At 62.8% G+C, this 57,671-nt stretch carries 46 protein-coding genes and 5 pseudogenes (1 of these 51 running past the window's edge); 24 read left to right on the forward strand and 27 right to left on the reverse strand.

Annotated elements, in window-relative coordinates; translation table 11 throughout:
• From OR16_RS26520 to OR16_RS26550, 7 genes and pseudogenes are all read right to left on the reverse strand, one after another.
• Window positions 1-320 (reverse strand): annotated as a pseudogene (locus OR16_RS26520) (NAD(P)(+) transhydrogenase (Re/Si-specific) subunit alpha); the annotation flags it as partial.
• Between the two features lie 559 nt (window positions 321-879).
• Window positions 880-1,722, reverse strand: coding sequence for a GntR family transcriptional regulator (locus OR16_RS26525; protein ID WP_006161401.1), 843 nt, complete (start codon window positions 1,720-1,722; stop codon window positions 880-882).
• A 362-nt stretch (window positions 1,723-2,084) separates the two neighbouring features.
• Window positions 2,085-2,926: pseudogene (locus OR16_RS26530) on the reverse strand (TauD/TfdA dioxygenase family protein).
• 153 nt (window positions 2,927-3,079) lie between these two features.
• Entirely contained in the window at window positions 3,080-4,084 is a 1,005-nt protein-coding gene (locus OR16_RS26535; protein ID WP_006161403.1) for an NADP-dependent oxidoreductase, read from the reverse strand.
• Window position 4,085: 1 nt separating this feature from the next.
• The gene (locus OR16_RS26540; RefSeq protein ID WP_006161404.1) at window positions 4,086-5,024 is read right to left on the reverse strand and encodes an amidohydrolase family protein; all 939 of its coding nucleotides are present in this window, start codon (window positions 5,022-5,024) and stop codon (window positions 4,086-4,088) included.
• A gap of 293 nt (window positions 5,025-5,317) precedes the next feature.
• Window positions 5,318-6,103, reverse strand: coding sequence for an SDR family oxidoreductase (locus OR16_RS26545; protein WP_006161405.1), 786 nt, complete (start codon window positions 6,101-6,103; stop codon window positions 5,318-5,320).
• A 204-nt stretch (window positions 6,104-6,307) separates the two neighbouring features.
• On the reverse strand, window positions 6,308-7,234 hold the full coding sequence (locus OR16_RS26550) for a Bug family tripartite tricarboxylate transporter substrate binding protein (protein ID WP_050983121.1): 927 nt from the start codon (window positions 7,232-7,234) through the stop codon (window positions 6,308-6,310).
• A gap of 226 nt (window positions 7,235-7,460) precedes the next feature.
• On the opposite strand from OR16_RS26550, the gene OR16_RS26555 reads away from it, so the two are divergent.
• The 5 genes from OR16_RS26555 (at window position 7,461) to OR16_RS26575 (ending at window position 13,198) form a co-directional block, all read left to right on the forward strand.
• A complete protein-coding gene (locus OR16_RS26555; protein WP_006161407.1) occupies window positions 7,461-8,447 on the forward strand; it encodes a Bug family tripartite tricarboxylate transporter substrate binding protein in 987 nt (328 codons plus the stop codon).
• 155 nt (window positions 8,448-8,602) lie between these two features.
• Window positions 8,603-9,394 (forward strand): quinone oxidoreductase family protein, encoded by a 792-nt coding sequence (locus OR16_RS26560; RefSeq protein WP_006161408.1) that lies wholly within the window; start codon window positions 8,603-8,605, stop codon window positions 9,392-9,394.
• 364 nt (window positions 9,395-9,758) lie between these two features.
• On the forward strand, window positions 9,759-10,157 hold the full coding sequence (locus OR16_RS26565; protein ID WP_006161409.1) for a hypothetical protein: 399 nt from the start codon (window positions 9,759-9,761) through the stop codon (window positions 10,155-10,157).
• 5 nt (window positions 10,158-10,162) lie between these two features.
• Window positions 10,163-11,788, forward strand: coding sequence for a 3-(methylthio)propionyl-CoA ligase (locus OR16_RS26570; protein WP_006161410.1), 1,626 nt, complete (start codon window positions 10,163-10,165; stop codon window positions 11,786-11,788).
• A 252-nt stretch (window positions 11,789-12,040) separates the two neighbouring features.
• Entirely contained in the window at window positions 12,041-13,198 is a 1,158-nt protein-coding gene (locus tag OR16_RS26575) for a porin (RefSeq protein ID WP_043421257.1), read from the forward strand.
• Between the two features lie 208 nt (window positions 13,199-13,406).
• Here OR16_RS26575 and OR16_RS26580 read toward each other — a convergent pair whose 3' ends face one another.
• Both OR16_RS26580 and OR16_RS26585 read right to left on the reverse strand, forming a co-directional pair.
• Window positions 13,407-13,703: a Rieske (2Fe-2S) protein gene (locus OR16_RS26580; protein WP_006161412.1), complete on the reverse strand. Its 297-nt coding sequence runs from the start codon at window positions 13,701-13,703 to the stop codon at window positions 13,407-13,409.
• Window positions 13,704-13,778: 75 nt separating this feature from the next.
• A complete protein-coding gene (locus tag OR16_RS26585) occupies window positions 13,779-15,437 on the reverse strand; it encodes a fatty acid--CoA ligase (protein ID WP_006161413.1) in 1,659 nt (552 codons plus the stop codon).
• A gap of 272 nt (window positions 15,438-15,709) precedes the next feature.
• Between OR16_RS26585 and OR16_RS26590 the strand changes: the two genes are divergently transcribed.
• Window positions 15,710-16,705 (forward strand): Bug family tripartite tricarboxylate transporter substrate binding protein, encoded by a 996-nt coding sequence (locus OR16_RS26590; protein WP_006161414.1) that lies wholly within the window; start codon window positions 15,710-15,712, stop codon window positions 16,703-16,705.
• A 117-nt stretch (window positions 16,706-16,822) separates the two neighbouring features.
• Complete coding sequence (locus tag OR16_RS26595) at window positions 16,823-20,323, forward strand: pyruvate carboxylase (RefSeq protein WP_043421236.1); 3,501 nt, start codon at window positions 16,823-16,825, stop codon at window positions 20,321-20,323.
• Between the two features lie 48 nt (window positions 20,324-20,371).
• On the opposite strand, the gene OR16_RS26600 is transcribed toward OR16_RS26595, so the two are convergent.
• Window positions 20,372-23,071, reverse strand: a complete 2,700-nt coding sequence (locus tag OR16_RS26600) for a LuxR C-terminal-related transcriptional regulator (protein WP_006161416.1) — start codon at window positions 23,069-23,071, stop codon at window positions 20,372-20,374.
• A 317-nt stretch (window positions 23,072-23,388) separates the two neighbouring features.
• Between OR16_RS26600 and OR16_RS26605 the strand changes: the two genes are divergently transcribed.
• From OR16_RS26605 to OR16_RS43085, 5 genes and pseudogenes are all read left to right on the forward strand, one after another.
• Window positions 23,389-24,336, forward strand: coding sequence for a universal stress protein (locus tag OR16_RS26605; RefSeq protein WP_006161417.1), 948 nt, complete (start codon window positions 23,389-23,391; stop codon window positions 24,334-24,336).
• A 46-nt stretch (window positions 24,337-24,382) separates the two neighbouring features.
• Window positions 24,383-25,363 carry a quinone oxidoreductase family protein gene (locus OR16_RS26610; RefSeq protein ID WP_006161418.1) on the forward strand — a complete coding sequence of 327 codons (981 nt, stop codon included), beginning with the start codon at window positions 24,383-24,385 and terminating at the stop codon, window positions 25,361-25,363.
• Window positions 25,364-25,372: 9 nt separating this feature from the next.
• Window positions 25,373-26,221: a TauD/TfdA dioxygenase family protein gene (locus OR16_RS26615; protein WP_006161419.1), complete on the forward strand. Its 849-nt coding sequence runs from the start codon at window positions 25,373-25,375 to the stop codon at window positions 26,219-26,221.
• Between the two features lie 55 nt (window positions 26,222-26,276).
• Complete coding sequence (locus OR16_RS26620) at window positions 26,277-27,332, forward strand: 3-keto-5-aminohexanoate cleavage protein (protein ID WP_006161420.1); 1,056 nt, start codon at window positions 26,277-26,279, stop codon at window positions 27,330-27,332.
• 132 nt (window positions 27,333-27,464) lie between these two features.
• Window positions 27,465-28,621, forward strand: a pseudogene (locus tag OR16_RS43085) (MFS transporter).
• A gap of 44 nt (window positions 28,622-28,665) precedes the next feature.
• Here OR16_RS43085 and OR16_RS26635 read toward each other — a convergent pair.
• Both OR16_RS26635 and OR16_RS26640 read right to left on the reverse strand, forming a co-directional pair.
• On the reverse strand, window positions 28,666-28,905 hold the full coding sequence (locus tag OR16_RS26635; RefSeq protein ID WP_141639916.1) for a hypothetical protein: 240 nt from the start codon (window positions 28,903-28,905) through the stop codon (window positions 28,666-28,668).
• A gap of 117 nt (window positions 28,906-29,022) precedes the next feature.
• On the reverse strand, window positions 29,023-30,033 hold the full coding sequence (locus OR16_RS26640; protein WP_006161424.1) for a CBASS cGAMP-activated phospholipase: 1,011 nt from the start codon (window positions 30,031-30,033) through the stop codon (window positions 29,023-29,025).
• A 615-nt stretch (window positions 30,034-30,648) separates the two neighbouring features.
• Between OR16_RS26640 and OR16_RS26645 the strand changes: the two genes are divergently transcribed.
• The gene (locus OR16_RS26645; RefSeq protein WP_006161425.1) at window positions 30,649-30,960 is read left to right on the forward strand and encodes a helix-turn-helix domain-containing protein; all 312 of its coding nucleotides are present in this window, start codon (window positions 30,649-30,651) and stop codon (window positions 30,958-30,960) included.
• 7 nt (window positions 30,961-30,967) lie between these two features.
• Complete coding sequence (locus tag OR16_RS26650) at window positions 30,968-32,284, forward strand: type II toxin-antitoxin system HipA family toxin (RefSeq protein WP_081488897.1); 1,317 nt, start codon at window positions 30,968-30,970, stop codon at window positions 32,282-32,284.
• Between the two features lie 45 nt (window positions 32,285-32,329).
• On the opposite strand, the gene OR16_RS26655 is transcribed toward OR16_RS26650, so the two are convergent.
• Window positions 32,330-33,622 (reverse strand): MFS transporter, encoded by a 1,293-nt coding sequence (locus tag OR16_RS26655; protein WP_237717242.1) that lies wholly within the window; start codon window positions 33,620-33,622, stop codon window positions 32,330-32,332.
• A gap of 254 nt (window positions 33,623-33,876) precedes the next feature.
• Window positions 33,877-34,399 (reverse strand): annotated as a pseudogene (locus OR16_RS26660) (D-glutamate cyclase family protein).
• 237 nt (window positions 34,400-34,636) lie between these two features.
• Here OR16_RS26660 and OR16_RS26665 point away from each other — a divergent pair.
• On the forward strand, window positions 34,637-35,569 hold the full coding sequence (locus tag OR16_RS26665) for a LysR family transcriptional regulator (protein ID WP_006161429.1): 933 nt from the start codon (window positions 34,637-34,639) through the stop codon (window positions 35,567-35,569).
• A 137-nt stretch (window positions 35,570-35,706) separates the two neighbouring features.
• Here the strand turns inward: OR16_RS26665 and OR16_RS26670 are convergent, their stop codons facing one another.
• From OR16_RS26670 to OR16_RS46420, 5 genes and pseudogenes are all read right to left on the reverse strand, one after another.
• Complete coding sequence (locus OR16_RS26670) at window positions 35,707-37,863, reverse strand: PQQ-dependent dehydrogenase, methanol/ethanol family (RefSeq protein ID WP_006161430.1); 2,157 nt, start codon at window positions 37,861-37,863, stop codon at window positions 35,707-35,709.
• Between the two features lie 24 nt (window positions 37,864-37,887).
• Window positions 37,888-38,793, reverse strand: coding sequence for a transporter (locus OR16_RS26675; RefSeq protein ID WP_043421238.1), 906 nt, complete (start codon window positions 38,791-38,793; stop codon window positions 37,888-37,890).
• An 86-nt stretch (window positions 38,794-38,879) separates the two neighbouring features.
• On the reverse strand, window positions 38,880-40,298 hold the full coding sequence (locus tag OR16_RS26680; RefSeq protein WP_006161432.1) for an aldehyde dehydrogenase family protein: 1,419 nt from the start codon (window positions 40,296-40,298) through the stop codon (window positions 38,880-38,882).
• 294 nt (window positions 40,299-40,592) lie between these two features.
• Window positions 40,593-41,048: a helix-turn-helix domain-containing protein gene (locus OR16_RS46415; protein WP_237717237.1), complete on the reverse strand. Its 456-nt coding sequence runs from the start codon at window positions 41,046-41,048 to the stop codon at window positions 40,593-40,595.
• Between the two features lie 97 nt (window positions 41,049-41,145).
• A pseudogene (locus OR16_RS46420) lies at window positions 41,146-41,475 on the reverse strand (sigma 54-interacting transcriptional regulator); the annotation flags it as partial.
• A 39-nt stretch (window positions 41,476-41,514) separates the two neighbouring features.
• Here OR16_RS46420 and OR16_RS46425 point away from each other — a divergent pair.
• Entirely contained in the window at window positions 41,515-42,594 is a 1,080-nt protein-coding gene (locus OR16_RS46425; protein ID WP_237717238.1) for a hypothetical protein, read from the forward strand.
• Between the two features lie 335 nt (window positions 42,595-42,929).
• Window positions 42,930-43,136, forward strand: a complete 207-nt coding sequence (locus OR16_RS26690) for a DUF6494 family protein (protein ID WP_006161434.1) — start codon at window positions 42,930-42,932, stop codon at window positions 43,134-43,136.
• A 96-nt stretch (window positions 43,137-43,232) separates the two neighbouring features.
• On the opposite strand, the gene OR16_RS26695 is transcribed toward OR16_RS26690, so the two are convergent.
• Window positions 43,233-45,284: a thioredoxin domain-containing protein gene (locus OR16_RS26695; protein ID WP_006161435.1), complete on the reverse strand. Its 2,052-nt coding sequence runs from the start codon at window positions 45,282-45,284 to the stop codon at window positions 43,233-43,235.
• Window positions 45,285-45,710: 426 nt separating this feature from the next.
• Here OR16_RS26695 and OR16_RS26700 point away from each other — a divergent pair, with 426 nt between their 5' ends.
• The 4 genes from OR16_RS26700 (at window position 45,711) to OR16_RS26715 (ending at window position 48,362) form a co-directional block, all read left to right on the forward strand.
• The gene (locus OR16_RS26700; protein WP_006161436.1) at window positions 45,711-45,998 is read left to right on the forward strand and encodes a GYD domain-containing protein; all 288 of its coding nucleotides are present in this window, start codon (window positions 45,711-45,713) and stop codon (window positions 45,996-45,998) included.
• A 493-nt stretch (window positions 45,999-46,491) separates the two neighbouring features.
• Window positions 46,492-46,929, forward strand: coding sequence for a universal stress protein (locus tag OR16_RS26705; RefSeq protein ID WP_006161437.1), 438 nt, complete (start codon window positions 46,492-46,494; stop codon window positions 46,927-46,929).
• Window positions 46,930-47,514: 585 nt separating this feature from the next.
• The gene (locus OR16_RS26710; RefSeq protein WP_043421268.1) at window positions 47,515-47,775 is read left to right on the forward strand and encodes a hypothetical protein; all 261 of its coding nucleotides are present in this window, start codon (window positions 47,515-47,517) and stop codon (window positions 47,773-47,775) included.
• A gap of 149 nt (window positions 47,776-47,924) precedes the next feature.
• Entirely contained in the window at window positions 47,925-48,362 is a 438-nt protein-coding gene (locus tag OR16_RS26715; RefSeq protein ID WP_006161439.1) for a hypothetical protein, read from the forward strand.
• A 265-nt stretch (window positions 48,363-48,627) separates the two neighbouring features.
• Here the strand turns inward: OR16_RS26715 and OR16_RS26720 are convergent, their stop codons facing one another.
• Together OR16_RS26720 and OR16_RS26725 are read right to left on the reverse strand one after the other, a co-directional pair.
• Window positions 48,628-49,008: an Hsp20/alpha crystallin family protein gene (locus OR16_RS26720; protein WP_006161440.1), complete on the reverse strand. Its 381-nt coding sequence runs from the start codon at window positions 49,006-49,008 to the stop codon at window positions 48,628-48,630.
• A gap of 18 nt (window positions 49,009-49,026) precedes the next feature.
• Window positions 49,027-49,461, reverse strand: coding sequence for an Hsp20/alpha crystallin family protein (locus OR16_RS26725; protein WP_006161441.1), 435 nt, complete (start codon window positions 49,459-49,461; stop codon window positions 49,027-49,029).
• A 160-nt stretch (window positions 49,462-49,621) separates the two neighbouring features.
• On the opposite strand from OR16_RS26725, the gene OR16_RS26730 reads away from it, so the two are divergent.
• The gene (locus tag OR16_RS26730; RefSeq protein WP_006161442.1) at window positions 49,622-50,575 is read left to right on the forward strand and encodes a DnaJ C-terminal domain-containing protein; all 954 of its coding nucleotides are present in this window, start codon (window positions 49,622-49,624) and stop codon (window positions 50,573-50,575) included.
• 165 nt (window positions 50,576-50,740) lie between these two features.
• Here OR16_RS26730 and OR16_RS26735 read toward each other — a convergent pair whose 3' ends face one another.
• The gene (locus OR16_RS26735) at window positions 50,741-51,964 is read right to left on the reverse strand and encodes a SagB/ThcOx family dehydrogenase (RefSeq protein ID WP_423739686.1); all 1,224 of its coding nucleotides are present in this window, start codon (window positions 51,962-51,964) and stop codon (window positions 50,741-50,743) included.
• Window positions 51,965-52,547: 583 nt separating this feature from the next.
• Between OR16_RS26735 and OR16_RS43705 the strand changes: the two genes are divergently transcribed.
• Window positions 52,548-53,066 (forward strand): hypothetical protein, encoded by a 519-nt coding sequence (locus OR16_RS43705; RefSeq protein ID WP_141639917.1) that lies wholly within the window; start codon window positions 52,548-52,550, stop codon window positions 53,064-53,066.
• Between the two features lie 432 nt (window positions 53,067-53,498).
• Here OR16_RS43705 and OR16_RS40055 read toward each other — a convergent pair whose 3' ends face one another.
• The 3 genes from OR16_RS40055 to pedF form a co-directional block, all read right to left on the reverse strand.
• Window positions 53,499-53,837 carry a class I SAM-dependent methyltransferase gene (locus OR16_RS40055; RefSeq protein ID WP_081488895.1) on the reverse strand — a complete coding sequence of 113 codons (339 nt, stop codon included), beginning with the start codon at window positions 53,835-53,837 and terminating at the stop codon, window positions 53,499-53,501.
• Window positions 53,815-54,708, reverse strand: coding sequence for a substrate-binding periplasmic protein (locus tag OR16_RS26750; protein ID WP_006161445.1), 894 nt, complete (start codon window positions 54,706-54,708; stop codon window positions 53,815-53,817). Before OR16_RS26750 ends, OR16_RS40055 begins: the two co-directional genes overlap by 23 nt.
• Window positions 54,709-54,778: 70 nt before the next feature.
• Window positions 54,779-55,258 carry a cytochrome c-550 PedF gene (gene pedF, locus OR16_RS26755; protein ID WP_006161446.1) on the reverse strand — a complete coding sequence of 160 codons (480 nt, stop codon included), beginning with the start codon at window positions 55,256-55,258 and terminating at the stop codon, window positions 54,779-54,781.
• Window positions 55,259-55,555: 297 nt separating this feature from the next.
• Here pedF and OR16_RS26760 point away from each other — a divergent pair, with 297 nt between their 5' ends.
• Window positions 55,556-57,601, forward strand: coding sequence for a sigma-54-dependent Fis family transcriptional regulator (locus OR16_RS26760; protein WP_006161447.1), 2,046 nt, complete (start codon window positions 55,556-55,558; stop codon window positions 57,599-57,601).
• A gap of 28 nt (window positions 57,602-57,629) precedes the next feature.
• On the opposite strand, the gene OR16_RS26765 is transcribed toward OR16_RS26760, so the two are convergent.
• Window positions 57,630-57,671, reverse strand: partial view of an MBL fold metallo-hydrolase gene (locus tag OR16_RS26765; RefSeq protein WP_006161448.1) — the 3' portion only. Its footprint extends 894 nt past the window's final position; only the last 42 of its 936 coding nucleotides appear in the window; its start codon lies off the right edge, out of view — the gene reads right to left on this strand; it ends in the stop codon at window positions 57,630-57,632.

Consider the following 57,671-nt stretch of genomic DNA (forward strand, 5'->3'; position numbering starts at 1 on the left):
GCGGCGGACATGCGGGCCTTGTTCTCCGCATCGAAGGGGTTGAGCATGCCGACCAGCACCGCGCCTTCGTTCATCCGGGCCATCTCGGCCGGGGTCGGGGCGCGGACCTTGAGCACCAGCTGTGCGCCCAAGGCGTCGGCGGCGCTGCCGATGCGGGCGCCGACCGCCTCGTAGGCAGCGTCGGGCTGGCTGGCGCGTAAGCCCGCACCGGCTTGCACGATCACCTGATGGCCCTGTGCGACATACTTCTTGACTGTCTCCGGGGTGGCGGCGACGCGTGCCTCACCTGATCGCGTCTCCCGCGGGATGCCGATCTGCATCATTGGTTTCCTTTCACAAAAGACCCTACGTCGCGCAGAGCGCGGGAAGTACGACTCAAGCACGCGTTCTGCCTGCCTGTTCGCATCGGTCGCACACAACACATGTGGCCAGTAAGCTCACGTCCAGACTGTACACCATATATATTATTGTCGACAACAATAAATCGAGGCGAGATGCTCCATTCACTGGCCTATGAATAGACGCGTCGTCGCGCAAGTATGGAGAGAACAGCAGATGAAGAGCGTGGGGCTGCCTCAAGCGGATGAGGCGAGCCGACAGCTATGATGAGGCGCCACCTGGCGTAGATGATTACAGCATTGCGAGGGCGGAAAGAGCCGCAGATGAGTGGACTGCCTTGACTGGCGAAACCATCCGCGATGCCCCGCAGGTAGTAGGTGCGGGATTCAGTACATCAAAAGAGATTGGCGATACGACTACACGCGTCGGATTGCTGCGCGTAGCTACCGCCGTGGCAGCCATCGGCACGAAGTATCATCAACAGAAGGAACTCCGTGCCGCAGGCATCAAACCGGTAGCCCCGATGGTTCGTGGGGGCAACTAGGCAGCCTTGCGCCGCTTAGCAGTCTGCGCTGTCTGCTCTCGCACGACCGAGCCTTTGCCGTCCTTTGAGACGGCGGGAGCAACGGGCTTCACCTTGAGGGCACGCAGCGCGGCATCCCTCGCCTCATCCAACCGCTTCTGGGCAAGGGCGAGCAGCAACTCCTCGTCACGCTTTTGCACCGCGTTATGGAGCGCACGCCAGGTCTTTAACGAAGCAGGAATGGATTGCGGAGCGGCGGATAGCCCAAGACGAACGTAACGCAACGTGCGAAGCGATATGGATTGCAGCATGTCAACCAGCAATTTGTTAGCACACAAATCGACAATCGCAAAATTTAGCAGAAAGCTCTCGACAGCATAGGCGTCGACCGACTCGTCCGCTGCCTTAGCGAGCTTTGGCATGCGTTCGTCGAGGACTTCCTGGAGCCCGCCCGAGTTCTCGCGCACAACCTGCTCCAGCATCGTAACGTAGAGTACGGCTCGAACCTTAAAGATATCGCGAAGCTCCATCTCGCCGGGCGCGGTGACAATAGCACCGCGCCTAGCCTGAAACTCGACCAACCGGTCTCGCTCGAGAATGCGCATAGCCTCCCTGACCGGGGCGCGGCTTACATGCAGCACTTCGCTAATGTCCTTCTCTAGTAAACGCTGACCCGACCGGAAAAGATCTAGCGTGATCACGCCAGCCAGTCGAGCGGCGATCTGTTCGGCAACGGGCGCGGATGCGCGCGCCCAGTCCTGCCCTCTTAGCACAGCGTGCTCAACAGCCAGCATCAGCTGATTTTTGGGCGTGAGGAGGCTAGAGAGATCCGGGAGGTTTTCAGTCTTGCTTCTGCTCATGGTTTCGAATACCGGTGTACTTTCCTGACGCCGCATGGCTACTGCGTAACTTCGGTATTCTATCCTTCCCAATGCTCTCTTTGAGGTTGACAGCACCTATAAACCACCGAGCAAGCCCAATGAATCACTTTTGTCGACAATATTTTCATCCTGGGACAATATCCGAGAGCGTTGTCATCGCCGCCCGTGCTCGGTAAGGGGCGCCACCTCTAGCGTCCCTTACCGAAGGACAGTGCTGCCGCGACCGGCAGTTGCGTGAAGTCAGTGGTATCCCGGGGCTTGCGCACGCATGGCGCTTGCCTTGGTCTCAGCCGTTCGAGAGCGCCACATCGCCGATGTGTGCCCAGTTGAAAACATAAACCTTAGAACGGCTTATCCCCGATGATGGCTGCGCGTTCCATTTTTCGTGGGGCTGGCCAATAGTCGTGCACGGCATAATGCTGAGTGCAACGATTGTCCCATATCGCAACGGTATTTGGCCGCCAGCGGAAACGGACCTGATATTCGGGAATTGCGGCTTGACTCAGCAGGTAGTTCAGCAGATGACTCGCACCCGGCGTCTTGTCCTGGCCATAGCGGACATTCTCGGGGGTGTGGAAATTCGCGAAATGCGTCGTGAAGCTGCCCACATAGAGAATCTTTTCCCCCGTTTCCGGGTGCGTCCGCACTACCGGATGCTCAACCATGGGGTTCTCCGCCGCCAGCTTTGCACGAGCTTCCGGGCTCATAACAGCACCGAATGAATGCTCGATGCTGTGCTTGGCGCGCAAACCTGCGATGCGGGCTTTGATCTCGTCCGGGAGCTTCTTGTAAGCCTCCGCCATATTGACCCAAATGGTGTCTCCGCCTACGTCCGGACATTCGATGCAGTGCAGTACGGCGCCCATCGGCGGACATTCGCGCCACAATCCGTCGGTGTGATAGTTGTTCTCGTAGCTTTCCTTTTTGTCGCTTCGATAGATCCGTACCAGGCGGGATAATCAGGATCGCTGTCGAGGATCGGATGATCCTCGAGGTTGCCGAATTTCCGGGCGACCGCAATATGCTCTGCCCGCGTGATTTTCTGATCCCGGAAAAAGAGTACCTTGTATTTCAACAAGAGCGCCTTGACCTCGGAGAATAGCGAATCGTTGCGCGAAGCATCACCCAGGCTTACTCCGCTAACTTCGGCACCAATACTGCAGGTCGAAGGTTCTATGCGCATGATGGACTCCATTAGATTAGGTATGTCGGGAGACTTAGATCAAACCGCACACGGCAAGGCGAGTGCTGGTAACAACAGCGACATGGTTCACAACCCGCCCTTCATTGAACTTCCCGGAGGCGTGCGGTACGCCCCCGGGATGATCGAGATCGCTCAAGTAGCGAGATGCACCAGTTGCTTGCCGAAGTTGGCGCCGGTAAGCATGCGGATAAACGCGGCAGGCGCGCTGGTCAAGCCTTGCGCAACGTCCTCCTTGAAGCGCAACTTCCCTTCGCGATGCCAGGCCGACAATTCAGCCAGTGCCGTAGGCCAGTAGTCACGATGATCTGCGATGACAAAGGCATAAGTGGTCACGCGGTGCATCAACAGTTCCCGCATGCCCTTGATGCCATAGGGCTCCTTGGCGTTGTACTGGCTGATATTGCCGCACAATGCAATGCGCGCATGGTCGTTGATTCGCTTGAGCACGGCATCCATCACGGGGCCGCCTACGTTCTCGAACAAGACGTCGACATAGTTCGGTGTAGCGGCCGCCAGTTGTGCCTCGAAGTCAGCAGCACGGTAGTCGACACAGGCGTCGAACCCAAGTTCCTCGACAACATACCGGCATTTCTCGGGGCCGCCAGCGATCCCCACCACCCTGCAACCTTTCAGCTTGGCGATCTGACCGGCGATACCGCCAACCGCACCGGAAGCGGCGGTCACCACCACGGTTTCACCCGCCTTGGGCTGCCCCAGCTTGATCATGCCGTAATGCGCCGTCACCCCGGTCATGCCCAGCACGCTGAGCGCTGCGGAAGAATGTCCGAGACCGGGGTCGAGCACGCGCACCGTTGCCTTGGTTACCAGGCCATGCGTTTGCCAGCCGAGCGACGCCGCCACCAGCGTTCCGCGCGGGAGTTCGGGGTCGTTGCTCTCGATGACCTCGCCAACGGTGCCACCGGGCATGAGTTCGCCCGGCTTCAGGGGCTCGACATAGGAGCGCAGCGGATCCATGCGCGGGCGCATATACGGATCCAGCGAAAGATAGAGATTGCGCACCAAAGCCTGTCCGGCCTCGGGGCGCGGCAAAGCCGCCTGTACGATGGAGAAGTCTTCCTCCGTGACCATTCCCGCCGGATGGCGCTTCATCAAGACCTGGGTGTTGTGTGCGGTCATCTCAAACTCCTGCGCGACGCAGCAACGCCTCGGCGTTACGGTACATGTACGCATCGAGCGCATCGTCCTTGATAGGCAGCGTGAGCGTTTGGCGCACGCCTTCCTCCACGCCGCAGAATGAATAGGCCGAAGCGTAGATGAAACGATTCGGCAACCAGTTCAGGCCTTCCACATAGCCGTTGCCACCTGGGGCGAACATGTACACGTCAGGCGAGAGGTAGACGTTCATCAAGCCGGTCACCTCGCTCTTGAATGCCAATGCCACCGCCTCCGTGACATAGGGATAGCAGCCGTGCCCGAGAACCACCGGCATGGTGGAGTACCGGCGTGCAACCCGGTCAAAGCGCACCGGATCGGTGTGGCTGATATCCGGCCCCGCCAGCGGTCCGGTCATGAACAGCAACGGCACCTGCAACTCCGCCACCTTCTCGTAGAACGGGAACAGCTTCTCGTCATCGGCATACATCGGTGTGCGGGCCAGTCCGGGCTCAACGCATACCCCTACCAAGCCAAATTCCTTCACTGCGGTGTCAAGGCCGGCCAGGATTTCTGCCATCGGCTTGTCGAAATCGACGCCTGCCAAGCCCAGCACGCGGTTGTCAGTGCGTTTGCTCAGCGTCGCGAGGTCAGCATCCTCGATGTGCACGGGAACCGGACGGTTAACTGAATGCAGACGGTTAACTGAATGGCGACCGTTCATGACGCCGATGCGCACGCCCACACTGTCCATCTCGTCCAGCAGTGCGCTCAGGGCACGGTCCTCGGCATGGGGATATGGTTCGGTACTGATGGTGTAGGAGCGCGGTACCGGATTTCCAAGGATGCGATTGACGGTACCCACCACGTTGGGGGTGAAGAAGCTGCGATAGGGACCAGTCGGTGGGCGCAGGCGGAAGTCGATGATCTTGCCAGCGAGGCGGTCGAATCGAGGGTCGCTCATGTCTGTCTCCTTTGATCAGTGTTGAGTTGGCAGGGCCAACAAGGCAGGCGGTCCCGCCTGCTTAGGACCAATATACCTGCCAAAATCTTTAATGTCGACATAAATTGCATTGGAAATTTGATCGAGATATTCGGAGCATTACCCAGCTAACCCCTGCCCGCTCGGCAGCACTTGCCGGGCGCCCGGGCGAGCCGCAATCCGCCCACCTGCAGTGCGCATGGAATCAGACAATATGCACGCCCCCCTTGCGGCCCGGCTCCCTATTCCTATAGTTCCACTCGCTTGAACCATCACTACAGGACGGCCGACATCCCGCCGTCGATCGCCAAGACCTGCCCTGTGATATGTTTGCCCGCATCCGACGCAAACAGGAGAGTGGCCCCCTTCAGATCGTCGTCGTCGCCAATGCGGTGCAGCGGTACCCGCTCCAGCAATGAACCAATTTCCTCTCTTCCGAGCAGGTCATTCGTCATCTTTGAAGGAAAGAAGCCCGGCGCGAGGGCGTTGACGGTGATTCCATACTGCCCCCACTCGCCCGCAAGCGTACGGGTGAAGTTCAGCAACGCAGCCTTGGAGGTGTTGTAGGACACGGTTTGCATCACGCCGGGTGCATTGCCCCGCAGCCCCGCAATCGATGCGACGTTAATGATTCGCCCGTACCTGCCTGGGATCATCGCCTGCTTCCCGACTGCCTGCGATAGCAGAAACACGCTGCGCACGTTGAGGTCCATGACTTTGTCCCAAGCCTCAATCGGATGATCCTCGGCGGGCGCGCCCCAGGTTGCACCGGCGTTATTTACCAGAATTTCGATACGTCCTAACCGATTCAGTGTCTCGGAAACGAGCGGTGCAATCTCGCTTTCCTTCGCCAGGTTGGCGGCGATTGCGATTGCCTCGATACCGCGTTCCTGCAGATGCGCCACGGCACCATCAAGGTCCTTTTGCTTTCGTGACGAGATGACAACCGTAGCGCCCTGCTGACCTAGCGCTTCCGCGATCTGGAGGCCGAGCCCCCGCGATCCGCCCGTAACTAGTGCGGTCTTTCCAGCGAGACCAAATAGATTCTTCCCCATACTCATCGCTCCCTCTCCTGACAATCATCAACTCAATCGATCAACCCAACCGAAGCGTTTCCGATAGAAACCTCCGGAGAATTTAAGCGGCCAAGGAGCAAGGCATGCTCAGGCCCAAGCCCATCCCCTGCACCCGTAACGACGGCGACGCGATTCTTCAGGTTGATGCTCATTCTTCAATTCCCGGAACACTTCTGATTGGTGATTGCACTACTGCGACGGAAGTTTCGCGAGCTTGGCCAGACGCCCCCACTTAGCGAATTCGGACCGCACGTATGCGGCAAACTCCTCTGGACTCGTGCTTGCCGTGGCTTGCTGATCCTGACGCGCCATCGCTTCCTTGAACTCGCGCGAATTGACTGCGCGGACGGTCGATTCGAACAGTTTTCGTACGATCGGATCCGGTGTTTTTGCCGGCGCCCAGATTCCGAGCCAACTTTCCTGGATCAAATCCGGATCCTTGAAGAGCTCATACAGCGTCGGCACATTCGGCAACTGCGGCGTTCGCTCACGCGAGGAAACCGCCAGGGCACGCAGCCGGTTTGATTCGATGTAGGGTCGCACGGCGGGTGCGATGAAGAAGGCGAAGTGAGGTACACCGTCTGTCAACTGCGGCAGCATATCCGTCACGAGACGAACTGGTACGTGCACTGTTGCAATGTCTTCCTTGCTGGAGAAGATTGCGCCAAGAAGGTGGGCAGCAGTCCCGACTCCGCCCGAATAGTAGTTCAGCGTTCCCGGATGTATTTTTGCCCACTGAACCAGCTCGCTGACCGACTTGACATTCGACTCCGCGCCAACGGTGAGGACCCCCGCGGACCTGTAAGCCAGCGAAATGGGGGTGAAGTCACTCAACGGGTCGAATGCGACTGAAGGCTGCGCTACCTTGCCTATCAGCTGTGCCACGGACCCCAGCATGATGGTGTATCCATCCGGCGCGGCGTGCGCGCCTGCCACTGCTCCCACCGAGCCACCGGCGCCAGGCTTGTTCTCTACGATGACGGTTGTACCCAGCGTCGGTGCCAGATTGCGGGCGAGCACACGCGCAGCGGTATCGATGCTGCTGCCCGCGGGGAACGTCACAATGAGCCGAACCGGCCTTGACGGATACGCATCGGCGTGAGCGGCAGCGCTCATCAAGGAACCGAGAAATACGGCGAGGAATGCCGCCGTACAACGCCTTGCTCTGAACATCTTGGTACCCCCTTGGTGAGTTGATGATTCGTTGGCCCATCTCCGACACGCCGTTTCCCTCCTTCCATGAACGGCACTCCGGATTCAAGGATACCTAAAAAAAATTTTTTGTCGACATAAATATTGAGCTATGCTTGGACAGCAGCGACAACAGAACAAGGAGACATAGATGCGTAAGTGGATCAAAGGACTTTCGGCCGCCCTGGTTACTTCGGTCGGCTTCTGGGCAACTTTCTGCAGTCAAGCCGTGGCTGCATGGCCAACCAAATCAATTCGCATGGTGGTGCCGGCCTCCGCCGGATCCGGCACTGACACGCTGGCGCGCGCGATGGCGGACCGACTGGGTAGCGCCATCGGGCAAGCCATCATCGTCGACAACAAGCCTGGCGCGAGCGGCGTCATCGGCACGGAGGCCGTAGTCAGGTCGGAGCCCGATGGCTACACGTTGCTTTACACGAATGCCTCGTTCGCGGTAATGGCTCCGGCAATCACGTCGAAAATGCGCTATGACATCGTGCGTGACTTGACGCCAATCGCGCAGGTCGCTGTGGGCGGCGTGATACTTCTGGTAAACCAGAAGCTTCCAGCAAATAATCTCCCGGAACTCATAGCGCTGATCAAAGCCAACCCGGACAAGTACTCCTACGGAAGTTGGGGCATCGGATCGTCCGGGCATCTCATCATGGAATACCTGAAGCAACAGACGGGCATGAAGGTCGCCCATATCCCATACAAGACCGTTCCCCAGTTGCTGACAGAGCTGACTTCCGGCGTCCTTTCGATCGGGTGGGCCGATCCTTCCTCTCCGGTCCCTTTCATCAAGGCGAAGAGCATAAAGGCGCTCGCGATTAGCGGAGATTCGCGAGCGCCGGCGGTGCCCGAACTACTAACCATGCGCGAACAGGGCTTCCCGTTTGAAGCCGTCGGCTGGTTCGGCATGTTTGCCCCAGCGGGAACCCCGCCCGCGATCGTGGCGCGACTGCACGACGAAGTGAACCGCATCCAGGCCACCACCGAAATGCAGACGCTGATGGCCCGGTTGAACTTTGAACCGCCACCGATCGCCTCGATTGATCAGTTCCGAGCCACTATTTCAAAGGATTTGACTGTCTGGCAGGAAATCGCGCGGAAGAACAATATCAAAGCAGAGCAATGAACAACAGCGCGACCCAGCGTTCGTCTTGAGAACTTATTATCCCGCATTAATTAATGTCGACATGATAACTATTTTTGATGCTAAGCTGCACTTGCCGATGACGCCCACGCGAGCAGATTGCCGGAGCATCGAAATGCAACCGTAGAGGAGATGAGATGAAGGCGGTACAGATATTTCCAGGATCGGAAGGTGGCAGGCTGCAGATTGTCGATGTACCGACGCCTGTGCCGGCCGATGGAGAGGTACTGGTACGGGTGCGCGCGTCAGGGCTGAATCGCGGCGAAATCAATATGGTCAGGCGCGCGCGTAGCGGTGTACCAATCACTGCGGGGGTCGAGTTTGCCGGCGAAGTCGCCGCGCTGGGTGCTGGCGTTCAAGACTGGCAACCGGGTGACCGCGTGGTGGGCCATGGCAGCGGCGGACAAGCCGAATACGTGGTTGCCAATCCGCTCGCGCTCATGCGCATTCCCAATGCACTGCCTTGGACAAAGGCTGCGGCGTTTCCCAATGTGTTCATCACAGCGCATGATGCACTCGTAACCAACGGCCAACTGAAGCGCGGCGAAACAGTCTTGGTTAATGCCGCATCCAGTGGCATCGGCCTGGCGGCGATTCAGATTGCGAAGGCCTTGGGCGCCGGTATGGTCATTGCCACCTCGCGCTCCGCCGCCAAAATACAGAAGCTGAAGCAACTCGGAGTCGAGCATGCGATCGATATCTCAAAGCAAGGCCAGGTCGAAGCGGTGATGGCGCTCACCGGCAATCGCGGTGTCGACATCATCATCGATTCAGTTGGCGGAACCGTCTTTGAAGCCAACCTCGATAGCCTTGCGGTTCAGGGCCGCCTGATCAACATTGGGCGGCTTGGATCGAGCACTGCGACCATCAATCTCGAGCAGCTATGGCTTAAGCGCCTCAAGCTTATCGGCGTAACGTTCTACGCGTAGACTGGACCACGCTCACCGCGAGCACCAACGCACTGAATACATGCCTTCATCTGGCAGGACTTACCAGCGATGACCCGGTGTTTTCCACCATTCCCGGTGTGCACATGGTCCAACAGCCAGATGGCACGTACGCCCGCATGCTGCGTGGTCCAGGCGACGTGAGCCACGTCGGGTGGCCTCCCATCGATGGCAATATCCCCTCGGACATTCGTGCCCTCGAGCACGCGCTGGAAACCATCGAGCAATATCGCGATCCTTGCATTCGCAATGGACTTCCCCCCACGGAAGCAATTGTCACGGAGTGCAACGAGGCGTTCGGTGAGATCAGATCCATTCTCAAGGACCGCAGAAAAGGGAGCAGGCCATGATTCCGGAACTCCATCGAGAGATGGCGGAGCGCATCGAGCGTTCCTTGGCGGTCTGCCAGGAGAACGACTGGGAGATGAAGATTGAAGCGGCCATGCTCGCTGGCACGCACTGGGCGAACTATGCCCTGCACTGCCATGGCGTCTGCGCAGATCAGGAGGACATCATTCACACCTCCATGCTGGTGGTGAACACGCTGCGCAAGTACGCCATTGTCGAACCCGAGTTGCTGCGCGCGCTCGGCGAGATCGAAGAGATGCGTCCGTTGTACGTCCGGGGGGATCTCAAGGGCGGTCGCGAGGCCGCGTTGCGCGCGCTTGCACTGCTCGGTGAAATCAACGAGCGAGCATGCCGGATCGCCCGCCCGGCACATCAGGACAGGGGACAACCGTGCTAGGTCAAATGATGCAGCAACCGTTGCTGATCTCGTCGCTACTGCAGCATGGCGAACGGCACCACGGCCGCCAGGAGGTTGTCTCTCGCCGCGTCGAAGGCGACATCCATCGCTACACCTTCACAGACATGGCCGCGCGCTGCCGCCGTTTAGCCAAGGCTATCGCTAGCCTGGATGTGAACTTCGGCGAGCGCGTTGCCACCCTGGCGTGGAATGGCTATCGGCACATGGAGCTCTACTACGCGGCATCCGGTACGGGCGCAGTACTGCACACGCTTAATCCACGCCTGCACCCCGATCAGCTTGCCTGGATCGCCCAGGACGCAGATGACAAGGTACTCTTCTTCGATCTGAGTTTCTTGCCACAAATCGAAGCGCTGGCCAACCGTCTGGGTTCTGTCCGCCATCTGGTTGTCATGACCGACCGGGCCAGGATGCCGGTGTCCAGCCTGAAACTGCTGTGCTACGAAGACCTGATCGAGGCCCACAATGATACCTATGACTGGCCAGCTTTCGACGAGGCGTCGGCGTCGTCGCTGTGCTATACCAGCGGCACTACGGGAAATCCCAAGGGGGTGCTTTACAGCCACCGCTCGACCGTACTCCACGCATACGCTGTCGCACTCCCCGACTCCCTGAGCCTGTCTGCGCGCGACACTGTGCTACCCGTGGTGCCTATGTTCCACGTCAACGCGTGGGGCCTCCCGTACTCTGCATGCATGGTGGGCGCGAAGATCGTCTTTCCCGGCCCTTCCCTTGATGGCAAATCCCTTTTCGACCTGTTCGAGTCGGAACAGGTCACCCTGTCCTCGGGAGTCCCAACGGTATGGCAAGGCTTGCTTGACCATGTCGAGAACAACGGACTGCGGTTCAGCGCCATGAAGCGGACGGTCATTGGGGGGGCCGCCTGCCCGATGGCGATGTTGCGCTCGTTTGAGGAAGCCTATGGCGTGCATGTCGTCCACGGATGGGGCATGACCGAAACCAGTCCATTCGGTACCGCCTCTGTGCTCAAGGGCTCGCAGCTATCGTTGCCGGCAGGGCAGAGGTATGCGATCCAGTCTAAACAGGGGCGCTGCGTCTTCGGCATGGACATCAAGATCATCGATGACGAGGGCGGAGAGCTGCCGTGGGACGGACGATCGGCAGGCCATCTCATGGCCCGCGGTCCGTGGGTGCTCGCGCAGTATTTCCGCCAGGACGATACGAGTCCTCTCGTCGACGGCTGGTTCCCGACCGGAGACATTGCTACCATCGACGGCGATGGCTTCATGCAGATCACCGACAGGACGAAGGACGTCATCAAATCAGGCGGCGAATGGATTAGCTCCATTGATCTGGAGAACGTCGCGATGGGTCACCCCGGCGTCGCCATGGCCGCCTGCATTGGCGTGGCCCACGCCAAGTGGGATGAGCGTCCACTAATGCTCGTTGTGCGCAAGCCCGGGGCCAGCGTGAACCGTGAAGAACTCTTTGACTTCTTCGCGGGGAAGATCGCCAAATGGTGGACTCCGGACGATATCGTTTTCGTTACGGAGATACCACTGGGCGCCACGGGCAAAATGCTCAAGACGCGGCTGCGGGAGCAGTATCACGCCTATCTCATCGATGGCGGGCGCAATGGGAACCACTAGTCAGCGACAAAGCCAATAAGCCTCAAATCGCGTCGCGATGCTGTCCACTGGCACCCCCGGGACCCCGTGCATCGATCCGCTGAAAACGCCGTGCAATCCGGACAATCCCGCCCCCCTGCCATTGGGGGGCACATGGTGCCCGGTTCTGAGCATGATGGCGGCGCGGTAAGAGACGTCAAAAAATAGACACGAGGAGATAAGGCTGTGAAATCATCCAGCAAGCTGAGCAAGCTAAATCTTGCACTCGCCGCTATGGGCGCAATTTGCGCCGGCGGCACACACGCACAGAGCAGCGTGACGCTGTATGGCGTGGCGGACATGAACGTGGAGTATGCCAACCATGTTGGCGCCGTTCCCACGGCCGCCAACAAATTCAATGCTGGCCCATCCAACAACGTCTACCGCATGGACTCCGGCGGCCTGTCCGGCTCGCGCTGGGGCTTGCGCGGCGTGGAGGATCTGGGCAATGGCGTGAAATCCGTTTTCGTGCTGGAAAGCGGCTTTAACCTGGATACCGGCACGTCGCAGCAAGGCGGCCGCCTGTTTGGTCGCCAGGCTTACGTGGGGATCCAGAGCACGCAGTTTGGCCAGGTGACTTTCGGCCGTCAGTACACCTCGATGTTCGAGAGTATCGCGAACTTCGTGCCGGCTGCCTTTGCCACCCAGTACGAACCGATCGTGATGCTGGCCGGCGCGAACTTCCGCGAGGACAACACCATCAAATACTCCGGCCAGTTCGGTGCCGTGTCCGCCTTGGCACACTGGTCCTTCGGTACCGGCCTGGCATTGCCGACGACGGTGGCCAACGGCCCGTTGCTCGGTGGCAACGGCGAGGTGCCGGGCCAGTTCCGCCGCGACACCGCCTATGGCGCAGCGTTGACCTATATCTCTGGCCCTGTCGGTGTGGCCTTTGCCTACGACCAGTTCAACCCGACCATTTCCAACCCGTCGACCGCTGCTGCCCTGGGCAGCGGCAGCTTCAAGAAGGCGACAGTCGCGGCAAGCTATGCGTTTGGCCAGGCAAAGATCATGGGCGGCTATCGCTGGGGCCAGAACAAGAACCAGAATGGCAGCCTGATCGAGCGCGACGACTTCTACTGGATCGGCGCCAACTACCAGGTGACGCCAGCGCTTGGCCTGACGCTCGAGTACAACTACGACAATGTCAAGAATTTCTTCGCCAGCACGTCGGTGCCGAACCCATGGCAAGTTGCGTTTATCGCGGACTACACGCTTTCCAAGCGGACTGATGTCTACCTGACCACGGCCTATTCAAAGAATGCGGGTCTGGGACTGGACTCCCCGATGATCGGTTTTGCCAACAGCCTATCCCTTGGCAATAGCTACACGCTGGCCAGTGGCCAAAGCAATATGCTCGGCGTCGCCGTAGGTATTCGCCACAAGTTCTAAGGTCAGCCCAACGGCATGTGACAAGCCTTGCTTGTGCAGTGGTCCGGCAGGTCTGCGGATACGCTGCACATGCATGCGGCGCCCACTCATGCTCCTTGTGCCGCTTCGGCGGCATTTTTTTTGCGCTGGCGCCGTGCCCGACACGACCGCATCGTGCAAGCCCGATGCTTGGGACAAGCAGGTCAAAGCGGATACACAGGGGCGTTGATCAGATCTCGATCGTCACGGTCTCTCCGCTGACGGATACCGGATACGTCTTCACGCTCAAGCCCGCGCCCCCCATGCAACCGGTAGCAAGATCGAAGGCGAGGCCGTGCGCGCGACAACGGACCTTGCCGCCTTCAATCAAGCCTCCCGACAGTGAGGCACCGGCATGCGGGCAGCTATCGTCCAGTGCAAAAACCTTTCCTGCTACGCAGAACAGTGCAATCTCGCGCGTTCCTATCCTCAGGAACCTGCGCGAGTTGTCGGACAGATCGCCGACCTGGACAACATGCTTGGTCATGCTTTACTCCTGGCTTGCGAGGGGCGCGCGATGGAGGCGCCGAATAGTCAGATTGGTCAAGGTCTCGCCTTCCCCCTACAGCAGATCCAGCCGAAGCTGCTTCTTGTCGATTTTCCCGACACTGGTCTTCGGGATCTCGGAAACGAAGACGATCCGCTGCGGATCCGGCACGGCATACCTGCTGATGCGCCTGGTCTCCACATGGCGCTCCAGGTGACGGCGAATCTGCTCGACAGTCAGCCCGCTATCGTCGACGCATACCGCGGCCATCGGCCGTTCGCCCCATTTTTCGTCAGGCACCCCGATCACCGCGCATTCACGCACGCCGGGAATCTCGCAGATCAGGCTTTCGACCTCGATCGAGGACACCCACTCGCCACCGGTCTTGATGACGTCCTTGAGACGGTCCACCACCTGCACGAAGCCGTCCGGGCGCATGACCGCCACATCCTGCGTGTGCAGGTATCCACCGGCCCAGAGTGCCTCCGATGCTTCGGGCTGACCAAGGTAGGACAGCGTCAGGTATGGCGAGCGCAACACGATTTCCCCTTGCGTCTTGCCGTCGTGCGGCACATCGCGCATCTCGCTGTCGACCACGCGGAAATCCACCAGGGGAATCGGCCTGCCGGTCATGCAGCGCATGCGAACGCTCTCATCGATATCGTCGGGAGCGCCCCCGGGCGGGAATTGCGACAGCGCGACGATTGGCCCCGTCTCGGACATGCCATAGCCGGCAAACACATCGATGCCCTGCGCGACGGCGGCTTTGCAAAGCGAGGCCGACAACGCGGAGCCGCCGATGATCATCTTCCAACCGCTGAGATCCGTGCCCTGCTCGCCGGCCTTTTGCAGCAACATCTGGAGGATGGTGGGCACGCAATGGGAGAAGGTCACCTTCTCGGCCTTGCGCAGGCGTAGCAGGTTCTCCGGCAAGTAGCGCCCCGGGAGCACGATCTTGAGTCCGAGCATGACGGCAACGTAGGGCATGCCCCACGCCAGCACATGGAACATGGGCGTGATGGGCATATAGACGTCTTCGCGGTGAAGCCGCTGGCCATCGCGCGGAGCACACAGCGTGGTGGCCGCGGCGAGCGTATGCAAGACAACCTGGCGGTGGCTGTAGCTCACGCCTTTCGGATCGCCAGTGGTGCCCGTCGTATAGAAGATGGCCGCCGTGGTCCTCTCGTCGAAATCCCGGAATGGATACTCGGCCGGCTCCTGGTCGACCAGTGCTTCGTATTCCCCGGCGACCGGCAGGCTGATCTCCTGCAGCGCCTGGCCATCGGCGATCACGATGATCTTGCGCAGGCAGCGCAATTCCGAGCGAATCTGCTCCACCAGGGGCAGGAAGTCGGCATGGACCAGGGCCAGTTCGGCACCCGAGTCGTTCAGCGTATAGGCAATCTGCCTGGGAGAGATGCGCACGTTAACCGTGAAGAGCCGGGCGCCCATCATCGGGATGGCGAAATAGCTCTCCAGGTAGCGGTGGCTGTCCCAATCCATGACCGCAACGGTCGACCCGTGGGCGACGCCCTGTGCATCCAGTGCGCTGGCAAGCCGCCCGATACGCTGGCGGAACTCGCTAAAGGCAAAGCGCCGCTCCCCGCGGTAATTGATCTCCTGGCTGCCATGGAGGCTGACCGAATTCAGCAGCAATTGCCCGACGAGCAACGGATAATCATAGGCGGATGGCGTTGCCGACGCATGGCGCGCGGACGGTTCGAATGCTTGCATGGGAAGTCTCCGTGTAGTGCTTATGCGTAGCGTGCTCCGCCAGCGATGCAACATCTCGTCCTTGTGAACGTCGCACGCCGGCCTGATGCGCTGGATTCTGCCCTAGTCCCGCACCGCGCCCCCCCCCAAGGCAGGGGGGTGACGCCACGGGCGCCAGGGTAAGAATGCTGGCAAGTGGACGTTTAGCTTAGTGTGCGTCGTGTATTTTTTCGCGTCTTTTTGCAATGCGCAGCCACCAGGCCGAAGCCACTATCAATAACAAGGAGACTCTAGTGAAAAGCATCAAGTGGTTTGACCGGGGCGGTCGCGTACTCATGGCCGCCGGCGCCGTAGTCCTGTGCCTCGCTTGCCAGCAGGCCGGCGCCGAAGCCTGGCCTGCCAAGCCGGTTCGCATCGTCACCGCTGCGCCCGCGGGCGGCACCGCCGACATGCTCGCCCGTAGCCTGGCCGACGGGCTGACCAGGCAATTTGGCCAGCCGTTTATCGTCGACTCCAAGCCGGGGGGCTTCGGCGCCATTGCGGTGCAAGAGACGCTGGCAGCGCCGCATGACGGCTATACGCTACTGGTCATCCAGGATGGCATTGCCTCCGAAGCCCCTTTCCTGGCCAAGCAGCGGTTCGACCCCTTCAAGGACATCAAGCCGGTTGCGGAACTGGCGCGCGGCGGGCTGGTGCTCGTCGGCAATCCTGCCCTGCCCGCCAAGACCCTCGGCGAACTGATCTCCTACGTCAAGGCACATCCCGCCTCGGTCAACTATGCTTCCTACAGTACAGGCATGCTCGGGCATACCATGGGGCTGCAACTCAATCAGCTTGCCGGCATCGACATGAGCCATGTGGGCTACAAGGGATCTCCGCCGGCGCTGCAGGATGTGATGGGCGGGCATGTCCCCCTGATGTTCGATGGGACAGCGACTTCGCTGCCGCTCATCAAGGCTGGCAAACTCCGCGCCTTCGCCGTCAGTTCGCCCAAGCGCCTTGCGACGCTCCCGCAGGTACCCACGTTCACCGAACTCGGCTACCCTGCGCTTAACCAGCTCGCATGGATCGGCGTCTGGGTAGCACCTGACGTGCCCGAAGCGATCCAGGACCGCTTGCGCGCTGCAACCCGCAAGGTGCTTGAATCAGCATCCGTGCGGGATCGCATTGCCGAACTCGGCCTGGACGTTGGGGTTCCCAGGACCCAGGCTGAACTAGGCGCCTCGCTGCGCACGGCGCATGATCGCCAGGGTGCACTGCTGAAGGCGATCGACTTCAAGCCAGACTAGCCTCAGCCGCTCGCACACAACTACTGCTAGCCAGGAGTGCTTGCCAATGAACAAGCCAAATGCAAGCCCCTCATGGTGCTGCCAGCAGGACATGACACCTAACTGATCCCGACCGCGATGACGCCCACCTCAATCAAGTCAATCCTTATTGCCAATCGATCGGAGATCGCTATTCGCGTCATGCGGGCAGCGGCTGAGATGGGCATCCACACGGTAGCGATCTATTCCAAGGAGGATCGCCTGGCCCTGCACCGCTTCAAGTCGGACGAAAGCTATCTGGTTGGCGAAGGCAAGAAGCCGCTGGAGGCGTACCTCGATATCAAGGACGTGTTGCGCGTCGCCCGGCAGACCGGGGTGGATGCCATCCATCCTGGCTATGGCTTTCTTTCGGAGAATCCGGATTTCGCGCAGGCGGTGATCGACGCCGGCATCCGCTGGATCGGGCCTTCGCCGGAGGTGATGCGCACGCTCGGCAACAAGGTCGCCGCGCGTAACGCCGCCGTCGCCGCCGGCGTGCCGGTGATGCCGGCCACGGCACCGCTCCCGGCCGACCTCGACGCCTGCAAGCGCATGGCCGCGCAAGTCGGCTATCCGCTGATGCTCAAGGCCAGCTGGGGCGGCGGCGGGCGCGGCATGCGCGTGCTGGAGAACGAACAGGATCTGGAGGCCTCGTTGCCGGTGGCACGCCGTGAGGCGCTGGCTGCCTTTGGCAACGACGAAGTCTATGTGGAAAAGCTGGTGCGCAACGCGCGCCACGTCGAGGTGCAGATTCTCGGCGATAGCCACGGCACGGTCGTGCACCTCTTTGAGCGCGACTGCACGGTCCAGCGGCGCAACCAGAAAGTCGTCGAACGTGCACCTGCGCCCTACCTTGACCCGGCCGGGCGCCAGGCGCTCTGCGACGCCGCGCTCAAGCTGATGCGGGCGGTCGGCTACACCCATGCCGGCACCGTCGAGTTCCTGATGGATGCCGATAGCGGCCGGTTCTACTTCATCGAGGTCAATCCCCGCATCCAGGTGGAGCACACCGTCACCGAGATGGTCACGGGCGTGGACATCGTCAAGGCCCAGATCCGCATCACCGAAGGCGGGCGGATCGGCCGCATCGAAGACGAGCTCGACAGCGCGGGGAATGTGGCCATGCGTGCCGCCGGCGTGCCGGATCAAGAGCACATCGCCCTGAACGGCCATGCCGTGCAGTGCCGCATTACCAGCGAAGATCCGGAAAATGGCTTTCTCCCGGACTATGGGCAGCTAAGCGCCTACCGCAGCGCGTCCGGATTCGGGGTTCGCCTGGATGCCGGCACCGCCTATGGCGGCGCGATCATCACGCCCTACTACGATTCCTTGCTGGTCAAGGTCACCGCCTGGGCGCCCACCGCCGCCGAGTCGATTCGCCGCATGGACCGCGCCCTGCGCGAATTCCGCATTCGCGGGGTGGCATCGAACCTGCAGTTCCTGGAGAACGTGATCAATCACCTGGACTTTGCCAGCGGCAAAGTCACCACCCGCTTTATCGACAACACGCCCGAGCTGTTCGCGTTTGCCAAGCGGCAGGACCGGGCCACCAGGCTGCTGCGCTATCTCGGCGATGTGGTTGTCAACGGGAACCCCGAAGTCGCCGGCCGGGCGCTGCCGCCACTGCCATTGCCCAGGCCGGTGCTTCCCCGTACGGATGCGAGTGCGCCGGTGCCGCCGGGCACGCGCGACCGCTTGCTTGCGCTGGGTGCCGACAAGTTCGCGCAGTGGATGCTGGAGCAAAAGCAGGTACTGCTGACCGACACCACGATGCGCGACGCGCACCAGTCGCTGTTCGCCACCCGCATGCGCACCGCCGACATGCTGCCCATCGCGCCGTTCTATGCGCGCGAGCTGTCGCGGCTGTTCTCGCTGGAATGCTGGGGCGGCGCCACCTTCGACGTGGCCCTGCGTTTCCTAAAGGAAGACCCCTGGCAGCGGCTGGCCCAGTTGCGCGCCGCCATTCCCAACGTGTTGTTCCAGATGCTGCTGCGCGGCTCCAATGCGGTCGGCTACGCCAACTATGCCGACAACGTGGTGCGCTTCTTCGTCAGGCAAGCGGCCAACGGCGGCGTGGACCTGTTCCGCGTGTTCGATTCGCTCAACTGGGTGGAGAACATGCGCGTGGCCATCGACGCCGTACGGGAGAACGGCGCGCTGTGCGAGGGCGCGATCTGCTACACGGGCGACCTGTTCGATAGCACGCGCGGGAAATACGATCTCAAGTACTACGTTGGCATTGCGCGCGAGTTGCAGCGCGCCGGGGTGCACGTGCTCGGCATCAAGGATATGGCGGGCATCTGCCGGCCACGCGCCGCAGCCGCGCTGGTCAAGGCCATCAAGGAGGAGACCGGCCTGCCCTTGCACTTCCACACGCACGACACCAGCGGCATCTCGGCCGCCTCCGCGCTGGCGGCGATCGAGGCCGGCTGCGACGCCGTGGACGGTGCGCTCGATGCCATGAGCGGCCTCACCTCGCAGCCCAACCTGTCGAGCATCGCCGCGGCCCTGGCCGGCAGCGAGCGCGATCCCGGCCTTGACCCCGACCGCCTGCACGAAGCCTCGATGTACTGGGAGGGGGTACGGCGCTACTACGCGCCTTTCGAATCTGATATCCGCGCCGGTACAGCCGATGTCTACCGCCACGAAATGCCGGGCGGCCAGTACACCAACCTGCGCGAGCAAGCGCGCTCGCTCGGCATTGAGCACCGCTGGACCGAGGTGTCGCGCGCCTATGCGGATGTGAACCGCATCTTCGGCGATATCGTCAAGGTCACGCCGACCTCCAAGGTAGTCGGTGACATGGCGCTGATGATGGTGACCAACGACCTCAACGCCGCCGATGTCTGCAACCCGGCCAAGGAGGTAGCCTTCCCCGAATCGGTGGTGTCGCTGTTCAAAGGGGAGCTGGGCTTCCCGCCGGACGGCTTTCCTGCCGAGCTGTCGCGGCGGGTATTGAAATCCGACCCGCCGGCGCCCTACCGGCCAGGCGACAGGCTCGCCGCCGTCGACCTCGACCAGGCCCGCACGCAAGGCGAGGCCGACTGCGGCCGTCAGCTCGACGATCAGCAGCTCGCCTCGTACCTCATGTATCCCAAGGTGGCCAAGGCGTACTTCGAGCACCGCCGCAACTATGGCGACACCTCCGCCCTGCCGACCCCGGCATTCTTCTACGGCTTGCAGCCTCAGCAGGAGATCGGCGTCGACATCGCACCGGGAAAGACACTGCTGATTGCGCTGCAGAGCGTGCAACCGGACAAGGAGGAAGGCATCTTCAAGGTCCAGTTCGAGCTCAATGGCCAGTCACGCATGGCGCGCATCGAAAAGCGCGGCGCGCAACGGACCGCCCAGGCCCGTGCGCTGGCGGATGCCGCGAACCCGCTGCACGTGGCCGCGCCCATGCCGGGCGCCGTGGTCACGGTCGCAGTCAAGGCGGGCCAACGCGTATCGGCCGGCAGCACGCTGGTATCGCTGGAGGCCATGAAGATGGAAACGCATCTCGCCGCGGAGTTCGATTGCGAGATCGAGGCCGTCCATGTGGCGCCTGGTGACCGCGTGGCCGCGAAGGATCTGCTGATCGTGCTGCGCCGCCCTGCGTAACGCCACCCGCCAGCGCTACCTGGCGGGGCATCGTGCTGTCATTGCCCGCTACGCGTCGCGCAGCAGGCCCAGCAGTTGGGCCCTGTGCACGATCTGCTTGCGCGTGCCGGCATCGAGTTTGGCGGACAGATTCTTCAGGTGCCATTTGACGGTTTCTTGCCCGATGCCCATGGCAAGCGCGATTTCCTTGTTGGCAAGATGCCGGGCCAGCAGCTCCAGGACATTGCGCTCTTTCGGCGTGAGCACCATGCTGGGCGCCGCGCGCGGCCCGTCTGCGCCAGCCGCGGCGAGGGCACGTGCCGCCGGCGCCGGCGTGGCGGGATCAAGACGCCGGGCACCCGTGGATTCCGTCTCGATATCGCGCGCCCAGTCCGCCAGCGCGGGATGGACATCGCGCACACCGCGCTTCACCCCGTATGCCTCCAGCAGGTTCATGGCTTCACGCAGCAAGGCGAGGCTCTTCTCCCCGCAGCGGTGCATGGCCAGCGCCCGCAGCGCCATGATCTCGATGCGCACGACCTCGCGTTTCATCGCCTCGGCCCCCGCCTCCGCCCGCGCCAGCTGCTGCTGTGCCGCGCGCCAGTCCTGCTCGGCAATGCACGCATAGGCATGCGCCAGGTCCTGGAGCAGGACCAGGTTGCGCTGCCGGATCGGCGACTCGGGCGCGGCATTATCCGCGACGATCTCATCGATGCGGCGCAGCAAGGTGCGGCACGTCTCGGAGCGGAAACGCCCGCTGTGCAGCCGCAACTGCTCGGTCAGGCTGGCCACGCACAGCCTGGGCAGGTTGCGCGCAATGCCAACCGCATACATGGTCTCGAGCAGGTCCAGGGCGCGATGCTCGACGCCCCTGGCGGCGGCGATGCGGGCCGCCGTGCGGTAAGCGAGCAGCACCGTGTCCGGCGTGCCGCCACGCTCCAGGATATCCAGGCGATTGGCCAGCAGCGCTGCCGCTTCGTCAACCTGGTCCCGCCCATAAGTGGAGGCGGCCAGCAAGCCGGCGATCATGCAGGAAAACGGGTGGCGCCGGCCCAACTCTTCGTCGGCGCGGGCCAGTGCCGGGCGCAGCGCGCGCTCCGCCAATAGCACCTGCCCCTCGAACAGGTACCCCAGCCCGATGATGTAGTCACGCCAGCGGATCACATAGCGGTAGGCAAGACTGGCGTCGCCGCGCGGCGCGTTCTGCTCGTAACGGCGCGCCTTGGCATACTCCCCTGCCGTCATCGCGCGCACGGCCAGGCGGTTGGCATGCGCTTGCTGCAGCCACGCATCGTTGACGGGCGGTGCCTCTCCCCAGCGATCGAAGAGTGCCGCAACGCGGTCCGGCTCGTCCGCGTAATAGGCCGCGGCGCTCAGGATCAGGTCAATCTCGTAGCGCATGGCATCGTCCGGCGTCGCATGGCGCAGGATTTGCCGCACTTGCGCCTCGGCCTGCTGGTGGCGCTCGCTCAGCGCCAGCGCCCATGCCGCCGCGAGGCGCAGGCGTGGATGCCGGTCCAGCTCGGACTCGGGCAGCCATTCGAGCCATTCGAGCACGGCGGACAACTGGCCGCGCGTGGCGGCTTCATGCAGGCAGCGCTGCGCCAGCCCGTAGGCAGTCTCGCGCTGGCCGCTGGCGAGCGCGTGGCGCGCGGCAGCCTCGGTCATGCCGTGATCGGCAAGCCAGTGCATCGCACGATCATGCATCCCGGGGAGTTCCTGCGCCGGGAGGTCCACCAGCCGGGCGCGCAGCGCATCGCGCGCCATCGCATGCAGGCGGAACCACTCGCCATGCTGGTCCGAGACGACAAACAGCGGCGTGTCACGCATCAGCCGCTGCAAGCGCTCCTGCGCATCCGGCAACCCCGTCACGGTGTGGCAAAGATCGGCATGCAGCAGCTCCACAATCGAGATGCGCGTCAGGAATCCTGAATCCGCATCGGAAAGCCGGGCGAGCAGCGCGGTAATAAAGTGTTCTCGCATGCCGCCGGTACTGCTGGCGAAAGCATCAATGGCGGCAACGGCATCGGGAGCATGGGAGATTGCCGCCAGCGCGAGCTGCAAGCCGAGCGGCCAGCCCTCGGTCACGTCATGCAGCCTGGCGCAGGCGTCGGCCTCCACGCTGGTCTCGAAGTGCCTGCCGATCAGCGCGATCGTCTCGTCCAGGCGGAAACGCAGCAAACCGGTATCGACCTTCACGCACTGGCCATACGGGCCCAGCCGCTCTACGACCGTGTCGAACCCGTCGCGGGCCGCGACCACAATGCGCAGATTGGACGGCAAGTTGTTGAGCAGGTAGATCAGCGCATCGCGGCTGGTGTCCGGCAGCCGCTCGGCCTCATCCAGTATGAGCACGACATCCAGCGCAAGGTGGGCAACCTCGCCCAGCCATGCCGTGAACCCCTCCAGCGGTCCATCGGCCGCCCTCTGTCCTTCCAGCAGGCGTCCGCCGAAGGCAGCACGCCCGCAGCCTGAGCGGATCGCGCTCGTGAGGCTCATCAGCAATCGGCGGGGATCGTTGCCCTCATCCAGCGACACCCAGGCAACGGCGCTGCCGCGCATGATGTATTCGCGATGCCACTGGATCAGCAAGGAGGTCTTGCCGAAGCCCGCAGGTGCTTGCACGATCGTCACGGGCCGGTCAACGAACCGCTCGCTATCCGAACGCAGGCGCGAGCGCGCCAGCAGGTGGCGCGGTGCGCGTGGTGGACTGGTCTTGAGCAGCAGTTCCGATGCTGTGATACCAGCCTCGCTGGTGTGATTTGTCATCAATTAAGCCCGGCAGGCTATGCCGATCAAGTGGGTTGAGCGTATCCGGCGGGCCAGCCGAAGCGCACGGCCAATGCCGCAGATTATAGCCACGCCGAGTGCATCGCTGGCCGCTCTCAGGGATATCCCTGTGCCCAATCCCCCCCGCTGGGGGGAGCCCCCCACGGGCACGCTCCTACTATTCAGTCCACATCAGGACGATCAAACAAGGGCCGCAATGCCTGCAACCGACAGCCCGATCGCGACCACGCCCGGCGTCCATGCACCAACGTCGCCCTAACCCGCTAACCCGCCCTAACCCGAGACCGGTCCACACCATGTTCCGCCATCTGTTCGTCCCTGTCGACCCTTGCGACCACGACGCCAAAGCCGCGCTGCAAGCGATCGCAATGGCCCGCGGCCACGGTGCGCGCATCAGCTTCCGGCATGCGCGGGATAACTGCGCGCGTGGCCAGTCACAGGTCCGCGAGGCGCTGGTCCGGGCAGATGCGGCGGCACGGGCGCAGGGCGTAGCAAGCACGTTCGCCAGTCTCGTTGCAGCACATCCGGCGCGGGCGTTGCTGGCCGCGGCGGACCAGGCCGGCTGCGATGCCATTGTCCTCGCCCATGGCGCAGGGGATCTCGCCGAGCCGGCGTCACCTGCCAGGGAGATGCTGATGCATGCCCGCATTCCGGTGCTATCGATCGGGGCTGCTTGCGCGCCCGCGCCGATTGCGGTGATCGATTTGCTGCGCAACGCGTACAGCCGCCTGGCCACGCTGCTGCACGCCTGGCTGCGCCTTGTCGAAACGCCGCGGGTGGCAGGCGCACCCATTGTCGCTGCGCCCATGCTGGCAGCCATCGAATATGTGCGCCAGACGGTTCATCCGCTGTACCGGCGCAAGGAGGCCACGTTGTTTCGCCGCCTGAGCCAGCGCAGCGAGGCCCTGCGCGCAGAGCTGGACGAGCTGTCCCGCCAGCATTTGCGCCTGGAGAACCTGCTCGACGACCTTGCCATGCAAGTGAAGCAAGCCGCCGCCAGTGCGTCCGCCTTTGCCGCGCTAGCGCGAGTGGTCGAGCAGTATGCCCGCCTGGCATGGGAATACAGGGGCCGCGAAGAAGGCGTGGTATTGCCTGCGGCGCGCCACTACCTCAGTCAGGCCGATTGGGATGCGTTGCATGTCGCGCTGACCCAGGCCGTCGATCACCACGCCGGCATCTGTTCCGACGCCACCTTCGCACGGGTACTGGCCGGGCTAGCCCCAGCCGCGCCGCCAGGTGCCTGAAAGCATCCCGAATCAACCACAAAACAGAATATAACGAGGAGTCAACATGCCACATGCCATTCGAATTCACGAAACCGGCGGCCCGGAAGTCTTGCGATGGGAAGAGGTCGCCGTGGGCGATCCGGGTCACGGGCAGGTGCACTTGCGCCATGAAGCCGTCGGTCTGAATTTCGCGGACACTTATTTCCGCTCGGGCCTGTACCCGATGCCACTGCCGGCCGGCATGGGCGTTGAAGCCGCCGGCGTGGTCAAGGCCGTCGGGGCTGGCGTCAGCCAGGTCGCGGTGGGCGATCGCGTCACCTATACGGGCTTTCTGAACACGCTCGGCGCGTACAGCACCGAACGCCTGATCCCGGCCGCGGCGCTGATCAAGCTACCCGCCGGCATCGCCTGCGAGACCGCTGCCGCCATGACCATGCGCGGCCTGACTAGCGCCTACCTGATGCGCCGTATCTACGCCTTCAAGCCCAACGACACCATCCTGTTGCACGCCGCCGCCGGCGGGGTCGGCCTGATCGTCTCGCAATGGGCGAAGCTGCTCGGCCTCACCGTGATCGGCACCGTGTCGAGCGAGGCCAAGGCGGCAGTTGCCCGCGCCCACGGCTGCGACCACATCATCGACTACAGCTGCGAGGATGTGGCCAAGCGCGTGCGCGAACTGACCGATGGCGTCGGCGTCAACGTGGTGTTCGACAGCGTCGGCAAGGACACCTTCGAGGCTTCGCTGGATTCGCTCAAGCGCCGCGGCCTGATGGTCTGCGTGGGCACCGCCTCGGGCCCGATCCCGCCATTCAACCCGCAATTGCTGGCAATGAAGGGGTCGCTCTACCTGACCCGCCCGGCCCTGGCCGACTACATCGCCGATCCCGCCGAAAAGAAGGAACTGGCGGATGAGCTGTTCGCCCATGTCGCGGCTGGCCGCATCCGGATCGAGATCAACCAGCGCTACGCCCTGCAGGACGCGGCACAAGCCCATCGGGACCTGGAGTCGCGCAAGACCACCGGATCTTCGATCTTCACGGTCTAGGAGGGCATCATGCGTGTCGAACAACTGACTTGCGCCATCGGCGCCGAGCTGACCGGCGTCAAGCTGGCCGATGCCATCCACGATAGCGACCTGTTTGCGCAGATCCGTGCCGCGCTCATCCGGCATCGCGTGGTGTTCCTGCGCGACCAGGACATGACGCGCGCCGAACACGTCGCCTTTGCACGCCTCTTTGGCGAGCTGGAAGACCACCCGGTAGCCGGCAGCGACCCCGAGCATCCCGGCCTGGTGCGGATCTACAAGAATCCGGACCAGCCGAACGACCGCTACGAGAACGCGTGGCACTCGGATGCCACCTGGCGCCCGGCCCCGCCTCTGGGCTGCGTACTGCGCTGCGTGGAGTGCCCACCGGTGGGCGGCGACACCATGTGGGCGAACATGGTCCTGGCCTATGAAAACCTGCCCGAGCACATCAAGAACCAGATCGCCGGCCTGCGCGCGCGCCACAGCATCGAAGCCAGCTTCGGCGCCGCCATGCCGATCGAGAAGCGCCTGGCGCTGAAGGCCCAGTTCCCGGACGCCGAGCACCCGGTCGTGCGCACCCACCCGGAGACCGGCGAGAAGGTGCTGTTCGTGAATGGCTTCACCACGCACTTCACCAATTTCCATACACCGCAGCGGGTTCGCTACGGCCAGGATGGAAATCCAGGTGCCGGCCTGCTGCTGAACTACCTGATCAGCCAGGCCACTATCCCCGAATACCAGGTGCGCTGGCGCTGGCAGCCCAATAGCGTGGCGATCTGGGACAACCGCTCGACCCAGCACTACGCCGTCATGGATTACCCGCCCTGCCATCGCAAGATGGAGCGCGCCGGAATTATTGGCGACACCACGTTCTAGGCGGTCAACAGGCTTAGCGCCATTGATGCCACCCCAATTCGACAAGGAGTAGAAAATGCAATTTCTCGACGATTCCCTGCACCCCGAAAACCAAGATAAAGTCGTCATCACCGTGGCGCCCTACGGCCCCGAGTGGATGCCGGCGGATTTCCCCGAAGACATTGCGGTGACCATGGAAGAACAGGTGCAGAAGGCCGTTGATTGCTATGCCGCGGGGGCCACCGTGCTGCACCTGCACGTACGCGAACTCGATGGCAAGGGCTCCAAGCGCCTTTCCAAGTTCAATGAGCTGATCGCCGGCGTGCGCGCCGCGGTGCCCGACATGATCATCCAGGTCGGTGGCTCGATCTCGTTTGCGCCGGAAGACGACGGCCAGGCCGCCAAGTGGCTGTCGGACGATACGCGCCACATGCTGGCTGACCTCGACCCCAAGCCGGATCAGGTGACGGTAGCCATCAATACGACGCAAATGAACATCATGGAGTTGCTCTATCCGGAATACCTGGAAGGCACCTCACTGGCCAACCCGGCTTTCCAGGCCGCCTACAGCGAAATGACCGTGCCGGCCGGCCCTGCCTGGGTCGAGGAGCACCTGAGGCGCCTGCAGGCCTCCGGCATCCAGCCACATTTCCAGCTGACGGGCATCCATGCGCTCGAAACGCTTGAGCGCCTGGTGCGCAAGGGCGTATACACGGGACCGCTGAACCTGACCTGGATCGGTATCGGTGGCGGCTTTGATGGTCCGAATCCGTTCAATTTCGTCAACTTCGTCCATCGTGCGCCGGATGGTTGCACGCTGACCGCCGAATCACTGTTGAAGAACGTCCTGCCGTTCAACATGATGGCCATGTCGATGGGCTTGCACCCGCGCTGCGGCATCGAGGACACCATCATCGACCAGCACGGCAAGCGCATGACCTCGGTGCAGCAGATCGAGCAGTGCGTGCGCGTCGCCCGCGAACTCGGCCGCGAAGTGGCCAACGGCAAGGAAGCGCGCGAGATCTACAGGATCGGCGTGCAATACAAGGATGCCGACGAGACCCTGGCAGTGCATGGCATGGCGCCCAACCGCAAGCCGGGCCAGGTGAACCTGCCCTTGCGCGCAGCCTGACGCCAGCCTGGGCACGCGGGTGGGCGAAGATGCCCATCCGCCTGCCACGGATCCCCGAATCCGCGCCGCATTGGCGACACCACCGTGCCGCCATGGCGGCACCATCGCGGCACCAGACCGCAGGAGACTTTCATGGGACAGTACCTCTCCGAGGCCGCTCGCGCGGACACGGACCTCACCGCCAAGCCGGCGAACTCGCATGCCTATGCGTGGCTGGTATTCGCCCTTATCTTTGCGCTCCTGCTGTCCGACTATATGTCGCGGCAGGTGCTCAATGCCGTCTTTCCTCACCTGCGGCTCGAGTGGGGCCTGTCCGACGCCAAGCTCGGCTCCCTCAGCGGCGTCGTCGCGCTGATGGTCGGGCTGTTCACGGTCCCGTTCTCGCTGGTGGCCGATCGCTGGGGCCGCGTCAAGAGCCTGGCCCTGATGGCGCTGCTCTGGAGCTGCGGCACGCTGGCATGCGCGCTCTCCGCCAGCTACGGGCACATGCTGGCCGCCCGCTTTTTCGTCGGCATTGGCGAGGCTGCCTATGGCAGCGTCGGGCTGGCCGTGATCCTGAGCATCTTCCCGCCCTCCATGCGTGCCACGCTGACCGGCGCGTTTACTTCCGGCGGCTTGTTCGGCGCGGTGCTGGGCATGGGGCTTGGCGGCGTCGTGGCGGCGCGCTTTGGCTGGCGCGCGGCGTTTATGGCCATGGCCGTATTCGGGCTGGCCATCGTGCTGATCTACTGCGTGACCGTGACCGAAGGCAGGCTCGCGCGGCGTGCGGCGGGGCACCGGCCACGCACCGTGCCCCGGTGCCGAGCCATGCGCGCACGCCCTTGCTGGCGACATTGCGCGGGCTCTTCTGGGCACCATCGCTGGTATGCGCCTATGTGGGCAGCGGCCTGCAGTTGTTCAGCAAGCTAACGCTCGCGATCACCTTCTGCCTCGTATCGTGCGTGCTGCTGTTCGCGGGCTTCCAGCTGCCGCCGGGTAGCGCGCAGCTGCTGCTGATCGCTTGCGGCTTGCTGGTGGCAATGGGTACCTGGGGCCCGGCCGGCGCCATGGTGGCGAATCTCACCCGCCCTTCGACCCACGCAACCGCGCTGGCGATGCTGACGCTGGCCAATAACCTGCTTGGCGCCGCGCCTGCGCCCTACCTGACGGGCGTGCTCGCCGACAGGATCGGCTTGCTGGGTGCCCTGCAGTGGATTCCGCTGATGTCCCTGGGCGCCGCGGCGGTGTTCTTCATTGCCCGCACGCGCTACCTGCGGGACCTGCGGCTCGCCGAGTCGCGCAATGGCTGACGGAGTGACTATCGCGCAAACGCCATGCGCGGCGCAGCATGCCCTCAGACGACAGACAGCGGCGAAAGCGACAGATCGAGCATGATACGAAGTTCGACGTTGTCCGGATCGCGCGGCTGCCAGATGCGGCCGATGACGACAAAGACGATTGGCTGTCCTGGGAACTGGATCAGGTCGCCGATCACGGGTGTTATCGCGCCTGTGTGGGGTGTCAGATCCAGGTCGATGTCGCTTGCCGCGGCTTGAGCGGCCGGGGAGAATTCAAGGGTGATCGTGAGTTTCATGCGGCCCCCTTCGTGGTTGAGGATCCCGGCCATCAGCCTGCGCGCAGCCAGCCGCCATTGTCACGTTTCTCGCCATGCCATCGCGGCCTGCCTGTGCGGTGCATCCGCCTTGCCGGCCTAGCTTGTCGGATTGGCGTGTTCGCCGTAGTAGAACATTGCCGAGCGAGCTGTGTGAGTCAGGAAGGATCGGCAATCCTGGTTTCCGATGCAGATCTTGGAGCGTTCCGTCGCGGCGCCAAGCAATACCTCTTTCGCCGCGCTGTCTGCCCTATCCAGGGCGACTGCGCGTGCACGCTGGTCGGTGAGATCGTCATCCACAAGGAAATAGCGCTTGGAGAGCAGGTGCGAAAGCATGAAATCGCTCAGTGCTTCCTGTACCGATATCGATAATCCAAACACTCTCTTCGGCATGTTTGCCGGATTGACGCCTCCCCAGTCATAGGTCCCACCCTCTCGGTTTCTACGCGGGTTGACGGTGAATTTCGACGACATGGTGCCGACCGCCATCACGTGAATACGGTCTGTCGGCTGCCCCATGGACGACTGCGCTTCGTGGACCGCGAGCATGCCCGGCGCATTGGCGTACAGGCCGCCGTCAACATATTGATTGTTGTTGAACGTATATCGTGGAAAGTATGCGGGCGCCGCGCTTGTAGCCATGGCAACATCCACCAGCCGGCATTTGTGATCCCGCTTGAAATCCGGATGATGCGGCGTCTTGAATATCTGTGGCCTGCCAGTCGAGTAATTGATCACCGGTATGATGACCGGATGCTTGCAGGCTCCGAGGACTTGATCGCCAAATATCTTCTCGTCGCAAAGCAGCGACCGCAAAGGCGCGGAAGCAAACGGTGCGCGCCAGATCCCTGCCAGGGACCAGCGCCGCTTGAATATCAAATCCCCGTGACCGGAGAGAAGCTCGACAATGCGCTGCGCGGGTATTTCCATCGCAATGGCCAATGCCAGGATGCCGCCGATCGATGTGCCCGTGACAAGATCGAACCGAGTGGCAATTGGCGCGCCAATCTCGTCTTCGAAGTCAGCCAGCAGTTTGGCCGTATAAAGGCCTCGGAAGCCTCCGCCTGACAGCGCCAAGATCTGAAACCGTCCGGAATCTGCATTTGTCATTCGTGGCCTCCTCGCCGGGATATCGATGACAGGCCTCTTTCCCGCTGCAGGACTGTGCAGCAAGAAGCATGATAATCATTTGTCGGGATAGTTGTCGGCATTTCGAAATGCGGCTTTTGTGCGCTCGGCACCTGCCGGGGCGGCAGCCTTGCGCCGTGGATCAGATCCCCACCCACCTCGCCACCGTCGGTCGCCCTGGCCGTCCAAACTACAAGGCGCACAAGGCGCTCCAGGCCGGGGTTGCCGACAACGACTGCGCTGCGGCGACCTGCGTCAACGCCTGGCACTCAATCGCAAGAAATACGCTCCGCTCGGTCGAGGAGGGTTCCAACGAGATGACCGGCGGCTTCACCGGTCTGGTCGGGCAAGCCCCGGGGTTCAGCCATCCCGGAAACCACCTCGATCAAGGAGGGACATGCCTGCGTGCGCTTCGCGCCGCGAAAGCTGCACGTGCGCTATTATCGTTACGCATTCTATTCCGGTAGTTATGTTATAAAAATTAACAATACGCCCGCTATAGCAAGCCTATCGGTGCATATCTTGACATACCATCTCGGATATCAGACCATACGATATACCCGCTTTTCCAGGCGTAATGGCCTGATAATATACGTTATGCCTGCTATTCGAAGTACATCGACAGGCGATGAGATCGCCGCTGAAATCGGCGCCCGCCTGCGCTCCAAGCGCATAGAACGCAACTTCACGATCGAGGACCTGGCGAAGCGCGCCGGGATCGGCCGCACCGCCCTGGGTGACCTGGAGGCCGGGCGGGATGTGCGCGTATCCACGCTGGTAAAGGTGATGCGAGCGCTGAGCATGATCGGCAGCCTGGACGCAGCCTTCCCGGACACCTTGCCATCCAGCGAAGCGCTGTCTGCGCGAGGTGAAGTCCGCAAGCGCGCCTACAAGCCCAAGGAGCGATAGCTTGGTGATGCAAAGGAAACCGCGCTCGCCGCAGCGCGCCCGCCCGGCACAAGGCGTTCTCGCCAGCGCCCATGTCCTCATGCACGGCCAGACCGTTGGTGCCGTCACTGAGTTCGATAACGGCCGGATTGGCTTCAACTATGACCCGGAGTACCTGGGCACCGGCGGGCCGAGCATCTCCCCTGAGTTCCTGCCATCCCAGTCCGGCACGTTCGAGTTTCCCGAACTGCGGCGAGTCGAGGCGTTTCTGGGTCTGCCCGGCGTCCTGGCGGACGCGTTGCCGGACACCTTTGGCAACCTGATCATCAGGAAGTATTTCGAGGACCGAGGCGAGCCCGCCAAGGCGATGAGCCCGGTGCAGCGCCTGCTCTATATCGGCGACCGCGCAATGGGGGCGCTCGAGTTCCGGCCCAGGATCGACCGGCGGGCGACGGCAGGCGAGAACGAGGCCCTTGAAGTTGGCACACTGGTGGAGGCCGCGCGCAAGCTCGTGGCCGGCGAACAGGATGGCACAATCCAGGAGCTGATGCGGATTGGTGCGAGCGCGGGCGGCGCGCGGGCCAAGGCGCTGATCCTTTGGAACCGTCGGGACAAACAGATTCGTTCCGCATTCGTCAAACCGCGCAAGGGCGAGGAAAGCTGGCTGATCAAGTTCGGCGGCGTCGAGTCGGCCAACCCGAATGACCACCACGCCCAGCCGTTCAACCGGGTTGAATACACCTACGCCCTCCTGACGAAAGAACTCGGCATCGACATGGCGCCGGTCGACTTCATCGAAGAGGACAACGGCCGCTTCCACTTTCTGACCAAGCGATTTGATCGCGACGACGATGGTGGCCGCGTGCATATGCACAGCCTGGCCGGTCTCACGCACATCGACTACAACATCCCGCGCGCGTATAGCTACGACCAGTACTTCCGCTGGATCCGGGCCTTCCAGATGCCCCATACAGCGATTGAGGAGGCTTACCGCCGGATGGTCTTCAATGTGGTGGGGCGCAACCAGGACGACCACGTGAAGAACTTCGCTTTCCTGATGTCGCCCACCGGCGAATGGAGCCTGTCACCGGCCTATGACCTGACCTTCTCCGCAGGGATGGGTTACACGCTGCAGCACCAGATGACCATTGGCGGCAAGGCGGACAATTTCACCGTGGACGACCTGATCGGCTTCGGCAAGAAATTCGATGTGACCAGTCCCAAGGCAGTGATCGAGCGCACCGTCGATGCGTTCGGCGGCTGGGCGGCGCTGGGCCGGCTCTGGAACGTGGCGCCGAACGAGATCGAGGCGCGCGCCGGGCGTCTGCGCCTGTTTAAACGCTGAGCGCGTCAACGGCGACACCTCGTGCGAGTGCTAGTTGCCGGGGACTTACATGCCCGCAGCTTCGAGCTCGCGGCCACGGGTTTCCGGCAGCGTCAGCGCGGCAATGATGAGCACGCCATAGGCCGCCGCGGCGAAGATGCCAATGCTGGCACCAAGACCATATTGCTTGGACAGCGCGCCGATCAGGAACGGAAAGAGTGCGCCGACAGCCCGGCCGAAGTTGTAGCAAAAGCCCTGGCCGGAGCCACGCACCCGCGTCGGGAACAGTTCGGTCAGGAACGCGCCCATGCCGCTGAAAATGCCCGAAGCGAAGAAGCCGAGCGGGAAGCCGAGCCAGAACATGGCGCCGTTGCTCAACGGCAGCATGGTGTAGCCGAAGGCGACCGTCATCGAACCCACCGCGAAGAGAATGAAGTTCGGCTTGCGGCCAATCCTGTCGGTCAGATAGGAACTGACGAGGTAGCCGATCCACGAGCCAAAGATGATCATGGCCAGGTATCCTCCTGTCCCCATCACAGTCAGGTGACGTTCGGTCTTCAGGTACGTCGGCAGCCAGGTCGTGATCGCGTAGTACCCGCCTTGTGCGCCGGTCGCCAGCAGCGCCGCGCGCACCGTCGTCGACAGCAGCTTGGGGCTGAAGATCTCCGTGAAACGGGGACGATCGCTCGCCTTGCCTTGCGCCGCTTTCTCTTTTTCGTAGACGTCTGGCTCCTTCACGTAGCGGCGGATGACTACCACTAGCAGCGCTGGGAGCAGGCCGACGAGGAACAGCGCGCGCCACGCCAGTTCGGCGGGCATGACCGAGAACAGCACGGAATACAGGATGGCCGTCAGCCCCCAGCCGATCGCCCAGCCCGACTGCACCAGGCCGACGGCCTTGCCGCGATCCCTGGCGCGGATCACCTCCCCGATCAGCACGGCACCGGCGGTCCATTCACCGCCGAAGCCGAAGCCCATCAGCGCGCGCGCGATCAGGAGCTGCTCGTAATTCTGCGCCAGTCCGCACAGGCCAGTGAAGACCGCGAACCACACCACCGTCAACTGCAGCGTCCGCACCCGGCCGACGCGGTCGGACAGGATGCCGGCGGCCCAGCCGCCCAGTGCTGAAGCCAGCAAGGTGAGCGTACCGATGAAGCCTGCGTCGGCCAGGCTGATACCCCAGGTAGCGACCAGCGTCGGAATGACGAAGGAGAGCATCTGCGTATCCATGCCGTCGAGCATGTAGCCGACCTTGCAGCTCCAGAAGGCGCGCTTCTGGCGAGGCGACGCATCGCCGTACCAGGAGAACAGATTACCGCCGGCGTCGACAGACGCCGTTGGTGCAATGGAGGAAGCCATTGCGGAATTGGCGGCGGCTGCCGCCGCAGGGGTCTTGTTGTCCATGAAACGCTCCTGGGCGCGTGGATTGAACCGTCTTTCAAGCGACTGCCGGGGCCGGCCCATCGCCCATCGATGGATGAGCGCAGCCCGCCGCCCCGCGTGGATTTTTCGTTGCCCGCCGGTGGTCTCCGACGTCCTTGGCTCGTAGCGGTTACGGTTTCGGGGAAAGCGAAGCGACAAGGCAAAAAAACGAACTGCGTTGCTCCGGCGGACTAGAACACGGCAAGCGAGGCGTTCTTGATATCGGTCACCAACATGTGGCCGGGCTTATGCGCGATCGCCAGCGGCAACCTCGCGGCCATGATCGCGGTCTGGGGTGTGACGCCGCAGGCCCAATAAACCGGCAGCTCTCCCGGCTTGATCGTGACAGGATCCGAGCATGTGCTCGAACGAGAACGAGCAGCCGATGGCGAACACCACGAAGTCGTTTTGCCACAGGTCGGCCAGCGATTCGGTCTGTTCGGCGAGCCGCCCGTCGCGATAAATGTTGTACGCAGGCACATCGTTGCGGATATCCACCTCGCGCCCGAGTACCGGCACATGCCATTGTCCCGGCTCGCCTACGCCCAGCAACGGACACGGTTTCGGATTGGCCTGGCAAAAGCGCAGGAAATCGCTGGCGTGCGCAGACGGCAGGATGGCCAGGTTGGCCTGAGCGTGGTCGCCGCAATAGCCTGCGGTGGGGCCACGGAACTGGCCGCTGCGCACCGCCTGGCGAAAGTCGAAAGGCATCAGGTCTTCGGGCATCTGCAGTTTCATGTCGTTATGACGTCGTCGTGTATGCCTTGAACGATAGAGAGTAAAATTTTTTATCGCCAACGACTTTTTGTTGGCACCTCTGTATAGAATTTCTTAACAACTTTACGGGTTTTCCCCTACCTGCACCGAGCTGGTGCCACACCGGGATGAACGCTAACTGCCGGGATACCCCGGTAATTTGACGTTTTCTGCAGCGATCCACCCTACTGCCTGATGAATACGCGATTCCTCGAAACCTTTGTCACGCTGGCCAAATTGCACAGCTTTCGTGCGACGGCAGCCGCGCTGCATGCGACGCCAGCCGCCATTTCCCAACGGATAAAGGCACTGGAAGATGAGTTGCAAACCGCGCTGGTCGATCGGGAGAGTCGCGAGTTTCGCCTGACACCCAATGGCGAATACCTGCTCGGATACGCAAAGGGCGTGGTAGAGGCCGCACGGCGGCTGCAGGCCGCCGCCTCGGGCGACAGCAAGATCCGCGGGCGCCTGCGCCTGGGCGTGATCGAGACCGTGGTGCACAGCTGGTTGCCGAACTACATGCGACGTCTCGCCGCGGACTACCCACAGCTGGAAGTCGAACTGACCGCCGATGTGAGCGTGGTGCTCCAGCGCAGGCTGGTTGCCGACGAGCTCGATCTCATCATTCGCGTCGAAGGCAGTGATGAAAGCAACGTGGTGTGCAATGCACTCGCCAACTATCCCGTGCACTGGGTTGCGCGCGCAGGCTTGCTGTCGCACACGCGCGGCACGCTCGCCAGACAGGTGCTGCAACATCCCATCCTGACGTTCGGCCGGGGGACCGCGCCGCATCGCGCGCTGGAGGACATCGTGGCCAAACTCGCGGGAGTCCACGGCGTGCCACTTTCGGAAACCCGCATTACCGGGTCGCCGTCGATTGCAGTAATCGTGCAGCTCGTGCGCGATGGATTCGGCGTGGCCGCAATTCCACGCCTGTTCGTCGACACGCTGATCGAGAGCGGCGAAGTCGTGGAGTTACCGCTGCAGCCCGCGCCTCCGTCGATCGTGGTGTCGATGTCGCGGCGTGCCGACGCGCCGCTATTCGTGCACGGCGCAGCCAACTCGGCGCGCGCGGCCTGTGCGGAATACTGCCGCAACAGCAACAGGCGGCTGGTTGAGCCACTGTGACGGCGCATGACTGCGCTCTCACCCGAGAGATGCGCGCTTGCGTGTACGCGCGCCAATGATCGCACTGGCCGGGACCCAGAGACGGCCGACGGCCTTGCGGCTGGCGGCCTTCCCTGGTGCTTTCGCCTCAATGCCGCTCAGGGCTTCTTTGGCCGTACTGCGTCTGCGGTACCCTGGATGAAAGCCTGGATCTTTACCACGTCCTCCTCGGTCAGCTTGCCGGTGAAATCCGGCATGCCCTGCTGCACGAAGGGGCCGTTGAACACGATCTTGCCCAGGTTCTCGATCAGGCCGGGCCCGACGTAAGCCAGATTGGGGATATTGCCGCCCTTGTCCACCCCCGGCACCCCATGGCAGAACACGCAGTTGTTGACGTACAGCTTCTGCCCTTCCTGCACATGAGCCGGGTTGTACTTCACGCCGGACAACAACTCGGCCATCGGATACGCCGCCGCTTGCGGGGCCTTGGCCTTGCCGCCCACGGCGAAGGTGTAGACCGTGCCGGGCGCCTTGCGGTCGGTGGCGCGCGCGCTCAGGCCGAACACGCCGCCCCAGCCTACCGCGATCGACACGTACTGCTGGCCGTCGACAAGGTAGGTGACCGGGGGGGCCACCACCCCGGTACCGACCGGCGTCTCCCAGAGTTTCTCGCCGGTGGCCGCGTGATAGGCAATGAAGCGGCCGTCCGCGGTGCCCTGGAACACCAGGTTGCCGGCCGTGCTCAGCGTGCCGCCGTTCCACGGTCCCGCATAGTCCTGGTGCCAGACCGCCTTCTGCGCGACCGGGTCCCATGCGATCAGCCTGCCGAAGGGCTTGCTCTTGGGCGGCTCGGCATTGACCAGCATGCCGAGGTTCCATCCCACCCCGCTGTGCGCTTCCTGGGAGTCCTTCTGGTTGCGCGCCCAGGCCTTATCGTCCGCTAGGGTGAGGGGCACGTGCTGCGCCGGAATATAGGCCAGGCCGGTGCGCGAGTTGAACGACATGGCATGCCAATTGTGTGCGCCGAACGGGCCGGGCACCATGTCGACCGGCTTGCCGCTGGTGCTGGCTAGCGGGTTCTCCACCGGACGCCCATCCTTGTCGTATCCCGTGGCCCAGTTCACGTCGACGAAGTTCTTCGCGGAGATGAACTTGCCGTTGGTACGGTCGATCACGAAGAAGAAGCCGTTCTTCGGCGCGTGCAGGATCACCTTGCGCGGCTGGCCGTCGATCTTGAGGTCGGCCAGGATGATGTCCTGCGTCGAGGTGTAGTCGGAGTTGTCGCCCGGCGTTTCCTGGTAGTGCCAGACGTATTCGCCGGTATCGGGATTGAGCGCCACCACCGAGGCCAGGTAGAGATTGTCGCCACCGCCGGGGCTGCGCAGCCTGCGGCTCCAGGGCGCGCCGTTACCCGTGCCGATATACATCAGGTTCAGATCGGGATCGAAGGCCATGGTGTTCCACACGGTGCCGCCGCCGCCATTGAGCCAGTACTTCCCGCTCGGGTCCCAGGTGCCGGCCGCGCGGGCCATGGCCTCGTTCTCGAATGGCTTGGCGGGGTCTCCCGGCACCGTGAACCAGCGCCACCGCTGCGCGCCGGTCTCGGCGTCGTAGGCGGTGATGTAGCCGCGCGCGCCGTACTCCGCCCCACCGTTGCCGATGATGACCTTGCCCTTGTACACGCGCGGTGCGCCGGTGATGGTGTAGGAGAACTTGTGGTCCACCACGGTGTCCTGCTCCCACGCCTTCTGGCCGGTCGCGGCGTCGATGGCCACCAGCCGGCCATCGAAGGCGCCCACGAAGACCTTGCCCTTGTAGACCGCCACGCCACGGTTCACCACGTCGCAGCAGCCCCTGTAGCCGAGATTGCGCGGCACCTTGGGATCGTAGGTCCAGAGCCGCTTGCCGGTGCGCGCGTCGATGGCATGGACCACGCTCCACGGCGCCGTCACATACATCACGCCGTCGACCACCAGCGGCGTGGCCTCGACCCCGCGCGTCGACTCCAGGTCATAGGACCAGGCCAGGCCCAGTTTCGCGGCGTTGCCGGTGTTGATCTGGTCGAGCTGGCTGAAGCGCGTTTCCGCGTAGTCCAGCCCATAGGAAGGCCAGTTGGCGGTTCCGCGCTCATTGGCGCGGATCGCCGCGCCGTCGATACCCGCGGTGATGGCGCGCACCTTTTGCACACTGAGTGGCCTGGTGCCCGCGGTGTCGGTGGCGAGCGCCGTACCCGCCGGCAATGCCAGCGCAACCGCCGCCGTTCCCAGCCACAGCGCCGCTACCCTGTCCTGCTTGTTCCTGCTTCTTCTCGTCATGGTCTGCTTTCCTGTCAGGTCCGGTCAAAATACTTTGAGCACGCGGAGATTGAAACGGCTGCCTTCCATGGGCCCGTTGCGCACCGAGATGTCCTGCCCATAGGTGCCCAGCACCTGCACGGTCGGCGTCGGGAACCACGCCATCCCCAGTGAAAACTTGGAAGTATTGGTGTTGTCGTTGCGGGAGATACCGTTCACCTTGCTTTCGCCGCCGGCCGTGTAGGACAGCCCGCCACGGATGTCGAAGGTATCGGTGAAGTTGTAGCGCAGCCAGCCCTGGCCCTGGAACAAGGGCGCCTGCTTCAGGCTGGCCGAAGCCGCGCCAAACTTGTTGTTGTCGCCATAGAAGGTCACGTCGGCGATCAGGTCGAGCGTGAGCTTGCCGGCCAGGGGCGTGATGTAGCCCGCCTGCAAGGCGAACTTCCAGCGGTTCTCGCCAAGGTTAAGGGCCCGCTCCTTGTCGTAGCTGCCAACGGGCACGTAGAGGAACGGGGTTATGCCGAAGTACCGTTTCTGCTGCGGCTGGTTGACCAGCCATACGGTCGCGGCCAGGATCGGATCGCCCATGCCGCCGCTGCTGCCGAGCCCGCTCAACTGGTCGCGCCCGCGCAGGTTGCCGAATGGCAGCAGGATCTGCGGGTCGACAGTGAAGCCGGCGATGTCCATGAAATGCACCAGGCGCGCAATGCCGATGTCCGAGTTCAGGTGGCCGCCGGCCACCTGGCTGCCGCTGGCGTAGACCTTGTCGCGCTCCGCGTGCTGGTAGTAAAGCATGCCCAGGTTGGTGCCCGCCGGCAGCGCGGTATAGTCGCCGGCGTCCACGTCGATGGCGTGCGCGGGCGCCGCCGCCAGCAGCAGGGCCGCGATGGCGCCGCCATGGCGCAGGGCCGAGCGCGCCCTGCGGCGCAAGGCCGTTCCTTGTTGCTCCATGTCTCCTCCATCTTTTTGTTGTGTGCCCATGCCGCGGCACGGCCCGAGGGCCGTGCCGGGTCTGACGGGCTGGATGCCGCAGGCGCTCAGGCTGCCTGCGGGCGCGCGATATTGATCACGCTCAGTTGTGCATATTCGGCCAGGCCTTCGGCGGCGAACTCCACGCCCACGCCGGACTCCTTGGCGCCCACCAGGGGGATGTGGGGACCGAAATGCAGGTGATGGTTGACCCAGGCAGTGCCCACGTCGAGCCGCTGCGCCACGGCATAGGCACGCGCCTGGTCGGACGACCAGACCGAGCCGCCCAGCCCGTAGGGCGAACCGTTCACGCGCGCCACGGCATCGTCCAGGTCTTCGTACCTGAGCACCGGCAGGATCGGCGCGAACTGTTCCTCGGCAACCAGCGCATTGGTGTCGGGCAGGTCGCGCACGATGGTGGGCGCGATAAAGTAGCCGTCGCCCTTGAGCGCGGCGCCACCGGCCAGCACCTTGCCGTCGCGCCGGGCCACGGCCAGGAAGCGGCCGGCCTTGTCGAACTGCATGGCGTTCTGCAGCGGCCCGAGGGTCACGCCAGACTCGGCGCCGTTGCCGACCACGGCCTGCCTGGCCAGTTCGGCCAGCGCATCGCAAAGCGCATCATGGATAGCGGCATGCACGTACAGGCGCTTGAGCGCCAGGCATACCTGCCCGCAGTTGTAGAAGGCGCTGCCGAAGATCCTGGGCGCGATTTCCGCCACGTTGGCGTCGTCGAGCACGATGGCACCGTCGTTGCCGCCAAGCTCCAGCGTGATGCGCTTGAGGCGGGGCCCGGCGCTCTCCATCACCTTCTTGCCCGTCGCGGTGGAGCCGGTGAACGAGACCTTGGCCACGTCGGGATGCGACGTCAGCAGGCCGCCCAGATCGTTGAGATCGGTGATCACGTTGAGCACGCCCGCAGGGAAGATGCCGTTGGCGATGGCACCAAGCTGGAGCGAAGCCAGCGGCGTGGTCGGCGCGGGCTTGAGCACCACGGTATTGCCCATCAGCAGCGCGGGCGCGATCTTGTAGGCGGCGATCAGCACCGGGAAATTCCACGCGGCAATGGCGGCGACCACGCCCAGCGGCTTGTGATGGACTTCGATGCGATGGGTGGCGTCGTCCTGCACCACCGATACCGGCAGTTCCATGCCGGCGATATGGCGCACGAACGCCAGCGCGAACTGCAGCTCCTGGCGCGCTTCGGCCAGCGGCTTGCCCTGCTCCAGCACCAGCGACGCGGCGAGGTCTTCCGCGTTGGCCGCCATTTCGTCGGCGAAGCGCAGCAGCAAGGCGCGGCGTGCTGGCAGCCCGAGCGCCGCCCAGGCCGGCTGGGCCGCCTTGGCCGCGGCCACGGCTGCGTGCACATCGCGCTCGGTAGCGCGGGATACCGTATTGAACACCTTGCCCGTGGCGGGATTGATCACGTCCAGCAGGGCTCCGCCCTCAACCAGCTTGCCGCCGATCACCAGTGCTGCATTGCTTGGCATATTGTCCGTCTCCTTTGTCTGTGCAGGTAGCGCTCATGCGCTCGCACTGCTTACTGCAAAGGCCGTGCCCGGCGCACCGCGTGCGCGCTCGCTGGTCATCGCATCCGCGCCATCCGGCGCGTTGCAGCCGCGCGCCGCGCCTGAGGGACGCAGGTGTGCGCGCAAGCGGCGCCGCACTCCTGTCTCAAACTGCGCCGGTGTCTCGACACAACTGAGACATGGGGGAAAAGGAAAAAGCCCCCGATAACCGCCATGCGATCATCGGGGGCCTTGAAGGCGCTAGTCCAGGTGCGATCAGCCGCGGTTGTGGCGCGCCAGCTTGCGATACAGGGTGGCGCGCGAGATGCCCAGCGCGCGCGCAGCCTGCGAGCGATTGCCACTGAGCTGAGCCAGGGTCCTGTGGATCAGTTCGTTCTGCACATCCGCCATGACGGTGGATTGGCCAAGGGCTCGCGGCGCCTCCAGCGCCGGTGTGCCGATCGCTGTCGCCACCCAGCAGTCGTCGAAATGCTCGCGCCGCACGATTTCGCTGCCGCCGGACAAGGCAATGGCTGCGCGCAGCACCTGGTGGAGTTCGCGTACGTTGCCAGGCCAGTGGTGCGACATGACCAGGGCCATGGCATCGGCGTCGAGCCGCTTGGACCGCCCGCGCACGAGCGACTGCAGGACGGACGCCACCAGCTCGGGCATGTCCGTGCGCTCGCGCAGGGCCGGCATGCGCACCGACAGGCCGTTCAGGCGGTAGAACAAGTCCTCCCGGAAGGTGCCCTCGCGAACCAGGTCGCGGCACCGGCTTGCTGCTGCCGATCCGGGTCAGGCTGCGCTCCTGCAGCACGCTCAGCAGCCGGGTCTGCAGCGCCAGCGGCATATCGCCGATCTCATCCAGGAAGAGCGTGCCATGATCGGCCTGTTCAATCTTGCCCGCGCTGCCGCCCTTGCGGCTGCCGGTAAATGCACCGTCGGCATAGCCGAACAGTTCGGCTTCGGCCAGGCTTTCGGGAATCGCCGAGCAGTTGAGCGAGACGAACGCTTCGCCCGGTCGGCTGGCCTCGTGCAAGGCACGCGCCAGCATACTCTTGCCGGTACCTGTCTCGCCCAGCAGGATCACCGGCACCTGCTCGCGAATCACAGTCACGGCCTTCTCGACGGCGCGGGACAGCGCCGCATCGGCAATCACGCATGACCCGTTGTCGGCCGGCTTGCCGCCATCGCCGCCATGCTGCTGACGCCCGCGCGTCGGCGCCGCAGGCTGGTCAAGCGAAACAAAGAAGCGCTCGCCGCCGAGCGCGCTCAGCGAGCCATGGCTGGATGCCGCCGTGCCATGCAGACCGCTGGCGAAGACCTGCCGCAGTTCGGTACCGGTACCGCCAGCGCCGCGCAGTTTCAGCATCTGCCGTGCGGCACGGTTGGCGGCTGCAATCACGTCATCGCCCGAGATCGCGACAATGCCCTCGGCCGGCGTATGCAGCATGCGATGGTCATGATGCAGATGCAGGATGCGGCAGCCATGCAGCCTGGCGTACAGCCGGTTCTCGATCGACATGGCGGCCGACTGCACGAGGCTGAGCGCGTAGCTGGGCAGGTCCACGCCAAAACCGGTGATGTCGATCACGCCGATCAGCCGGTCGTGGCAGTCGTAGATCGGCGCCGCCGCGCATACCACATCGACAAGCTCATTGAGATAATGCTCGCCGCGCCGTATCTGCACCGCCCCGCCGCCTTCGATCAGCACGCAGGCAGGTGCGTTGGTGCCGAGCGAACTCTCGCACACGCGCTTGCCGCCCCGCAGCACTGCCGCGGCAGCCGGGCCAATGCCAGCGCGGGCGCTCGCGTTGGAGCTGACAATCATGCCGTCGGCATTGGTGCAGAACACGAGCCAGTGCTGCGCGGGAAACGCGCGCGCCAGAATCTCCATGTCCTCGCCGCAGGCGTCGATCAGCACCCGATGTTCATCCTCGATCAATTGCAACTGCGTGCGCGAGACAGCAGTGCTGAACAGCGCCTGATCCTCCGGCCGCATGCCGGCGCTAGAGGCGCGCTGCCAGCTCTTGGCAATCAGGTCAGATACGGCCCCGGGAGGAATGCGCTTCCCTTCGAAAAAATTCTGTCTCGCAAGCTGCACGTCTGTTGCCAGCCCATTCGATGCGTGCCTCATTCAGTAGTCTCCGTACTGTCTTGTTCTAATGGCGGTAACTGCCGCTGCTACCGCGGCGGGGGCGCTCGCCGGAGAAGAACTGTAAGTGACGCCCCCCCTGTTTTCAAGCGCATGACGGTGCGGCACATGGTTTTCACCTAGCGGACAAAGACGAGACCGGCTCCCGTTCCACGAAGCGAGCGGCACACCGTCTCAAATTGAGACAGTGCTAGGCCGCGATGGCAGGTACAAGACAGTCCCTCGACGATCGAGGGCCAATCTCGACGGCTCTCATTTGGCTCGTGGCTCGGAACCTATCGTGCGGGTCACGGCGCATCGCTAAGGTATCGCGGGCCGCCGTTGCGCCATGTGGGCGCCATGTGGGCGCCATTTTCGACGCGGCCTCCTGGCTGGGCACGCAGGCGGGATCAACTTCGGGCAGCAAAAACGCAGCCCAGCGCCTAGTCTTTCCTTGTGGTAGCCGTCAGGAGAGCGTGATGAACGAAGAAACCTTCAACCTCAGCATCCGCAAGTTCCTCAAAGTCGTCGGCGTGAGCTCGCAGCGGGAAATCGAGCAGGCGGTGTCCAGAGCGATCGCCGCGGGCACCATCACCGGAACCGAGCGCTTCCCGGTCGTGGTCACGCTGGAACTGGCCGCCTTGCAGTTCAAGGCCCAGTTCGATGGCGAAATTCAGCTCGAGTGAAGTCGCTTGCCAAAGCACTGGCGCCCACGCGATCGCTGGAATCAAGGTGTGCGCGAAGAGCGTCCTTGGCTTCGCAATGGCCTCTTTGCTTGCCCCTTAGCGATCCTGTTCCGGGAAACTGGCGCCTGCATGCCGCGTTGAAGCCACGGGTGCCCCGCTCCAGGACGCGCAGCGTTCAAGCAGCGCCTTGCCACTGGTAACCGGCGCTGCGCAGGTGCGATGCCGGCACACGTAGGCTGCCGGACGGCCCTTGACCGGCCGCCGCCCGTGGCCGATCGGGACGTCCTCGGCAAATGCCAGGACGCGTGCCGGCAAGTACGCGCGGTGAACGCTTTGCACGAGGCCGGCGGCAGCCGCCTTGTCGCCGGCAAGAATGATCTCGAACGGGCCGCGCTGCGCGAAGTCCCGGGCGGCCAGCAGGTGCACGAAGCCGGCCGGGGCCGCGGCGGCGGCGGCGCGGTATCTCCGGAATTCGTCCTCGGCAAGGTCGCGGTAGACGTCGCGGCCGGTGAGCGCATGCAAGCGCAGGAAGGCGAACACACTAGTTGAGATACCCGACGGCCAGGCGCTGTCGTGCGGCGCGCGGGGCCTATGCACCAATGGCTCGCCATCGCGGGGCGTGAAATACAGCCCGTCGTCGCGGAACTTGTCGAGGATGAGCGCCACGAGTTCGACTGCGCGATCCAGGTAACGCTTGTCGAAGCAGGACTCGTACAGGTCGATCAGAGCGTTGGCCAGCAAGGCATAGTCTTCGAGAAACCCGGGCACCTTGGCTGTCCCGTCCTTCCAGGCCCGGTACACGCCACCGTCCGGCATGGTGAGTTTCTCCTGGATAGCGCTGGCGGCACGCCTCGCGGCGGCGAGGTGCGGGGGGCAGCCCGTCGCCTGGTAAGCCGCACAGAGTCCCTGGATCATGAGGCCGTTCCAGCCGGTGAGTATGTTGTCGTCACGGGCCGGGCGAGCACGCCGGGCGCGCGCTGCAAACAGCCGCCCGCGCCAGTCTTCGAGGCGCGCCTCGTCAAATGGGTCCAGCGTGGCCGCGCGGTTGAGGACCGACGTACCGCGCGCGAAATTCCCACCGTCGGTCACGCCGTAGGCCCGGCACGCCAGCGCGCCCTCGGATGCCCCCAGGACAGCCCTCACCTCGGCCGGTGTCCAGACATAAAACCGGCCTTCCTCGCCTTCGCTGTCGGCATCTTCGCCAGCATAAAAGCACCCGTCAGGGTGTGTCATGTCCCGCACAATGTACGCGATGGCTTCCTCGAAGACACGGCGCCAGGCCGGCTTGCCGGTCAGGCGATAGGCGTCCGCGTACAGCGTGACAAGCTGGCCGTTGTCGTAGAGCATCTTTTCGAAGTGGGGCACGGCCCAACGTTCGTCGACGCTATAGCGGGCAAAGCCACCGCCAAGCTGGTCATGGATGCCGCCGGCCGCCATGCCGTCGAGCGTGCGCTCCAGCGCCGCAAGCAGCACGGGTTCACCCGTCCGTTGACAGATGCGCAGCACAAGGTCGTAGCCGCTTGCGTTGGGAAACTTGGGCGCGCCGCCCAAGCCGCCATGTGTCGGGTCGGTGTCTTGCGCCAGGGCACGGGCTGTCTGCGCGGGCAGGTCCTCGACTTCGGCGGCTTCCCGGCCCAGGTCAACCAGGTCAAGCTGTCGGAACCCGAGCCGAAACTGTTCGATCATGTCGCGCAGCTCGCCGCGGCGATGCGTCCAGGCTTCGCTCAGGCTCAGCAGCACGCGCACGAACCCAGGGCGGCCGTAGCGGTCATCCGGCGGGAAGTAGGTGCCGCCAAAAAACGGTTCTCCTTGTGGCGTCAGGAACACCGTGAGCGGCCAGCCGCCGCCCTGCCCCATCATCAGGGGCACTTTCTGGTAGATGTCGTCGATGTCGGGACGCTCCTGCCGATCCACCTTGATGCTGATGAAACGCGCGTTCATCAAGCCGGCGATGCGGGGATTCTCGAACGATTCGTGCGCCATGACGTGGCACCAATGGCACGCGGCGTAGCCGACCGAAAGCAGAACCGGTTTGTCGTCCTCGCGCGCGCGGCGAAATGCTGCTTCGCTCCAGGGATACCAGTCGACTGGATTCGCCGCATGTTGCCGTAGGTAAGGCGAGGTTTCCGTGGCGAGCCGGTTTGTCATCATAGGCTCCAGCTTGATCCGGTAGAACAACTGTGGCGCAGAACAAGGCGCGCTGCAAGCGCGCAGAACCTCCACTCCGGGTGTCTCATCGTGTGAGGGAGGCATTGACGCTTCGCCAATTGACGTGAGGCCGTCGGCACCTATGACCAATTCAGGTGAAGGGCGTCTGAACGCAAGCAGTGGGGTCTGCGCTTCCAATTGTCGCCTTGCCATCTCACGCCGACCGGCGCGAAACGGTAACCGGCTCCAGGGTCCTCGATCCAGGCAGGCAAGGAGAGCGGCATGGGAACCGCCCCCGCAAACCTATAATCAGTAGGCACACGCATACGCTCTCTCGGCGGAAAGACTCTCTCGGCGGAAAGACATTGTCCCCATGCGTCAGCCCGTGCCTAACGGCCTGTCAACCGTTTTGTATGGAGGTGTTCCATGACCACCTATGTCATCCTCAGCACTTTATCTCCTGATGCGTTCAAAGAGCCCAAGGACCTGAAGCAGATCGCCGCCACGGTTGCGGAAAAGATCAAGGCCGAATGCCCTGCGGTTACCTGGAAAGACAGTTTTCTCACCCTCGGTCGGTTCGATGTGGTGGACATCGTTGAATCGAATGACCTGGCGCAACTCGAAAGGGCGGCATTAATCATTCGCGCCTACGGACATGCAACCACCGAGACTCTACAAGGGACCCCGTGGAAACAGTTCATCGCAACGCTATAGCGGTGCCGCGGGTCGTATCTGTGCTCGCGCGAAGCGGGCTTCCTGACCGGAGCCGATCTCGCCATCAAGGGCGGGCAGCGCCTACAGTGACATCGTCCGGTCCGCGGGAGAACGCTGCCCCCCGGCTTGCAGTCGGTCGGTCGCTGGGCAGGCGTGAGGTGGCCTACCATGCAAATTGCCACGGTCTGGCGACATCGCCTATAGTTGGCTTGGTAGTGTTGCATTCGATTTAACGTGCCTGAAAGACTTCTCGGATGCGCGTGGGCGGATGAACTCCTAGCAGCACCACTTTGTGCTTGACGCGTGTTGGCGTCCAAAGCCTTGCGTGTCCGATGGCCGCCTGGTATCGGCGATGCCACCCCGTTCCTCCGATCGGCTAGCACCAATATGCCACGATAGGAGAACGCGTCACTTCCGGTCGGAAACGACTGTCAGACAAGTGATTTGCGGACAGGACGCCGACGCGCACGGTCATTGCCGGGAGGAGACATATATGTTCAAGCATCTCTTGGTGCCGACCGATGGGTCCCCGCTCTCCGAAGCCGCGATTCGGATGGCGGTGACGCTCGCTAAGGGATTCCAGGCCAAAATCACGGGATTTCACGCCATCCCGGAGTACCGCATCTTCACCCATCGGGTCGACATGCTGGAGGATACCCAGGAGCGGTTCGCGCAGATAGCCGAACAGCATGCGGAGCATTACCTGGGGATGATCGCGCAAGCCGCGAGGGAAGCGGGGGTGCCATGCGACACGATCCACGTGACAAGCGATCACCCCTATGAGGCGATCATCCGCGCCGTGGAGGAGCGGAACTGCGACCTCATTGTCATGGCCTCGCACGGTCGAGCTGGCGTGCAGGGTCTGCTGCTCGGCAGCGAAACCCAGAAAGTCCTGACCCATAGTACGATCCCGGTCCTCGTGTACCGCTAACCGGTGCAGCCGGATCACAAAAGGCCATGCCGCGCATGGTGTCCATTCTGATCTGTCCCGGACGATCACCTTGGAGCGAGAGAAATGCGCATCGAGCTGGGTTCACGCCGTCATATGTTCAAGCTGCCTCGAGGTCTCGTGGCGCGAAGTTGCCAGGAGCCTTCAGCAGGTTCTCAAACATGGTGTTCAACTACGGTGTGCCCGCCGTGCTCCGTGCCTGACTCCTGCAATTTGCTCCTGGGTCAAGGGAGGGCATCGGAAGGTGCTTTCTGAGTCAATGCCCTCCATTTCGCCGCTCCGGAATTTGTCTCCTTTAAGCGTGGCGCTATTGTGATGATGAGAAGTCACTTGCTGCCAGAAGCCAAAAAATGGGTCTACGATGAAGGCGTGGTGATCCACTCTTTAACCCCACAGTCCGCAATCATGATGCTTCCAGGCACTGCGCAACTGACCCCAGGGGAACGCGCCCGAGAGCGCCCGCCCCCTTTGGAAGATGAGGCGGTGCCAGGGAACCTGAGGCTTGTCCGCCACTCACCATCAGGATGGAAGCCACCACGTCTGCGTTGGATGGACGAGGAGCCAACAATGAAACTGATTGAGCCGGACGAACATCGGGCATTCCTTGCTGCCCTACGGCATAACGGTCTGGCAGAAGATGATTTCGAGCTTGCCGAAACCGATACGACGGACCCAAAGGGCGACGAGAACTTTGGTCTCCAGGGCTATGTCGCCGTAACCAGACGATCAACTCGAGTTACGCGGGAATACCCCATCGGCTACGAGACAGATTGGGTGCAGCGCTTCAGCAAAGATCTGGGAGCCTGCGCATTCGATAAGCTGGAATGAGATACCCCAGGCCACGACGCACGGGCGTAGGAAAGCCCGTCGCCTGGCAAATAGGGACATTAGCCTGGAAGGCAGCCAACCTCGAAGGTGGTTGGAGCGTGTCCGAAGCCAGCGGGGGCATACTGCACATTGTCAGTGGAGATAGAACCATGAGGGCGCAGATTGCTGAAGGCACCCTGGAAATCTGGGGGGAGAACCCGACGGAAACCTGGGCGTTGGGCAGGTGGCATAAAGAACACCGAATCAGTGCTGGCACGGTCAGCATCTACCCGGTCTCGCCAGAAATAGAACATAAGCCGCTACTCGGGAGCATGGAAGGGCTGGTAGTGGACGCCCACGACCAAGAGACGGATATGCTCACGGTTAGCCACCGTCCCAATGGTCTTTTAGTGGATGCGATTGACTTGGCGCCGTTTCAGATTGCGCGCATTGCACTATCGATGCTCCTGGGAAGAAATCCACTCTCTATCAAGGTGGGAGACGTTCTCGATTTTTATATCCATCCGCAGTTTGGTGAATGGGTTGATGGTTACAAGAAAGAGATGGAAACGCAAGCGACGAAGGGTTCGCTGACTTACCCGGGGTGATCGCAAGCGGAAGACTCCGGAGTCATCCTTGGCCTGCGCCCCGTTTCCATTCACGGCAAGCCACGCAGAATTTCTTATCCTTGAACTGAAAAATAGGATACTGGAACCGGATCAGCGCGCCAGCAGCGGTCAGCGTCGGATGGTGCCAGTCTTCGACCAAGTTGTCTCACAAAGAACCGAAACCCTATTTCAATGATTCCGGTTTCATGTCAGTCCGCCTACGTGTGGGCAGCCTGGGCGATGCCCAAAGCCCGTTCGGCTTACATCACGCGACCTTGACCTCAATGCGGCTCGGTTGCGCGTATTCGGCTTTGGGGATGCGCAGCTTGAGCACGCCGTGGTTGAACTCGGCGACCACCTTCTCGGCATCTAGTTCCTTGGATAGCGTGAACACGCGCCGGTATCGCGGCAGGGAAACCTCCGTGTAACTGGCTTCCATACCCTCCGGCTGATCCAGGACGACTTCCCCCTTGATGGTCAGGATATCCCCTTCCACCTGCACAACCAGCTTGTCCTTGGGCACACCCGGCAGATCGGCGTACAAGGTGATGCCTGCGGCGTCCTCGTACACATTCGCTGGCGGCATCAGGGCCGCTTCAGCGCTGCCAGTGTCGGCTTGTTTGGTGACAGCAGTATTCTCGCTCATGGCCAGATCCTCCTCGCATCATTGGATGCTGATTTGGCGCCGCTGCGCGGCTTCGAGGCGCTGGATGCTGATGTGCAGCACGCCGTCGCGGTACTTGGCTTCCACCGCATTGGGATTCACGTCGTCTGGTAGGCTCACCACACGACGGAAGCGGCCGGCGAAGCGTTCATCGATATGCAGGGAGGGTTGCTCGTCCTTGTCTGAGAGATCGGGCTTGCGCTCGCCGACAATGGTCAGTACGCCCTTCACCAGTTGCACGTCGATGCTGGCCGGATCGATGCCGGGGGCAAAAGCATAGATTTCCACCGAGTGGGGTGTGCCGCCGACATTGATGGCCGGAAAACTGACCTGACCACGAATGCTGTGAGACAGCTCGAATGGCTGCTGCATCTCACGCTGCAGGCGTTCCAGCGCTGAGAATACGTCACGGGGAAACAGGGATCGATACATCATGTTTGCCTCCATTCGCACTGGCGCGGGCGCCATATTCTGACGTCCCTGGTTGGAATGGTAAGGCTTCCCCTGAGGATTTCAAGTTCTTGATTTGACTGATACTCGCCATCATTCTTCCGAGCGGAAGGGCAGCGCTAGAGACCTGAAAAGGGGAACACGCATGGAATTCCAGGACTACTACAAGACGTTGGGAGTGACACGTGATGCCACCGCGGAGGACATCAAGAAGGCGTTCCGCAAACTCGCGCGCAAGTTCCATCCCGACGTTTCCAAGCAGTCGGATGCCGAACTGCGCATGAAGGAGCTCAACGAGGCCTATGCCGTACTCTCCGACCCGGAAAAGCGCGTCGCGTACGACCAATTGAGACGCGGCCATCAGCCCGGCCAGGAATTCCGTCCGCCGCCGGACTGGAACACCGGCTTCGAGTTCTCCAGTCGGGGCTACTCGCCCCGGAAAGAGGCCGATTTCAGCGACTTCTTCGCCGAGCTGTTTGGCCACATGGGGGGCGGACACCGCAGTTTCCATACACACGGTGGCAACTTTCAGTCACGCGGCGTGGATCACCACGCCAAGGTGCTGCTGGACCTGGACGACACCTTTACCGGCGCCACCCGTCAGCTTTCGCTGCAGGTGCCAAGCATGGACGCCCGTGGCGGGGTACAGCTCAGGAACCGGACCCTCAGCGTGAAAATTCCCAAAGGCGTGCGCGAAGGTCAGCTCATCCGTCTGGGTGGGCAGGGTGCGCCGGCGATCGGCGGTGCGCCGGCCGGGGATCTTCTTCTGGAAGTGCATTTCAAACCGCACGACCAACTGAAAGTGAAGGGCCGCAATCTACACCTCACCCTGCCGGTGGCACCATGGGAGGCGGCGCTGGGGGCGGTAGTGCCTATCGATTTACCTGGGGGCGAACTGAAGGTGCGCATTCCCCCCGGCGCCCAGAGCGGCAATGAGTTACGCGTGCGCGGCAAGGGCATCCCCGCAAATCCACCGGGCGATCTGCTGCTGGACATCCAGGTGGTGTTGCCGCCGGCAAACACCCCTAAAGCGCGGGAGCTTTATGAAACCATGGCCCGGGAATTGGCCTTTAAACCGCGCCCGGATAGGAGAGCCTGATCCAAGCTTGACGACAACATGCTGATCGGCAGCTTGATGGAAGATGCTTGGCTGACTCCGGAGCAAGTGGCGGCAGAAAGATACCACCGTGCTCGCTGTCTGGACGGCGATACTTTCAGTTTTCCAAGGTTCCTGTTCCACGAATCGGAACGTAGCACTTTCGAGTCATGGCTGAACCTCATACGGTGCAAATGTAGACAAGCGCTGATCGACCATGGCGCCACCGACGGTAAAGTGATACAGGCTTTGCCAAGCGTGATCTTTGATTCCCAGCATGGCGTGCATTTCATCATCGAAAAAACAGCCAATTCCCGTTGCGCGCGCTCCGGAGGCTTCGGCTTCAAGATAGAGCGCCTGGCCGAGGATGCCGCATTCCCAGAAAAGATGGCGATAGCGCCACGGTTGCTTCAGGGCGATTTCGAAATTTGCAAGCATTCCCAGCGCAAAGCAGGAATCGGCGGCGATGTCCTGATGACAACAGATCAATTTTGCCACAGCGCGTAAATCGTAAGGCAGCAGAAAGTAGAGAGGCAGATAGTCCGGTCCAGTCTTTTGCCACAGCCATTTCGGACGCATAGCCTGCTTGAGGCTAGGCAGCGCCCCGGAATGTCTCACTAGCACATACAGGCCCGGCTCCAGATCGTCCACGCGGTGCACCAATAGCGCCGGATGCACCGCGACAGGAGACATCAGCGTATTCCACGGTGGCGTGTCGCTGCGTACCAACAGGCATGCCAGCATGGTGAAAAAAGCCGCGGTGGTGATGCGCGTCGTACCATCGAAACTCATCGCGCTGCGGCGCTGCCGAGCAATTCGGGCAAAACTCAGATCAAGGGCGGGCGTCGCGGACCACAGGTGCGGCTCCGCGTTTAGCGAACTCGGTTCGCGAGTACGAGACTTGCGCGTGGCGTGATGGATCGAATCGATGTCTGGCCAACTCTCATGTCCCGCGCTTAGTTGATTCGCGTATCCGTACCAGTGGACCTTATTCAAAGCAGCCCGCAGGCGCTCAGGGGCTGGCAGTGCTTCAGGATTGCCGATCCAAAGCAGGGCGTCCGGCACCTCTGGTTCGGCCGCCCCAAAATCCTCGCGGCGGTCCAATCCAAGCACTTCGGCCAACGCATCATCCGCAGTAGCCTCCACCAGCCGCGTCTGCCAGCCGAGTGCTGCTGCGGCGTAACTCACTGCGGCAATAGCATGGCCGCAGTCATGCTGGCAGTAGCGCCAGGCGCGCATTCCGTATTTCCACGCCTCGCGCCAGTGGATCGAGCTTATGCCGACCAGGATACCGCCGCCCGAAAACGCCTCGGTCCATCGCGGATCATCCACTTCAGCACGACGTTCGAGTACATGGTCGCGGCTCAGGTAATGGTAGACCCCGCCAGACAAGCCAGGCAGAGCCGGACACAGAAGATAGCCCTCGGTCGGATGCAGATTCCCGCTCGAAGGATTGCAGCGCAGCGACCACCTCTGAGCACCGTAGGATTTGCACGCTGACAGGCCGAGTGAAAGCTCAAACAGGATTGCCAGGGTACGAAGACAGAACCTTTGCGCGGGCGGCAGAGTAACACTTGTTGGGAATCAAGTCGCAAGAGCGTATTCTTAAGAAGTGACATAACAACAGACCATATGCAACGACAAGGCACTCATGAAGTACGCCCCTATACCTCTGGCCCCGACAAAGCGCTCGACAACATCGAGAAAGCGCCAGAGTGAACAACCAGATGAAGCTCGCAAGACTGCGCAACCCGGTCAATTCGACCCGCAAAACAAGCAGATTGCAGATTTGAGCTAGTTCGCGTCGAAGCAGCAATCCAATGCTTCATCAACATCACTTGTGGTGCTATCGCGCCTACAAACGGATTTCCGACACTGCCATCACGGCATTCCCGTCCGGCTGTACCAATTAACGTTGGCACTATGGGTCTCAACCCTCCGAGCGCAGTTGTGCCCGGATAACCGAGGTGCCGATATGCGTACCGTTCTCTATTTTCGTTTCACAGATGCCGCTTCGGCCCGAGATGGCTGGACTCAGGTGCTTCCCCTATCGAAGGCGCCAACTTACGTGACGGGCCCGTGGTTCCTGGGCAGAGGCCGCAAGCCGATCGAAGGCTTTCCGGTTGCCGATAGCAGCCATACCAGCTTCCGACCCGAAGTCTCGACGGCTGGATATGCTATCTGCGCGGTACTGGGTATGGCTCTCGCCGGATACTACGGCGACCATTCTGACCCGCTGAGTAGTCTCACCGCCTATGGCCTTGGCTTTATGATCGGCGGCTTCGGCGGCTGGTTCCTCGGCGCCTTGAGTGGAACCAGGCTATTGCGGCCTCGATTAGCCCGGCATGCGGCCTTATTGGCGCAAGGCGAGATTCTCATGATTGTGGGCTGCAAATCTTCCGAGAAGGATAAGGTCAAGACCCTGCTATATGGCAAAGGCGGGGTCGGCATAGAGGAGCACGGCGATTTCCTGCCCCATCTCCGTTGGATATGACAATGGACGTCCCCGCCAAGTCAGCGCACGATCATTGCTGGAGAGGTTCGACTCGCCTGTCTCGCTAACATCCTGGCTGACGCCCACAAGGCGTCTGGCTGGCGGTTGCCAAGCGGTCCATCGCCCTGATCCAATCATCAAGCGAACCCGCCGGGGAGCGGGCATCGGTCGGCTCTTCAAGCCTCAATCGTGACGATGTGCGCCTGGATCTTTCCGTCGACGGGACCAGGCCCGAACTTCTCTCCCATGGCAGCAGTGCGGACGTCTGTGGCTCGCGAAAGCTCTTTGAGGCCACGTGCGTCGATCTCCTTACGCAAGGGCGTCCCTTGGCAGTAAGCGATCAAAGGCATGCGGGCAGAGGCTGCGCGACACGATGGTTTCGAACGCGGGTTCCGCACGGAAGCTGCCAAGCCCCAGGTCCTGCTCGATAGCCTACCGCTCGTGGTATCCGTCTGGCGTTCGGGCCAGGAAGGTAGAGGGAGCTGCGGGAAAGAGTCCGGTCAAGGCGCTCGTGACGACATGCGCGAACTCGTTTTCTTCGACCCCATCCCGAACGTTGGAGAGGAACGTGCCACCTGACGCCAGTACGCGGCGAGTCTCGGCGAAGGCCCTTGATTGGTCGGGAAAGAACATGCCGCCAAACTGGCACACGACCACATCAAACTGGCCATCTTCGAAGGGCCATTGCACCATATCCGCTCGACTCCACTCCACCGGTCGCTGTGCGCCGACGGCCTGGTGGAGAATCTCACGGCGTTTGCAGCGACACACCGTACTGCGCGAAGATCTGCTGCAGCTCGCCGCTGCGGCGGAGCGCGTCCAGCGCGTTCTGCAGTGACTCGGCGAGTTCGCTCTGGTCCGCCTTGACCGCCATGCCGATGGCCCAGCCGCGCGCGGGCAGCAGCGGCGAGGCAACGTCCACCGTGGCGAAGCGCGCGGCCGGCTGGCCATCCGCCTTGAGCGCGCTTTCGTATTGCGAGCGCGTGACCATCGCCGCGGCGATCTCGCCGGCGAACAGCGCGCGCAGCGTTTCGTCTGGCCCGGCATAAATCTTCACCTTGTCGCGCAGCGCGCCCTGCGCCCCGGACAGCAGGGCATTGGCACCGGCGGAGCCCGCTTCCGCGCCGGTAGGCTGGCCGGCCAGGTCCTCTAGCTGCCGGACTTCGGGGATGCGTTCACGGTCGTGTACCAGCACGAACATCTCGCGGTGATAGGGCGCGAAGATCAGCGCCTTGTCGTTCGCGCGCATGAACGCACGGTCCACCGGCACATGCAGCATCACATCCGCCGGGCCATAGCCCAGGTAGTGGCCGCGCCAGACCATATTGCGCAGGTCATCGGACATGTTCTCGTCAGCATCGAACGGCAACAGCGACACCGACAGCCCCATCTGCTTGCTCAGGGCCTTCGCCAGCGCCACGTCAATGCCCGGCAACGGGTTGCCCGCAGCCGTGGAAAATGGCGGCAGGCTCTTATAGACGGCCACCTTCAAGGTCCCGCTCTGGCGGATCTTGGCCATATCGGCCAGCGACGTCTGCGCGCAGACGAGCGCGGCAACCGCCAGCAGTGCGCCGGCCAGGCGACGGGGGCCGGCGGGGACCGGCAGGGAGGGAGCGGCGTCCCGGACAGGGCTGGCGCGCATGGGAGGTCTCCTGGTTTTCTTGGTCTTTCAGGGAGTGCGGGAAATGCGGGGGAAGCGCGGGCAGCCCTTGCTACTCGTGCCGCGATTCGAGATAGGTCTTGATGGACCAGACCGCTTCCTGGCTCAGCACGCCATCGAACGGCGGCATGTAGACCCGGCCGTCGCGCGTGCGCCCCTTGCGCACGGTGGCGGTGAAGTACTGCGAGACCTCACCCATGCATTCCTGCTTCTTCTTGGCGTTGGCCAGCGACGCGCAATCGCTGTCCAACTTGCGCAGGTCCGGCGCGATGCCGCCCGACACCGCTTCCAGCCCATGGCAGCGCGCGCAGTTCTGGTTGTAGGCCGAGGAGCCGATACGCAGTGCTTCCTGCTGCGCTTCGCCAGTCCTGTATGGATTGTCCGGACGCCATCCTTCACCAAGTTGCGGTAGTGTCTTGGTGTCCACAGCTTGCGGCGTGACGTCGCCATGGGCCGACGCGGCCTGGGGTAGCGCTCCGGCCAGAAGCGTGCAGATGGCAATCAGGGCAAGTGTGCGGCGTGGTGTTTTCATCAGTGTCACCTCCAGTTGTTGAACTATGTTTTGTAGGTGACTTCCGCAAAAGCCATACCAAGCGCGAAGTGGACCCTGAACCGGGCCCTGAACCGGGCCTTATACCGGGCCGTAAGCCGGGCCGGACCCCTGCAAATGGTTGGCGCGTGGCACAGCATGCCGATGCCAGTGCCCTAGAATGCAACACCCTGGCAAGCGTTTTGCTTCATGAAGCAACACTTCGGGCCATGTCGAACACGCCAGGACTCGGAGCGACCCGCGCATAGATCGCGGGCGACTTCCACAGGAGACAGAAAAATGACTTTCCAAGCGGCCGGCGGCCCGCACTTGCCCGGCGTCTCGCCGGCGGCAACGGGCACCCCGGCGGAGGGCGACCGGCCCGGCCTGATCGCCCAAGCCCATCAGCGCTCCGAATCCTATGGCCTGCGGCCCTACGAATCGCCGGACTTCTGCCCGGTGCTGCAAAGCGAGCTGAAAACCCAGATAGAGCGCAGCCAGTCGCTGTTTACCTACGCGCTGCCGGTCATGGAGACACTCTATGACCAGATCGTCAACACGCAGAGCATGGTGATCCTGACGGACGCTGCCGGCCTGATCCTGCACTCGCTGGGCGATGACGATTTCCTCGCCAAGGCCAACAAGGTGGCCTTGCAGCCCGGCGCGCTGTGGTCCGAGGAAAGCCGGGGCACCAACGCCATTGGCACTGCGCTGGCCGAGAACAAGGCCACGCTGGTCCACGGCGCGGAGCATTTCCTGGAGGCCAACCGCTTCCTGACGTGCTCCTGCATGCCCATCCTCGATGCCTACGGCAAGACGGTTGGCGCGCTCGATGTGACGGGTGACCAGCGCGGGTTCCACAAACACACCATGGCGCTGGTGCGGATGTCGGCGCAAATGATCGAGAACCAGCTGTTCGCCAATGCCTTCCAGGACATGGTGTGTGTCCGTTTCCACTCGCGCGCGGAGTTTATCGGCACCCTGGTCGAAGGCATCGCCTCCTTTACGCCGGGCGGACGCTTCCTGTCGGCCAACCGCAGCGCGCAGTTCCAGCTTGGGATGTCGGTCGGCGCCTTGCACGCGCACACCTTCTCCTCACTGTTCGGTTTGTCGCTGTCGCAGTTGTTCGACGCCGAGCGCAAGGCCCCGGGGGGTGTCGTGCACTTGCCGCTGCCAAGCGGCGTCAAGGTCAGCGCACGCATCGAGTGGAAAGCGCCCGCCGGTTCCGCTCCGGCCGCGGCCATCGACCGTGACTGTGGCGGCGACGAGGCGCACCGCAGGCCTGAAGCAGCCTCCCTGCCCCGCCGCGCGGCCGTGCAGCCAGCCCAGCCCGGGCTGGACGACCTGGACACCGGCGACGCCCAGATCAAAGGCGTCATCACCAAGCTGCGCAAGGTGATCGGCAAGGATATTCCGGTCATGGTGCTGGGGGAAACCGGCACCGGCAAGGAACTGCTGGCCCGCGCCATCCACGCCGACAGCCCGCGCCACGCCGGGCCTTTCATCGCTGTCAACTGCGCCTCGATTCCCGAGACGCTGATCGAATCCGAGCTGTTCGGCTACGAAGAAGGCGCCTTTACCGGCGCCCGCAAGAAAGGCGGCATCGGCAAGATGCTGCTGGCCAACGGCGGCACCCTCTTCCTGGATGAAATCGGCGATATGCCGTTGCACCTGCAGGCGCGCATGCTGCGCGCGCTGCAGGAGCGCGCGGTCACGCCGCTGGGCAGCAGCCGGGTGATCCACGTCGACGTGTCAGTGATCTGCGCTACCAATCGCAATTTGCGCGAGCAGGTGGCCAATGGCCTGTTCCGGGAAGACCTTTACTACCGCCTGAACGGGCTCGTGGTGCGCCTGCCGGCCTTGCGCGAGCGCAGCGACCTCGATGTGGTGGCCAACAAGCTATTGCGCGAGGGCCAGGCAAACGGGGGGCCGCGCATCAAGGATTCGGTCATGGAGATGTTCCGCAGCTATCACTGGCCGGGCAATATCCGCCAGCTCGGCAACCTGTTGCGCACTGCGCGGCTGATGGCCGAAGGCGAGGCGGAGATCACCGAGGACCATTTGCCCGACGATTTCCTGGAAGACCGGCTGGCGCGCCAGGCCACCCACCCCGCGCACGGCGCCACGGTGGCAGCAGACGCCGCGCCGGCTGGCGAGCGCGCCGCGCAGGCTGCGCCCCGCGCCCAGCCTACCCGCCTGGCCGACGTCGAGGTGCTGGCCATCGTTGCCGCGGTCAAGGCGCACCACGGCAATATTTCCGCGGCGGCCAAGGCGCTCGGCATCTCGCGCAATACGGTCTACCGGAAGATGGACGAGGCCAACGCGCTGCCGCAGCAAGATGGCTGAGACGGCGGCCGTGCGGGCCGGCTGGCGCTCAGGCCAGCGGCTCGCCGTTCATCCACTGGTCTTCCAGTTC

The sequence above is a fragment of the Cupriavidus basilensis OR16 genome, assembly GCF_000243095.1.
Classification (GTDB): Bacteria; Pseudomonadota; Gammaproteobacteria; order Burkholderiales; family Burkholderiaceae; genus Cupriavidus; species Cupriavidus basilensis_D.

Excerpts from the sequence above, each read along its gene's own strand:
- OR16_RS26525 (WP_006161401.1), bottom strand. The coding sequence starts at position 1,722 with ATGAGCAGAAGCAAGACTGAAAACCTCCCGGATCTCTCTAGCCTCCTC.
- OR16_RS26535 (WP_006161403.1), bottom strand. The coding sequence starts at position 4,084 with ATGACCGCACACAACACCCAGGTCTTGATGAAGCGCCATCCGGCGGGA.
- OR16_RS26540 (WP_006161404.1), bottom strand. The coding sequence starts at position 5,024 with ATGAGCGACCCTCGATTCGACCGCCTCGCTGGCAAGATCATCGACTTC.
- OR16_RS26545 (WP_006161405.1), bottom strand. The coding sequence starts at position 6,103 with ATGAGTATGGGGAAGAATCTATTTGGTCTCGCTGGAAAGACCGCACTA.
- OR16_RS26550 (WP_050983121.1), bottom strand. The coding sequence starts at position 7,234 with ATGAGCGCTGCCGCTCACGCCGATGCGTATCCGTCAAGGCCGGTTCGG.
- OR16_RS26555 (WP_006161407.1), top strand. The coding sequence starts at position 7,461 with ATGCGTAAGTGGATCAAAGGACTTTCGGCCGCCCTGGTTACTTCGGTC.
- OR16_RS26560 (WP_006161408.1), top strand. The coding sequence starts at position 8,603 with ATGAAGGCGGTACAGATATTTCCAGGATCGGAAGGTGGCAGGCTGCAG.
- OR16_RS26565 (WP_006161409.1), top strand. The coding sequence starts at position 9,759 with ATGATTCCGGAACTCCATCGAGAGATGGCGGAGCGCATCGAGCGTTCC.
- OR16_RS26570 (WP_006161410.1), top strand. The coding sequence starts at position 10,163 with ATGATGCAGCAACCGTTGCTGATCTCGTCGCTACTGCAGCATGGCGAA.
- OR16_RS26575 (WP_043421257.1), top strand. The coding sequence starts at position 12,041 with ATGGGCGCAATTTGCGCCGGCGGCACACACGCACAGAGCAGCGTGACG.
- OR16_RS26580 (WP_006161412.1), bottom strand. The coding sequence starts at position 13,703 with ATGACCAAGCATGTTGTCCAGGTCGGCGATCTGTCCGACAACTCGCGC.
- OR16_RS26585 (WP_006161413.1), bottom strand. The coding sequence starts at position 15,437 with ATGCAAGCATTCGAACCGTCCGCGCGCCATGCGTCGGCAACGCCATCC.
- OR16_RS26595 (WP_043421236.1), top strand. The coding sequence starts at position 16,823 with ATGACGCCCACCTCAATCAAGTCAATCCTTATTGCCAATCGATCGGAG.
- OR16_RS26600 (WP_006161416.1), bottom strand. The coding sequence starts at position 23,071 with ATGACAAATCACACCAGCGAGGCTGGTATCACAGCATCGGAACTGCTG.
- OR16_RS26605 (WP_006161417.1), top strand. The coding sequence starts at position 23,389 with ATGTTCCGCCATCTGTTCGTCCCTGTCGACCCTTGCGACCACGACGCC.
- OR16_RS26610 (WP_006161418.1), top strand. The coding sequence starts at position 24,383 with ATGCCACATGCCATTCGAATTCACGAAACCGGCGGCCCGGAAGTCTTG.
- OR16_RS26615 (WP_006161419.1), top strand. The coding sequence starts at position 25,373 with ATGCGTGTCGAACAACTGACTTGCGCCATCGGCGCCGAGCTGACCGGC.
- OR16_RS26620 (WP_006161420.1), top strand. The coding sequence starts at position 26,277 with ATGCAATTTCTCGACGATTCCCTGCACCCCGAAAACCAAGATAAAGTC.
- OR16_RS26635 (WP_141639916.1), bottom strand. The coding sequence starts at position 28,905 with ATGAAACTCACGATCACCCTTGAATTCTCCCCGGCCGCTCAAGCCGCG.
- OR16_RS26640 (WP_006161424.1), bottom strand. The coding sequence starts at position 30,033 with ATGACAAATGCAGATTCCGGACGGTTTCAGATCTTGGCGCTGTCAGGC.
- OR16_RS26645 (WP_006161425.1), top strand. The coding sequence starts at position 30,649 with ATGCCTGCTATTCGAAGTACATCGACAGGCGATGAGATCGCCGCTGAA.
- OR16_RS26650 (WP_081488897.1), top strand. The coding sequence starts at position 30,968 with ATGCAAAGGAAACCGCGCTCGCCGCAGCGCGCCCGCCCGGCACAAGGC.
- OR16_RS26655 (WP_237717242.1), bottom strand. The coding sequence starts at position 33,622 with ATGGCTTCCTCCATTGCACCAACGGCGTCTGTCGACGCCGGCGGTAAT.
- OR16_RS26665 (WP_006161429.1), top strand. The coding sequence starts at position 34,637 with ATGAATACGCGATTCCTCGAAACCTTTGTCACGCTGGCCAAATTGCAC.
- OR16_RS26670 (WP_006161430.1), bottom strand. The coding sequence starts at position 37,863 with ATGACGAGAAGAAGCAGGAACAAGCAGGACAGGGTAGCGGCGCTGTGG.
- OR16_RS26675 (WP_043421238.1), bottom strand. The coding sequence starts at position 38,793 with ATGGAGCAACAAGGAACGGCCTTGCGCCGCAGGGCGCGCTCGGCCCTG.
- OR16_RS26680 (WP_006161432.1), bottom strand. The coding sequence starts at position 40,298 with ATGCCAAGCAATGCAGCACTGGTGATCGGCGGCAAGCTGGTTGAGGGC.
- OR16_RS46425 (WP_237717238.1), top strand. The coding sequence starts at position 41,515 with ATGCTGCTGACGCCCGCGCGTCGGCGCCGCAGGCTGGTCAAGCGAAAC.
- OR16_RS26690 (WP_006161434.1), top strand. The coding sequence starts at position 42,930 with ATGAACGAAGAAACCTTCAACCTCAGCATCCGCAAGTTCCTCAAAGTC.
- OR16_RS26695 (WP_006161435.1), bottom strand. The coding sequence starts at position 45,284 with ATGACAAACCGGCTCGCCACGGAAACCTCGCCTTACCTACGGCAACAT.
- OR16_RS26700 (WP_006161436.1), top strand. The coding sequence starts at position 45,711 with ATGACCACCTATGTCATCCTCAGCACTTTATCTCCTGATGCGTTCAAA.
- OR16_RS26705 (WP_006161437.1), top strand. The coding sequence starts at position 46,492 with ATGTTCAAGCATCTCTTGGTGCCGACCGATGGGTCCCCGCTCTCCGAA.
- OR16_RS26710 (WP_043421268.1), top strand. The coding sequence starts at position 47,515 with ATGAAACTGATTGAGCCGGACGAACATCGGGCATTCCTTGCTGCCCTA.
- OR16_RS26715 (WP_006161439.1), top strand. The coding sequence starts at position 47,925 with ATGAGGGCGCAGATTGCTGAAGGCACCCTGGAAATCTGGGGGGAGAAC.
- OR16_RS26720 (WP_006161440.1), bottom strand. The coding sequence starts at position 49,008 with ATGAGCGAGAATACTGCTGTCACCAAACAAGCCGACACTGGCAGCGCT.
- OR16_RS26725 (WP_006161441.1), bottom strand. The coding sequence starts at position 49,461 with ATGATGTATCGATCCCTGTTTCCCCGTGACGTATTCTCAGCGCTGGAA.
- OR16_RS26730 (WP_006161442.1), top strand. The coding sequence starts at position 49,622 with ATGGAATTCCAGGACTACTACAAGACGTTGGGAGTGACACGTGATGCC.
- OR16_RS43705 (WP_141639917.1), top strand. The coding sequence starts at position 52,548 with ATGCGTACCGTTCTCTATTTTCGTTTCACAGATGCCGCTTCGGCCCGA.
- OR16_RS26750 (WP_006161445.1), bottom strand. The coding sequence starts at position 54,708 with ATGCGCGCCAGCCCTGTCCGGGACGCCGCTCCCTCCCTGCCGGTCCCC.
- pedF (WP_006161446.1), bottom strand. The coding sequence starts at position 55,258 with ATGAAAACACCACGCCGCACACTTGCCCTGATTGCCATCTGCACGCTT.
- OR16_RS26760 (WP_006161447.1), top strand. The coding sequence starts at position 55,556 with ATGACTTTCCAAGCGGCCGGCGGCCCGCACTTGCCCGGCGTCTCGCCG.